Annotated in this window: 55 protein-coding genes, 1 tRNA gene, 1 riboswitch and 2 other annotated features; of the genes, 51 read left to right on the plus strand and 5 right to left on the minus strand. The window is 39.2% G+C overall.

The window, feature by feature from the left end; translation table 11 throughout:
- On the plus strand, nucleotides 1-208 hold a 208-nt coding region (locus AC4NPH_RS11900; RefSeq protein ID WP_491938757.1), incomplete at its 5' end, for a dUTP diphosphatase.
- A gap of 77 nt (nucleotides 209-285) precedes the next feature.
- Nucleotides 286-1,371 (plus strand): M42 family metallopeptidase, encoded by a 1,086-nt coding sequence (locus AC4NPH_RS11905; protein WP_013059421.1) that lies wholly within the window; start codon nucleotides 286-288, stop codon nucleotides 1,369-1,371.
- Between the two features lie 56 nt (nucleotides 1,372-1,427).
- On the opposite strand, the gene sspI is transcribed toward AC4NPH_RS11905, so the two are convergent.
- Complete coding sequence (gene sspI / locus AC4NPH_RS11910) at nucleotides 1,428-1,634, minus strand: small acid-soluble spore protein SspI (RefSeq protein WP_013059420.1); 207 nt, start codon at nucleotides 1,632-1,634, stop codon at nucleotides 1,428-1,430.
- A gap of 140 nt (nucleotides 1,635-1,774) precedes the next feature.
- Here sspI and AC4NPH_RS11915 point away from each other — a divergent pair, with 140 nt between their 5' ends.
- The 3 genes from AC4NPH_RS11915 to pheT all read left to right on the plus strand — a co-directional run bounded on the left by AC4NPH_RS11915 (nucleotide 1,775) and on the right by pheT (nucleotide 6,340).
- Nucleotides 1,775-2,539: a TrmH family RNA methyltransferase gene (locus tag AC4NPH_RS11915; RefSeq protein ID WP_155660679.1), complete on the plus strand. Its 765-nt coding sequence runs from the start codon at nucleotides 1,775-1,777 to the stop codon at nucleotides 2,537-2,539.
- Between the two features lie 48 nt (nucleotides 2,540-2,587).
- Nucleotides 2,588-2,823, plus strand: a binding site (T-box leader).
- A 54-nt stretch (nucleotides 2,824-2,877) separates the two neighbouring features.
- Complete coding sequence (gene pheS / locus AC4NPH_RS11920) at nucleotides 2,878-3,912, plus strand: phenylalanine--tRNA ligase subunit alpha (RefSeq protein WP_013059418.1); 1,035 nt, start codon at nucleotides 2,878-2,880, stop codon at nucleotides 3,910-3,912.
- Between the two features lie 13 nt (nucleotides 3,913-3,925).
- Nucleotides 3,926-6,340 carry a phenylalanine--tRNA ligase subunit beta gene (gene pheT / locus AC4NPH_RS11925; protein WP_013059417.1) on the plus strand — a complete coding sequence of 805 codons (2,415 nt, stop codon included), beginning with the start codon at nucleotides 3,926-3,928 and terminating at the stop codon, nucleotides 6,338-6,340.
- Between the two features lie 33 nt (nucleotides 6,341-6,373).
- Here the strand turns inward: pheT and rnhC are convergent, their stop codons facing one another.
- Complete coding sequence (gene rnhC / locus AC4NPH_RS11930) at nucleotides 6,374-7,288, minus strand: ribonuclease HIII (RefSeq protein ID WP_013059416.1); 915 nt, start codon at nucleotides 7,286-7,288, stop codon at nucleotides 6,374-6,376.
- A gap of 143 nt (nucleotides 7,289-7,431) precedes the next feature.
- Here rnhC and zapA point away from each other — a divergent pair, with 143 nt between their 5' ends.
- The 5 genes from zapA to AC4NPH_RS11955 all read left to right on the plus strand — a co-directional run bounded on the left by zapA (nucleotide 7,432) and on the right by AC4NPH_RS11955 (nucleotide 13,129).
- On the plus strand, nucleotides 7,432-7,692 hold the full coding sequence (gene zapA / locus AC4NPH_RS11935) for a cell division protein ZapA (protein WP_013059415.1): 261 nt from the start codon (nucleotides 7,432-7,434) through the stop codon (nucleotides 7,690-7,692).
- Nucleotides 7,689-8,246: a CvpA family protein gene (locus AC4NPH_RS11940; RefSeq protein WP_014458067.1), complete on the plus strand. Its 558-nt coding sequence runs from the start codon at nucleotides 7,689-7,691 to the stop codon at nucleotides 8,244-8,246. Before zapA ends, AC4NPH_RS11940 begins: the two co-directional genes overlap by 4 nt.
- A gap of 198 nt (nucleotides 8,247-8,444) precedes the next feature.
- Nucleotides 8,445-10,157: a DNA polymerase/3'-5' exonuclease PolX gene (gene polX, locus AC4NPH_RS11945; protein WP_013059413.1), complete on the plus strand. Its 1,713-nt coding sequence runs from the start codon at nucleotides 8,445-8,447 to the stop codon at nucleotides 10,155-10,157.
- Between the two features lie 19 nt (nucleotides 10,158-10,176).
- A complete protein-coding gene (locus AC4NPH_RS11950; RefSeq protein ID WP_063672749.1) occupies nucleotides 10,177-12,540 on the plus strand; it encodes an endonuclease MutS2 in 2,364 nt (787 codons plus the stop codon).
- Nucleotides 12,541-12,721: 181 nt separating this feature from the next.
- The gene (locus AC4NPH_RS11955) at nucleotides 12,722-13,129 is read left to right on the plus strand and encodes a DUF350 domain-containing protein (RefSeq protein ID WP_013059411.1); all 408 of its coding nucleotides are present in this window, start codon (nucleotides 12,722-12,724) and stop codon (nucleotides 13,127-13,129) included.
- Nucleotides 13,130-13,280: 151 nt separating this feature from the next.
- On the opposite strand, the gene AC4NPH_RS11960 is transcribed toward AC4NPH_RS11955, so the two are convergent.
- Nucleotides 13,281-14,387, minus strand: a complete 1,107-nt coding sequence (locus AC4NPH_RS11960; protein WP_013059410.1) for a 5-methyltetrahydropteroyltriglutamate--homocysteine S-methyltransferase — start codon at nucleotides 14,385-14,387, stop codon at nucleotides 13,281-13,283.
- A 211-nt stretch (nucleotides 14,388-14,598) separates the two neighbouring features.
- Here AC4NPH_RS11960 and AC4NPH_RS11965 point away from each other — a divergent pair, with 211 nt between their 5' ends.
- The 8 genes from AC4NPH_RS11965 to AC4NPH_RS12000 all read left to right on the plus strand — a co-directional run bounded on the left by AC4NPH_RS11965 (nucleotide 14,599) and on the right by AC4NPH_RS12000 (nucleotide 23,997).
- Nucleotides 14,599-16,296 carry an AMP-binding protein gene (locus AC4NPH_RS11965; protein WP_041816625.1) on the plus strand — a complete coding sequence of 566 codons (1,698 nt, stop codon included), beginning with the start codon at nucleotides 14,599-14,601 and terminating at the stop codon, nucleotides 16,294-16,296.
- Nucleotides 16,297-16,409: 113 nt separating this feature from the next.
- On the plus strand, nucleotides 16,410-16,994 hold the full coding sequence (fadR, locus tag AC4NPH_RS11970; protein WP_013059408.1) for a fatty acid metabolism transcriptional regulator FadR: 585 nt from the start codon (nucleotides 16,410-16,412) through the stop codon (nucleotides 16,992-16,994).
- A gap of 79 nt (nucleotides 16,995-17,073) precedes the next feature.
- Nucleotides 17,074-17,847, plus strand: coding sequence for an enoyl-CoA hydratase (locus tag AC4NPH_RS11975; RefSeq protein ID WP_013059407.1), 774 nt, complete (start codon nucleotides 17,074-17,076; stop codon nucleotides 17,845-17,847).
- 18 nt (nucleotides 17,848-17,865) lie between these two features.
- Nucleotides 17,866-18,639: an electron transfer flavoprotein subunit beta/FixA family protein gene (locus AC4NPH_RS11980; protein ID WP_016765685.1), complete on the plus strand. Its 774-nt coding sequence runs from the start codon at nucleotides 17,866-17,868 to the stop codon at nucleotides 18,637-18,639.
- 33 nt (nucleotides 18,640-18,672) lie between these two features.
- Nucleotides 18,673-19,653 carry an electron transfer flavoprotein subunit alpha/FixB family protein gene (locus AC4NPH_RS11985; protein ID WP_013059405.1) on the plus strand — a complete coding sequence of 327 codons (981 nt, stop codon included), beginning with the start codon at nucleotides 18,673-18,675 and terminating at the stop codon, nucleotides 19,651-19,653.
- A 421-nt stretch (nucleotides 19,654-20,074) separates the two neighbouring features.
- Nucleotides 20,075-20,389: a thioredoxin gene (gene trxA / locus AC4NPH_RS11990; RefSeq protein ID WP_013059404.1), complete on the plus strand. Its 315-nt coding sequence runs from the start codon at nucleotides 20,075-20,077 to the stop codon at nucleotides 20,387-20,389.
- Nucleotides 20,390-20,613: 224 nt separating this feature from the next.
- Nucleotides 20,614-22,380 carry an excinuclease ABC subunit UvrC gene (uvrC, locus tag AC4NPH_RS11995; RefSeq protein WP_055992447.1) on the plus strand — a complete coding sequence of 589 codons (1,767 nt, stop codon included), beginning with the start codon at nucleotides 20,614-20,616 and terminating at the stop codon, nucleotides 22,378-22,380.
- Between the two features lie 65 nt (nucleotides 22,381-22,445).
- A riboswitch (Lysine riboswitch) is annotated at nucleotides 22,446-22,623 on the plus strand.
- 141 nt (nucleotides 22,624-22,764) lie between these two features.
- The gene (locus AC4NPH_RS12000; RefSeq protein WP_013059402.1) at nucleotides 22,765-23,997 is read left to right on the plus strand and encodes an aspartate kinase; all 1,233 of its coding nucleotides are present in this window, start codon (nucleotides 22,765-22,767) and stop codon (nucleotides 23,995-23,997) included.
- Between the two features lie 51 nt (nucleotides 23,998-24,048).
- On the opposite strand, the gene AC4NPH_RS12005 is transcribed toward AC4NPH_RS12000, so the two are convergent.
- Complete coding sequence (locus AC4NPH_RS12005; RefSeq protein WP_013059401.1) at nucleotides 24,049-24,576, minus strand: YslB family protein; 528 nt, start codon at nucleotides 24,574-24,576, stop codon at nucleotides 24,049-24,051.
- A 489-nt stretch (nucleotides 24,577-25,065) separates the two neighbouring features.
- On the opposite strand from AC4NPH_RS12005, the gene AC4NPH_RS12010 reads away from it, so the two are divergent.
- The 13 genes from AC4NPH_RS12010 to ssuD all read left to right on the plus strand — a co-directional run bounded on the left by AC4NPH_RS12010 (nucleotide 25,066) and on the right by ssuD (nucleotide 36,134).
- A complete protein-coding gene (locus AC4NPH_RS12010) occupies nucleotides 25,066-25,674 on the plus strand; it encodes a succinate dehydrogenase cytochrome b558 subunit (protein WP_013059400.1) in 609 nt (202 codons plus the stop codon).
- A 29-nt stretch (nucleotides 25,675-25,703) separates the two neighbouring features.
- On the plus strand, nucleotides 25,704-27,491 hold the full coding sequence (gene sdhA, locus AC4NPH_RS12015) for a succinate dehydrogenase flavoprotein subunit (protein WP_013059399.1): 1,788 nt from the start codon (nucleotides 25,704-25,706) through the stop codon (nucleotides 27,489-27,491).
- Nucleotides 27,492-27,494: 3 nt separating this feature from the next.
- Nucleotides 27,495-28,268, plus strand: coding sequence for a succinate dehydrogenase iron-sulfur subunit (gene sdhB, locus AC4NPH_RS12020; protein ID WP_013059398.1), 774 nt, complete (start codon nucleotides 27,495-27,497; stop codon nucleotides 28,266-28,268).
- A 63-nt stretch (nucleotides 28,269-28,331) separates the two neighbouring features.
- Complete coding sequence (locus AC4NPH_RS12025) at nucleotides 28,332-28,781, plus strand: acyl-CoA thioesterase (protein ID WP_029320056.1); 450 nt, start codon at nucleotides 28,332-28,334, stop codon at nucleotides 28,779-28,781.
- A gap of 173 nt (nucleotides 28,782-28,954) precedes the next feature.
- Nucleotides 28,955-29,179: a spore germination transcription factor GerE gene (gerE, locus tag AC4NPH_RS12030; RefSeq protein ID WP_013059396.1), complete on the plus strand. Its 225-nt coding sequence runs from the start codon at nucleotides 28,955-28,957 to the stop codon at nucleotides 29,177-29,179.
- Between the two features lie 200 nt (nucleotides 29,180-29,379).
- Nucleotides 29,380-29,709 carry a hypothetical protein gene (locus tag AC4NPH_RS12035; protein ID WP_255286306.1) on the plus strand — a complete coding sequence of 110 codons (330 nt, stop codon included), beginning with the start codon at nucleotides 29,380-29,382 and terminating at the stop codon, nucleotides 29,707-29,709.
- Between the two features lie 148 nt (nucleotides 29,710-29,857).
- A complete protein-coding gene (locus tag AC4NPH_RS12040; protein ID WP_013059394.1) occupies nucleotides 29,858-30,358 on the plus strand; it encodes a cation:proton antiporter regulatory subunit in 501 nt (166 codons plus the stop codon).
- Complete coding sequence (locus tag AC4NPH_RS12045) at nucleotides 30,359-31,573, plus strand: cation:proton antiporter (RefSeq protein ID WP_053487762.1); 1,215 nt, start codon at nucleotides 30,359-30,361, stop codon at nucleotides 31,571-31,573.
- A gap of 187 nt (nucleotides 31,574-31,760) precedes the next feature.
- Nucleotides 31,761-32,504: an ABC transporter ATP-binding protein gene (locus AC4NPH_RS12050; RefSeq protein ID WP_371399833.1), complete on the plus strand. Its 744-nt coding sequence runs from the start codon at nucleotides 31,761-31,763 to the stop codon at nucleotides 32,502-32,504.
- A 33-nt stretch (nucleotides 32,505-32,537) separates the two neighbouring features.
- Nucleotides 32,538-33,524: an aliphatic sulfonate ABC transporter substrate-binding protein gene (locus tag AC4NPH_RS12055; RefSeq protein ID WP_013059391.1), complete on the plus strand. Its 987-nt coding sequence runs from the start codon at nucleotides 32,538-32,540 to the stop codon at nucleotides 33,522-33,524.
- A 130-nt stretch (nucleotides 33,525-33,654) separates the two neighbouring features.
- Nucleotides 33,655-34,389, plus strand: coding sequence for an ABC transporter permease (locus AC4NPH_RS12060; RefSeq protein WP_370506076.1), 735 nt, complete (start codon nucleotides 33,655-33,657; stop codon nucleotides 34,387-34,389).
- Nucleotides 34,390-34,458: 69 nt separating this feature from the next.
- Nucleotides 34,459-35,013 (plus strand): NADPH-dependent FMN reductase, encoded by a 555-nt coding sequence (gene ssuE, locus AC4NPH_RS12065; protein WP_025601445.1) that lies wholly within the window; start codon nucleotides 34,459-34,461, stop codon nucleotides 35,011-35,013.
- On the plus strand, nucleotides 35,010-36,134 hold the full coding sequence (gene ssuD, locus AC4NPH_RS12070; protein ID WP_013059388.1) for an FMNH2-dependent alkanesulfonate monooxygenase: 1,125 nt from the start codon (nucleotides 35,010-35,012) through the stop codon (nucleotides 36,132-36,134). The genes ssuE and ssuD overlap by 4 nt, the downstream gene beginning before the upstream one ends.
- A 66-nt stretch (nucleotides 36,135-36,200) precedes the next feature.
- Here ssuD and AC4NPH_RS12075 read toward each other — a convergent pair whose 3' ends face one another.
- The gene (locus AC4NPH_RS12075) at nucleotides 36,201-36,407 is read right to left on the minus strand and encodes a hypothetical protein (protein ID WP_013059387.1); all 207 of its coding nucleotides are present in this window, start codon (nucleotides 36,405-36,407) and stop codon (nucleotides 36,201-36,203) included.
- Between the two features lie 240 nt (nucleotides 36,408-36,647).
- On the opposite strand from AC4NPH_RS12075, the gene AC4NPH_RS12080 reads away from it, so the two are divergent.
- The 20 genes from AC4NPH_RS12080 (at nucleotide 36,648) to tig (ending at nucleotide 57,666) form a co-directional block, all read left to right on the plus strand.
- A complete protein-coding gene (locus AC4NPH_RS12080) occupies nucleotides 36,648-38,666 on the plus strand; it encodes a penicillin-binding transpeptidase domain-containing protein (RefSeq protein WP_063672747.1) in 2,019 nt (672 codons plus the stop codon).
- Nucleotides 38,667-39,108: 442 nt separating this feature from the next.
- A complete protein-coding gene (locus tag AC4NPH_RS12085; protein WP_029711160.1) occupies nucleotides 39,109-39,741 on the plus strand; it encodes a DUF47 domain-containing protein in 633 nt (210 codons plus the stop codon).
- A 15-nt stretch (nucleotides 39,742-39,756) separates the two neighbouring features.
- A complete protein-coding gene (locus AC4NPH_RS12090; protein WP_013059384.1) occupies nucleotides 39,757-40,755 on the plus strand; it encodes an inorganic phosphate transporter in 999 nt (332 codons plus the stop codon).
- 113 nt (nucleotides 40,756-40,868) lie between these two features.
- Complete coding sequence (locus tag AC4NPH_RS12095) at nucleotides 40,869-41,483, plus strand: PH domain-containing protein (protein WP_013059383.1); 615 nt, start codon at nucleotides 40,869-40,871, stop codon at nucleotides 41,481-41,483.
- 211 nt (nucleotides 41,484-41,694) lie between these two features.
- Nucleotides 41,695-42,138: a MarR family winged helix-turn-helix transcriptional regulator gene (locus AC4NPH_RS12100; RefSeq protein WP_013059382.1), complete on the plus strand. Its 444-nt coding sequence runs from the start codon at nucleotides 41,695-41,697 to the stop codon at nucleotides 42,136-42,138.
- A gap of 10 nt (nucleotides 42,139-42,148) precedes the next feature.
- Nucleotides 42,149-42,943 carry a glutamate racemase gene (racE, locus tag AC4NPH_RS12105; protein ID WP_025601441.1) on the plus strand — a complete coding sequence of 265 codons (795 nt, stop codon included), beginning with the start codon at nucleotides 42,149-42,151 and terminating at the stop codon, nucleotides 42,941-42,943.
- Nucleotides 42,944-43,056: 113 nt separating this feature from the next.
- Nucleotides 43,057-44,142, plus strand: coding sequence for a GerMN domain-containing protein (locus AC4NPH_RS12110; protein WP_063672745.1), 1,086 nt, complete (start codon nucleotides 43,057-43,059; stop codon nucleotides 44,140-44,142).
- Nucleotides 44,143-44,276: 134 nt separating this feature from the next.
- Nucleotides 44,277-45,023 carry a ribonuclease PH gene (gene rph, locus AC4NPH_RS12115; protein ID WP_013059379.1) on the plus strand — a complete coding sequence of 249 codons (747 nt, stop codon included), beginning with the start codon at nucleotides 44,277-44,279 and terminating at the stop codon, nucleotides 45,021-45,023.
- Between the two features lie 9 nt (nucleotides 45,024-45,032).
- Complete coding sequence (locus AC4NPH_RS12120; protein WP_491938762.1) at nucleotides 45,033-45,626, plus strand: XTP/dITP diphosphatase; 594 nt, start codon at nucleotides 45,033-45,035, stop codon at nucleotides 45,624-45,626.
- A gap of 15 nt (nucleotides 45,627-45,641) precedes the next feature.
- Entirely contained in the window at nucleotides 45,642-46,154 is a 513-nt protein-coding gene (locus AC4NPH_RS12125) for a metallophosphoesterase (protein WP_013059377.1), read from the plus strand.
- A gap of 125 nt (nucleotides 46,155-46,279) precedes the next feature.
- Nucleotides 46,280-46,353: transfer RNA gene (locus AC4NPH_RS12130), tRNA-Arg, on the plus strand.
- A 324-nt stretch (nucleotides 46,354-46,677) separates the two neighbouring features.
- Nucleotides 46,678-46,931, plus strand: a binding site (T-box leader).
- 68 nt (nucleotides 46,932-46,999) lie between these two features.
- Complete coding sequence (ilvB, locus tag AC4NPH_RS12135; RefSeq protein WP_155660677.1) at nucleotides 47,000-48,727, plus strand: acetolactate synthase large subunit; 1,728 nt, start codon at nucleotides 47,000-47,002, stop codon at nucleotides 48,725-48,727.
- A complete protein-coding gene (gene ilvN / locus AC4NPH_RS12140; RefSeq protein ID WP_013059375.1) occupies nucleotides 48,724-49,236 on the plus strand; it encodes an acetolactate synthase small subunit in 513 nt (170 codons plus the stop codon). The genes ilvB and ilvN overlap by 4 nt, the downstream gene beginning before the upstream one ends.
- A gap of 63 nt (nucleotides 49,237-49,299) precedes the next feature.
- Nucleotides 49,300-50,325, plus strand: a complete 1,026-nt coding sequence (ilvC, locus tag AC4NPH_RS12145; RefSeq protein ID WP_013059374.1) for a ketol-acid reductoisomerase — start codon at nucleotides 49,300-49,302, stop codon at nucleotides 50,323-50,325.
- On the plus strand, nucleotides 50,312-51,847 hold the full coding sequence (locus AC4NPH_RS12150; protein ID WP_025601811.1) for a 2-isopropylmalate synthase: 1,536 nt from the start codon (nucleotides 50,312-50,314) through the stop codon (nucleotides 51,845-51,847). Before ilvC ends, AC4NPH_RS12150 begins: the two co-directional genes overlap by 14 nt.
- Nucleotides 51,848-51,866: 19 nt before the next feature.
- Nucleotides 51,867-52,976, plus strand: a complete 1,110-nt coding sequence (gene leuB / locus AC4NPH_RS12155; RefSeq protein WP_013059372.1) for a 3-isopropylmalate dehydrogenase — start codon at nucleotides 51,867-51,869, stop codon at nucleotides 52,974-52,976.
- Between the two features lie 58 nt (nucleotides 52,977-53,034).
- Nucleotides 53,035-54,450 carry a 3-isopropylmalate dehydratase large subunit gene (leuC, locus tag AC4NPH_RS12160; RefSeq protein WP_013059371.1) on the plus strand — a complete coding sequence of 472 codons (1,416 nt, stop codon included), beginning with the start codon at nucleotides 53,035-53,037 and terminating at the stop codon, nucleotides 54,448-54,450.
- 14 nt (nucleotides 54,451-54,464) lie between these two features.
- A complete protein-coding gene (gene leuD / locus AC4NPH_RS12165; protein WP_491938766.1) occupies nucleotides 54,465-55,055 on the plus strand; it encodes a 3-isopropylmalate dehydratase small subunit in 591 nt (196 codons plus the stop codon).
- 101 nt (nucleotides 55,056-55,156) lie between these two features.
- Nucleotides 55,157-56,158 carry a tetratricopeptide repeat protein gene (locus AC4NPH_RS12170; protein ID WP_063672735.1) on the plus strand — a complete coding sequence of 334 codons (1,002 nt, stop codon included), beginning with the start codon at nucleotides 55,157-55,159 and terminating at the stop codon, nucleotides 56,156-56,158.
- 221 nt (nucleotides 56,159-56,379) lie between these two features.
- Nucleotides 56,380-57,666, plus strand: a complete 1,287-nt coding sequence (tig, locus tag AC4NPH_RS12175) for a trigger factor (RefSeq protein WP_013059368.1) — start codon at nucleotides 56,380-56,382, stop codon at nucleotides 57,664-57,666.
- Nucleotides 57,667-57,671: the final 5 nt, after the last annotated feature.

The raw sequence follows: 57,671 nt of genomic DNA on the forward strand, positions 1-57,671 counted from the left end.
AGCAAGTGATTCAAAAACAGCACAATTTTTACAGGTATTTGCACAAGTTGCTGCTTTCGAGCAGGATCAGTCGAAAGGAAACTATGTGGACATGTTTGTATCTTACATGACGCTTGGCGATATGTTTGGTTTTTCCGCTGAACATATTGAAAAGGCGTACATCTCAAAAAATGAAGTGAATTTTAAACGCCAAGAACAAGGATACTAGAAATAAAGGGATGGGAAATTTTACTTCAACCTCTTTTTAGCTATAATAGAGGTATACATATGAAAGGGGTAATCCATATGACAAAGTTAGATGAAACATTGACGATGCTTAAAGCACTAACAGATGCAAAAGGAATTCCTGGCAATGAGCGTGAACCGCGTGAGGTTATGAAGAAATATATTGCACCTTATGCAGATGAAGTAACGACGGATGGGCTAGGCAGTTTGATTGCAAAAAAAGTGGGCAACGAACAAGGGCCTAAAATTATGGTAGCCGGTCACTTAGATGAAGTAGGCTTTATGGTGACTCAAATTGATGAACGCGGCTTTATTCGTTTTCAAACGGTAGGCGGATGGTGGTCTCAAGTTATGCTTGCTCAACGCGTAACCATCGTTACATCTAAAGGAGAGGTAACGGGGATTATTGGCTCAAAGCCTCCTCATATCCTTCCTCCAGAAGTTCGTAAAAAGCCCGTTGACATTAAAGATATGTTCATCGATATTGGTGCCTCTAGCAGAGAAGAAGTAGCGGAGTGGGGAGTGAAACCTGGTGATCAGGTTGTGCCTTATTTCGAATTTACGGTTATGAACAACGAAAAGATGCTGCTAGCGAAAGCCTGGGATAACCGTATCGGCTGTGCAATCGCTATCGATGTATTAAAAGCTTTAAAAAATGAAACACATGAAAATGTTGTGTATGGTGTAGGAACGGTACAAGAAGAAGTTGGACTTAGAGGTGCAAAAACATCCGCTAACTTTATTGAACCGGATATTGCATTTGCTGTTGATGTCGGTATAGCTGGAGATACACCTGGTGTTTCTGATAAAGAAGCATCTTCTAAAATGGGAGATGGTCCGCAAATCATTTTATATGATGCTTCCATGGTTTCTCATAAAGGACTTCGAGATACAGTGGTAAATGTGGCAGATGAATTAAATATTCCATATCAATTTGATGCAATCGCTGGAGGCGGTACGGACTCAGGTTCTATCCATATTTCAGCTAACGGGGTGCCAGCACTTTCGATTACGATCGCAACTCGTTATATCCATTCTCATGCAGCGATGCTTCATCGTGATGATTATGAAAATGCAGTTAAATTAATTGCGGAAGTAATTAAACGCTTAGACCGAAATACGGTGAACGCAATTACGTATAATTAAAAAAAGCTCATTCTTCTAGGAGAATGAGCTTTTTGTTGTACATAGGAAAAGGCTATTTATTTTAAACCGTTTTCAAGCGTTGTCAGAATTTCTTCTTTTTCTGATTCTGGAGACTTTTCCCAAAGCACCTCAAATAAAACACCAAGTCCAGGGAGCATTTTTTCTTCACCGCTTTGAATAGCGTCAGAAATTGTAGCTTCAAGCTCTTCTTTTGAGTTTCCTGAAACGTTTGCAATAACAGCATTTCGTAAATTAAGATCCATCATTTTCACCTCAGCTATCGTAAAGTTACCAATAGTTTTTGTTTTCTTTGCGATTTCTATGTACAATAAAGTGAAACTTATCTAATGATTATTGAGCAAAATGTAATCGAACTATTTATTTTTGTATAGATAAAGGAGTTATGTTTGTGAAACAAATTGATTCAGTTAAAAATCCGCAGGTAAAAGCGTGGAAAAAGCTGCATAATAAAAAAGACCGTGATAAGCAGGGCCTTTTTATGGTAGAAGGCTTTCATTTAGTCGAAGAAGCTATCAAAAATAAGGATTGCGTAAAGGAACTAATTATACGCGAATCGATTGAAGTGCCAGCACAGTGGAACATAGATGGTATCGAAATAACCGTTGTAAACGAAGCAATAATTAAATTGTTATCTGACACAGAAACACCTCAAGGAATTATCGCTGTGTGTTTTCAAACGAAGCATGCAGAAATCATTCATACAGCACAGAAAGTATTGCTTTTAGATGCGGTGCAAGATCCAGGTAACCTAGGTACGATTATTCGAACCGCTGATGCTGCCGGAGTGGAGGCTATTATCGTTGGAGAGGGCAGCGTGGATGTGTACAACCCAAAAGTCGTTCGTTCAACGCAAGGAGCTATTTTTCACCTTCCAATTGTAAAAGGTGATTTACTCGAAATGATTTCACTGTTAAAAGAAAGAGAAATAGCAGTTTACGGCACGTCGTTACAAAATGGAAAGGTCTATACATGCGTAAAACCTTCAAACGAATTTGCGCTGGTTGTGGGAAATGAAGGAAACGGCGTAAGCGAGAAAGTGCTGGAACAAACGGATCAGAATCTGTACATTCCCATCTATGGAAAGAGCGAGTCGCTAAATGTTGCCATCGCTTCTGGAATCTTACTTTATTATTTACGCGGAATGTAGTTGCATCGAGAACGTGTTTTCACTATAATAATACAATAGTTACATATGTAAAAAACGATGAAAGAGAGCAGTAGCTTATGTCCGTTTATGCAGGGAGAAAATGCCGTGACTGAAAGCATTTTTATAAATGTAATAAGTGAATTCACCTCTTGAGTTGACACTTAGACCATCTTACATAGATGTAAAGGTGTTCCGGAGATTCCGTTAACTTGAATGAAGTGAACTGTATACGTCTGTGTATATAGTTAACAAGGGTGGTAACGCGACTAATCCTCGTCCCTTTTTTGGGAGGAGGTTTTTTTATTTGTCATTTTTTACGTTAAAAGGAGGAATAAGTGATGAAAGAACGTTTACAAGAACTTCAACAAGAAGCAATTGCAAAAGTCGAAACAGCAAGTGCTTTAAAAGAATTAAACGACGTACGCGTAGCTTATTTAGGAAAGAAAGGCCCTATCACAGAAGTACTTCGCGGTATGGGAAAACTTTCAGCTGAAGAGCGTCCTGTAATGGGAGCACTTGCAAATGAAGTGCGTGAAGCTATTGCATCTAAAATTGAAGAAAAACAAACGGCGTTAGAAGCAGCCGAGGTAGAGCGTAAACTTGCTTCAGAAACAATCGACGTAACGCTGCCAGGACGCCCTGTTAAAGCAGGTACGCATCACCCGCTAACAAGCGTGGTTGAAGAAGTAGAAGATTTATTCTTAGGAATGGGCTATGAAGTAGCAGAAGGACCGGAAGTAGAGCAGGACTACTATAATTTCGAAGCGCTGAACTTGCCAAAAGGTCACCCAGCACGTGATATGCAAGATACGTTCTATATTACGGAAGAAACGCTTCTTCGTACGCATACATCAACTGTTCAAGCTCGTGTTATGAACAAGAATGAAGGCAAAGGACCTGTTAAAATTATTTGCCCGGGCAAAGTGTACCGCCGCGATGACGATGATGCTACGCATTCTCATCAATTCATGCAAATTGAAGGTCTTGTAGTAGACGAAAACATTCGTATGAGCGATTTAAAAGGCACGCTTGAAGTATTTGTGAAAAAAATGTTCGGTGCAGACCGTGAAATTCGTCTTCGTCCAAGTTTCTTCCCGTTCACTGAGCCGTCTGTAGAAGTAGACGTATCGTGTGCAAAATGTGGAGGTAAAGGCTGTAATGTATGTAAACAAACAGGCTGGATTGAAATTTTAGGAGCAGGCATGGTTCATCCAAATGTCCTTGAAATGGCTGGATACGATTCAACTAAATATCGTGGGTTTGCTTTTGGAATCGGTGTAGAGCGTATTGCTATGTTAAAACACGGCGTGGATGATATTCGTCATTTCTATACAAATGATGTTCGTTTCTTAGATCAATTTAAACAAGTATAAAGGAGGGACTACGATGTTTGTATCTTATCGTTGGTTACAAGAGTATGTTGACTTATCAGGCGTAACGGCAGAAGAGTTAGCAGATAAAATCACAAAAAGTGGAATTGAAGTTGAAGGTGTAGAAAACTTAAATAAAGGCATCAGCGGAGTGGTAATTGGTCACGTTGTAGAACGTGAACAGCATCCAAATGCTGATAAATTAAGCCGCTGTCAAGTAGATCTTGGCGGAGGAGAAATCGTTCAAATCGTGTGCGGGGCACCGAACGTGGCACAAGGTCAAAAAGTAGCGGTTGCAAAAGTGGGAGCTGTACTTCCAGGTAACTTTAAAATCAAGCGTGCTAAGCTTCGCGGTGAAGAATCGAACGGTATGATTTGTTCTCTTCAAGAGCTTGGCATTGAAAGCAAGCTTGTGGCAAAAGATTATCAAGAAGGCATCTTCGTGTTCCCAAGCGATGCTGAAGTAGGAGCGGATGCACTAGATGCATTAAACTTAAACGATGAAGTATTAGAACTAGGGCTAACACCAAACCGTTCAGACTGCTTAAGTATGTTAGGTGTAGCGCATGAAGTGGCTGCTATTTTACGTCGTGAAGTGAAGTATCCGTCAGTAAACGTGCAAACGTCTGATGAGCAAGCAGCTGATTATATTTCCGTTAAAGTAGAGGCAAAAGAAGACAATCCGCTTTACGTAGCGCGCGTTGTGAAAAACGTAAAAATTGCTCCGTCACCATTATGGATGCAAACGCGTTTAATGGCAGCTGGTATTCGACCTCATAACAACGTTGTTGATATTACCAACTATATTTTGCTTGAATACGGCCAGCCTCTGCATGCTTTTGACTATGATCGTCTTGGTTCAAAAGAAATTGTTGTACGTCACGCGTCAGAAGGCGAGAAGTTTGTAACACTTGATGACCAAGAGCGCGTATTAAAAGGCAATCAGCTTGTCATTACAAACGGAAGTGAGCCGGTAGCTCTTGCAGGTGTAATGGGCGGAGCGAACTCCGAAGTAAAAGACGATACGGTAAATGTTCTCATTGAATCAGCTTACTTCAAAGGCTTAACGGTTCGCCAAGCTTCAAAAGACCACGGTCTTCGCAGTGAGGCAAGCGCTCGTTTTGAAAAAGGAATTGATCCTAACCGTACGCGTGTAGCTGCTGACCGCGCAGCAGAATTAATGGCTGAATACGCTTCAGGTGAAGTGGTAAGTGGTACTGTAGAAGTGGATACACTAACTGTGGAACCTGCTGTTGTAGCTGTGTCACTTGGACGTATTAACGATGTGCTTGGTACAGAGCTATCAATGGAAGAAGTACAAGACATTATGAACCGTCTTCAATTTGAAAACAAAGTGGAAGACGAAACCATTGTTGTAACAGTGCCAACTCGTAGAGGCGATATTACAATTGAAGAAGATATCGTCGAGGAAGTAGCGCGTATGTATGGCTATGACAACCTTCCTACAACGCTTCCTGTAACAGTGGCAACTCCAGGAAAACTAACAGAGTATCAGCTTGGACGCCGTAAAGTTCGCCGTTTCTTAGAAGGTGCGGGACTAGCACAAACAACAACATATTCGTTAACGAGCGCTGGAAAAGCTACTCAGTTTGCACTAAATGCAACCAGTACGATTGGTTTAGCAATGCCGATGAGTGAAGATCGCAGCATCCTTCGTCAAAGCTTAGTGCCTCATTTGCTAGAAGCAGTGAAGCATAATAATGCTCGTCAGTCGGATTCTATTGCGCTATACGAAACAGGCTCAGTGTTCTTATCTAAAGGTGAAGGAGAATTACCGGATGAGCAGGAGCGCGTAGCTGGTGCAATCACGGGTCTGTGGCATGCTCACGGCTGGCAAGGTGAAAAGAAAGTCGTTGATTTCTATGTGATTAAAGGTGTACTAGAAGGGTTATTTGCACAGCTTGGTTTGGAGAAACGAATCTCATATGCTCCCGTTAAAAAAGACGGTATGCACCCTGGACGTACAGCGGCTGTATGGTTAGATGAAAAAGAAATTGGTTACGTAGGTCAAGTTCATCCTGTTGTTCAGAAACAATATGGTCTTCGTGAAACATACGTATTTGAATTACACCTTCAAGAGCTATTAGCTGCAGATGTCGAAGAAGTTCGTTATTCAGCTATTCCAAGATTCCCATCTATTACTCGTGATATTGCACTTGTTGTAGATAAAAACGTTCTTGGAGGAGAAGTTCAGCGCGTCATCTATGCGGCGGGCGGAGAACTTTTAAAAGACGTGACGGTATTTGATCTATATGAAGGAGAGCGTATGGAAGAAGGCAAGAAATCTGTAGCTTTCTCTTTACGTTACTTAGATCCTGAACGTACATTAACTGATGAAGAAGTAGCAAAAGCACATGGTGCAGTGTTAGAAGCTGTAGAAAAAGAATTTGGTGCAACGCTTCGTTCATAAGAATAAGAAAAGAGATGTGGATTTCCACATCTCTTATTTTTTAGCTAATTTTAAAGCTTTTTCTGTATTAGCAAAATGAATTTTAGCTAAAGAGTTCAGCGCATTCACGCCATGTTTCTTAATGATTTTAGCAGCGGCGATATCAACTTGTGCGCCAGCTCCGCGAGGAATAACCATCCCGGTCTTTTCCGTCAGCAAATCCATTTGTTTTAAAAATGCGTATCTGGCAATAATGGAAGCAGCAGCTACAGATAAATGAACGCTTTCTCCTTTTGTGCTGAAAAAGACATTTTCTTTGATAATTTCTTTTTCCTTTACCACGTGTTTATAATAGGTGTTTTTTTCGACAAACTGGTCAATTAAAATGGCATCGGGTTTTTCAGGATCCAATTTTTTTAACACGTTGGATAAAGCTTTGTTGTGTAACAGAGCTTTCATTTTACCTTGTGACATGCCTTTTTCTTGAAATGCATTATACTTTTCGTTATGTAAAACAAGCAAACTATAGGGAATAAACGAAACAAGCTGCTTGGCAATTTCAATAATTTTAGCATCCGTTAACTCTTTTGAATCTCGTACTCCTAATTCTTTTAACAAAGGAAGCTGCTCTTTTTGAACATAGGCAGCAACTACGGTCATAGGACCAAAATAATCTCCCGTCCCTACTTCGTCAGAACCGATGACCGATAGTGAGCTGAAGTTTGATGGGAGGTGGGAGACAGGAGCCTTTTTCGCAGCATCTAAAGAGCCTCCCCACTTAGCCGCTTCTGTTTCAGCTTCTTTTCCTTGAAAAAGTACTTTTCCAGAGCGGTACGCAGTGATAGAACAGCCGGGAGTTTTAGCCGCAAACATACTTCCCTGCGGCAGTTTGGGCTGCAAATAGGATGTGTAATGAAGCTTCATTTTAGCTATTTGATCAGCTGATACCTTAATAACAGCATGTGACATAATGCTTCACTCCTTTCGGGGTATTTTAGTTTACTTTATAAGCACTATCCCTTATGATAGCTTAAATATAGATATGTTTCCATTGAAGTCTTCTTCGTGGTATGATAGGGATTAGGATTTTTCGTGGAACGGAGGATTTTCTCGTGTCAAGACAAGATAAAACACGTGCGACAGTTGACATCTTTGGTCAGCAGTACAGCATCGTCGGTAGCGAAAGTACAAGCCATATTCGACTTGTCGCCTCTATAGTGGATGAAAAAATGCGTGAAATCAGTACTAAAAACCCTTCTTTAGATATCAATAAATTAGCAGTATTAACAGCTGTGAATGCTGTACACGAATATATAAAACTGAAAGAAGACTATGAGAGACTTGAACAAAAACTTTATGGAAAAGAGGAATGACTGAGTCAATGCTTAATATCATTTTAATTATATTGCTTCTTTTAGGCTTTGTAACAGGTCTTAAAAGAGGATTTATTTTGCAGCTCATTCATATTGTCAGTTTTGCGGTTTCGTTTATCGTCGCTTATATGTTTAGTGGAGATTTGGCAAGCCGACTTCGCTTGTTGATTCCGTTTCCGGACAATATTCAGCAGCAAAGTGTCGCATCGTTTGTATTTGATTCTGGAACGATAGAAGACGCTTTTTATCGAATGATTGCATTTGCGATTTTATTTTTTGCTACTCACATTGTACTTCGCCTTGCAGGCTCTGTTTTAACGGCTTTAACCGAACTGCCAATTCTGCGCCAGTTAAATAAATGGGGCGGAGGTGCACTTGGATTCGTTGAAGTGTATATCATCGTTTTTATTTTGTTATACATTGGAGCCGTGATTCCTGTAAGTGAAATTCAAACGCCAATTCAACAGTCTTCAATTGCAATCAATATCGTACAAAATACTCCATACTTATCGTCTGCGATTCAAGATTTGTGGACTCAGTATGGTGTAATGTAATGAAATTACAATAGCTTGTTGAGAGGGTGTGTCGAAAGTGTCATAATACTTTTGAGATACCCTCTTTTTTTATCGCAGTCTAATCTGCGGTTTTCACGAGGATAAAAGTATGTCTATATGAAAATTTGAGAGAGTAAATATGTCACTCATCATGTTTTTGAAAGTTTCGTTATTATGATAATAGGCTGGTGAAAAGAGATGAATAAAAAGGATATTATTAAATTGTTAGAAACAATTGCTACATATATGGAATTAAAGGGAGATAACCCTTTTAAAATTTCTGCTTTTCGAAAAGCAGCTGCAGCGCTAGAAACGGACGAAAGAACGCTGACAGAGATTGAGGATTTTACAAAGCTCCAAGGGATTGGAAAAGGAACGGCTGCAGTCATTACAGAGTATATGGAAACAAATGAGTCAAGCGTATTAGAAGAACTAAAGCAAGAAGTTCCTGAAGGACTTATTCCTTTGCTTAAGCTGCCGGGGCTTGGAGGTAAAAAAATCGCTAAATTATATAAAGAGCTAGATATTCGAGATATGGAATCACTGCATCAGGCCTGTATGGAAAATCGAGTGCAGGGACTAAGCGGTTTTGGTAAAAAGACAGAAGAGAAAATTATCGCTGCTATTGAAGAGTTTGGGAAGCGTCCTGATCGTTTGCCTCTTGCTTTTATGCTTCCAATAGCGGAAGACATTTTAGAAGCCCTTAAACATATGCATAGCATTGAGCGTTTTTCTCAAGCAGGGAGCATTCGCCGCATGAGGGAAACCGTAAAAGATCTTGATTTTATTATTTCAACAGCTGAGCCTCATGCTGTCCGTGAACAGCTAGTATCGCTGCCAAATGTGAAGGATATCATTGCAAATGGAGATACAAAAGTATCGGTAACGTTAGCCTATGAGTACGATGTGTCTGTGGATTTTCGTCTTGTAGAAGATAAAGCGTTTGCCACAACGCTGCACCATTTTACAGGATCAAAAGATCATAATGTGCGTATGCGTCAATTAGCAAAAGAACGCGGTGAAAAAATTAGCGAGTATGGCGTTGAAAATGCGGAGACAGGCGAAGTCATGACTTTTGAGTCTGAACAAGCATTCTATGAACATTTTGGGCTCTCTTTTATTCCGCCGGAACTTCGTGAAGATGGAACGGAAGTAGATGCATTTATAAAGCCTCAAAAGCTTGTGACCTACGGTGCCGTAAAAGGTGATTTGCATATGCACTCCACGTGGAGCGACGGGGCGTATTCGATTGAAGAAATGGCGGAAGCATGTCGCGCGCGAGGCTATGAGTACATGGCGATTACAGACCATTCTCAGTATTTAAAAGTAGCTAACGGTCTAACGCCTGAACGCATTCGTAAACAGCGTGAAGAAATTAATCGTTTAAACGCACAGTTCGATGATTTTACAATACTAGCAGGAATTGAAATGGATATTTTGCCTGATGCAACACTTGATTATGATGATGAAATGCTAGCTGAGCTAGATTTTGTTATTGCGTCCATTCACTCTAGTTTTTCGCAATCACGCGAAGAAATTATGAATCGCTTAAAGCAAGCGTTAAACAATGTTCATGTAGATTTAATCGCTCATCCGACGGGTCGTTTGATTGGTCGCCGCAACGGATATGATGTAGATATTGATATGCTAATTGAATTAGCTAAAGAAACAAAAACGGCTCTTGAACTAAACGCGAATCCAAACCGTTTAGATTTAGCGGCTGAGCATATAAAAAAAGCCCAAGAGGCAGGAGTTAAAATTGCTATTAATACAGATGCTCACAATCTAGACATGCTAGAGCATATGGAAATTGGAATATCTACGGGAATTAAAGGCTGGCTTAAACCAGAAACGGTATTAAATACGTATAGTCTCAAAGAATTAACCGCCTTTTTAAATCGACATAAATAAGCAACAGGAGGAATCAGTTTTGCAATCACGTATTTTTCATGTACTAGAGTTTAATAAAGTTAAGGAACAGCTTCAGAAAAAAGTAGCTTCTTCTTTAGGCCGAGAAAAAGTAGCGAATTTGATTCCCTCGACTCAGTATGAAGAAGTAGTCAAATGGCAGGAAGCAACAGATGAAGCTACAACCGTGCTGCGATTGCGTGGCAACGTACCGCTAGGGGGCATTTTTGACGTTCGATCTAGCGTGAAGCGCGCTGAAATTGGGGGAACGCTAAGCTCTAATGAACTTCTTGATGTAGCAAGCACTATTTATGCTGCAAGACAAGTCAAGCAATTTATCGAGCAAGTAGTGGAAGACGAAGATTTACAGCTTCCAATTATAACTGAACATATCGAAAAACTAATGCCTCTTCCTGAGGTAGAACAAACAATTAAAATGAGTATTGATGAGAATGGTACAGTGCTAGACGGTGCAAGCGACCAGCTAAGAGGCATTCGTCAAAAACTTCGCTCAACGGAGTCTCGTATTCGCGAAAAGCTAGAGAGCCTTATTCGCTCCTCGTCTGCTCAAAAAATGTTGTCAGATGCAATTGTTACCATTCGAAACGAACGTTTTGTTATTCCTGTTAAGCAAGAATATCGCAGTGCGTATGGAGGCATTGTGCACGATCAGTCTTCATCTGGAGCGACTTTATTTATTGAGCCTCAGGCGATTGTGACGTTAAACAATGAGCTTCAAGAAGCAAAAGTAAAAGAAAAACAAGAAATTGAGCGTATTCTCATTGCTTTAACCGTTCAGGTAGCGGAAGTGGCAAATGAACTCCGTCAAAACGTGTATCTGTTAGGTGAGCTGGACTTCATGTTTGCTAAAGGGCGATATAGCCATGAGCTAAAAGCTTCAAAACCTAAAATGAACGACCGAGGCTATATTAAGTTAGTGAAGGCAAAACATCCTCTTATTGCACAGGAAGACGTCGTTGCGAATGATATTGAGCTAGGTGATCAATATACATCTATCGTTATTACAGGGCCAAATACCGGCGGTAAAACCGTAACGTTAAAAACACTTGGATTATTTACGTTAATGGCTCAAGCAGGTTTGCAGATTCCTGCGCTGGATGGATCGGAAATGGCTGTGTTTAAGCACGTATTTGCTGATATTGGAGATGAGCAGTCGATTGAACAAAGTTTGAGTACCTTTTCATCTCATATGGTCAACATTGTAGATATTTTACAAAAAGTAGATCACGAAAGTCTGGTCTTGTTCGATGAATTGGGAGCAGGAACGGATCCTCAAGAAGGTGCAGCGCTTGCGATTTCGATTTTAGATCAAGTATATGAAAGAGGCGCTCGCGTAGTTGCGACTACTCACTATCCTGAATTAAAAGCGTACGGCTATAACCGTGAAGGAGTGGTCAATGCTAGCGTAGAGTTCGATATTGAAACATTGAGCCCTACTTACAAGCTGCTGATTGGTGTACCGGGCCGAAGCAATGCTTTTGAGATTTCAAAACGTTTAGGTTTAAGTGCTGAAGTAATTGAACGTGCCAAAGGCTATATTGGCTCAGAAACAAATAAAGTAGAAAATATGATTGCCTCTCTTGAAGATAGCCGCCGTCAGTCTGAACACGAGCTAGAAGAAGCTGAAGAGCTAAGAAAAGAGGCTCAGAAGCTTCATAAAGAGTTACAGAGTCAGATTATTGAGTTTAATGAAAAACGAGATAAGCTGTACGAAAAAGCTGAAGAAAAAGCTCAAGCCACAGTTAAAGCAGCATCTGAAGAAGCAGAGAAAATCATTAGCGATTTGCGTAAAATGAGTCAAAAAAATCATGCGCTTGTAAAAGAGCATGAATTGATTGAAGCTCGTAAGCGTCTAGAAGATGCAGTTCCAACTCTTGAAAAAAGTAAAAAGAAACCAGCTGCGCCGAAAAAACAAGAGCGCACTCTTCAAGCTGGAGATGAAGTGAAAGTCTTAAGCTGGGGACAAAAAGGAACGCTTGTAGAACGAGTAAGCAATAATGAATGGCAAGTACAAATGGGGATCATGAAAATGAAGGTGAAAGAAAAAGATCTCGAATATATCAGTTCCCCAAAACCTGTAGAAACAAAGCCGCTTGCTATGGTAAAGGGAAAAGATTATCATGTAAATCTAGAACTGGATTTAAGAGGAGAGCGCTATGAAAATGCGCTGATTCGAGTTGAAAAATATATTGATGATGCTTTGTTAGCCAACTATCCGCGCGTTTCGATTATCCACGGTAAAGGAACTGGAGCTCTTCGTAAAGGCGTACAGGAATATTTGAAAAATCATCGTTCTGTTAAAAATATTCGTTTCGGAGAGGCTTCTGAAGGAGGTTCTGGCGTTACGGTTGTGGAATTTAAATAAAAGAACGCTGAAATAAAAGTGTCAGTCGATGCGCTGAACAAGCATATATGAAGATAGAAAATCCGACATGGCTCATGGACTATGCTGGGTTTTCTATGTCTTTTAAGAACGATACAAGTAAAGGAAAGAGACCTGTCAGTTCATTACGTCAAGTGTAGTATAAATTAGGAGTGATGCAAAAATGAGGGATTTTTGGAAAGACCCGTATATTGAATCTGCCGCTTATTACAGCGTGGTTGTCTTGAGCATTGTCGTCTTTCTTGTTGTGTTTGAGCTCGTTACTAAGTATAAGAATTGGGAAGAGATTCAAAAAGGAAATATGGCTGTTGCGATGGCAACAGGTGGGAAGATATTTGGATTAGCTAATATTTTTCGCTATTCGATTGAGCATAATGACAACTTGTTAAGAATGCTCGGATGGGGAATATATGGGTTCGTTCTTTTACTAGTCAGCTATTTTATTTTCGAATTTTTGACGCCAAAATTTCGAATCGATGATGAAATTGAACAAGATAACAGAGCCGTTGGGTTTATTTCACTTGTTATTTCAATCGGTATGTCCTATGTAATAGGAGCAGGGATAGGATAGGAGAGAGTCATGGAGAAGTTAGCGAAAATTTTACTCGTTTTATGCGGAGTGTTTATGCTTATTGGTCTTATCTATTTATCTATATAGCTTTTCCTAACATTATGATGACAGCAAAAAAGCTGACCTTAAAGCAGGTCAGCTTTTTTAATGATTACTTCCATACGTCTTCAGTAATTGAAATCACGTGCTTTACTTTATCCCACTGCTGTTCTTCAGTTAGTAAATTTCCTTCTTCTGTAGAAGCAAATCCGCACTGGGGACTTAAACAAATTTGATCAAGAGAAACAAATTCTGCCGCTTCAGCAATTCTTTTTTTCACTGCTTCAGGATCTTCTAAATCTCCAAATTTTGATGTGATAAGACCAAGGACAATCTGAAGATCATCTCGCTTTACATGTCGAAGAGGTTCGAATCCTCCTGAGCGTTCATCATCAAATTCTAAAAATAGTCCATCTACGTTTAACTGACTGAAAATAGCTTTTGACGCATTTTCATAACCGCCGCTTGCTGTATAAGTAGACTGGAAATTCCCTCTGCAAATATGCATTGTAATGACCATATCATCTGGCTTATGCGCAATGGATTCATTGATCGCATCCGTAAAACGTTTCAGTAATTCTTGGGGCGTGAAACCTTTTGAAGCGATTTGTTCTTGTCCTTTTTCTGAGAAAAAGACTGCCCACGCAGTATCATCTAACTGTAAGTAGCGGCATCCGGCATCATAAAATGCTTGAATGGCTTTTTGATACGTTTTAACTAAATCAGCAAAAAATACATCCGTATCCGAGTAAGCAGACTCTTCAATATGACCTCTGAAAAACAGCATATTAGGACTTGGAATGGTGAACTTAGCTACATGTTCTTTTCCAGCAGCTTGATGAAGAAATTTATAATCTTCAATCATAGAGTGGTGATTAAAATCTAGTTTTCCAGTCACTTTTATACCGTGAGCTTTTGTTTGGACTCCGTGAAACTGAATTCCCGACTCTGCTTCGTAAAGTTCTACGCCAACAAGCTCTGACAGAAAATCAAAGTGCCACCACGCACGGCGAAACTCACCGTCTGTGACGGCTTTTAATCCAATTTGTTTTTGCTTTTCTACGAGCTTACGAATTTCTTCATCTTCAATTGCTCGAAGCTGCTTCTTTGTCATTTCCCCGTTTTCCACTTGTAATCGTGCTTGCTTGATACGCTCGGGACGCAAAAAGCTTCCAACGTGATCTGCTTTAAACGGTCCTTTAGTCAATGTTGTTGTCAATTCATACAGCTCCTTAAAAAAATCTAATTTTTATTATATACAAAAGATTCGGATAATGTACAGGGGTAAATCTAATTTTTATTTATTACGCTGCAGGATGAAAGAGTGATTAGGTAGGAAAGAGAACATTCAATAACGATTGCATCTAAAAAAAGAATGAACTATAATTTTAATTAGAAAATTCTAATTTTTTATTTTTTTGAGGGAGAGGATGCGTGTGGAATCCACCGAAAAGATATGGCTTTCTCAATATCCAGATGAAATACCTGCTAGGCTTCATTATGAACAAAAAAATTTAGCACAGCTTTTTGAAGAAGCAGTTCAAAAGGATCCTAAAAAAAGCGCAATCTATTTTCTAGGGAAAAAAATGACGTTTTCCCAGCTGCATCAAGATTCTCTGAAGCTGTCATCTTACCTTATTAAACTGGGATTAAAAAGAGGGGATAGAGTAGCCATTATGCTTCCAAACTGCCCTCAAGCTGTCATTTCCTTTTATGCTGTTCTTCTTGCCGGAGGAGTAGTCGTTCAAACAAACCCTTTGTATACGGAAAGAGAGTTAGAGTATCAGCTTAATGATTCAGAAGCGACCATGATTATTGCACTCGATTTGCTATATCCGCGTGTAGTAAAAATGAAAGCGTTAACAAAGATAAAGCACGTAGTCATCACCTCTATTCAAGATTATCTCCCATTTCCCAAAAACATAATTTATCCATTTATTCAGCGCAAGCAGCAGAAGATAAGCGTGGATGTGAGTCATACGGAGACTACTCATTTATTTAAACGTATTATAAATGAATCCTCTCCCGCAGTATGTAACGCTGAGGGAATTTCAGACGAAGATATCGCGATTTTACAATACACCGGGGGAACAACAGGTTTTCCAAAAGGAGTCATGCTTACTCATAAAAACTTGGTAGCTAATGCAACGATGTGTTCACATTGGTTATACCGCTGCAGGCACGGAGAAGAAAAAGTGCTTGGAATTATCCCGTTTTTTCATGTGTATGGTTTAACAACGGTTCTTGTTCTATCGGTTTTGCAAAACTATGAGATGGTTCTTCTGCCTAAATTTGATGCAAAAACGACGCTCAAAACCATTCATAAGCAGCAGCCTACTTTATTTCCAGGTGCTCCGACAATTTACATTGCATTATTAAACCATCCTGGTTTAGCAAAATACAACCTATCTTCTATTGATTCATGTATGAGCGGTTCGGCTCCACTTCCTGTGGAAGTGCAGGAGCAGTTTGAAAAGCTCACCGGAGGTAAACTAGTGGAAGGATATGGATTAACGGAAAGCTCTCCTGTTACTCATGCTAATTTTCTTTGGAAAGAGAGAATACCAGGAAGCATTGGAGTGCCTTGGCCAGACACAGATGCCAAAATTCTCTCGTTTGAAACAGGTAAAGAAGCTGCTGTAAGCGAAGTAGGAGAAATTGCGGTTAAAGGTCCTCAGGTCATGAAAGGATATTGGAAGCAGCCTGAAGAAACGGAGGCTGTTATGCGAGACGGATGGTTGCTAACAGGTGATGTTGGCTATATGGATGATAAAGGTTATTTTTATGTAGTAGATCGGAAGAAAGATATTATTATTGCCGGGGGATATAATATCTACCCTCGAGAAGTTGAAGAAGTATTATATGAGCATGAAAAAATTCAAGAAGCTGTAGTGGTGGGTGTTCCTGACCCATATAGAGGAGAAACGGTGAAGGCTTACATTGTATTAAAAAATGGTGTAAGATGTACTGAAGAAGAGTTAAATGAGTTTTCTAGAAAGTATTTAGCTGCTTATAAAGTTCCGCGCCTTTATGAATTTCGAAATGAGCTTCCCAAAACAGCGGTCGGTAAGATTCTGCGACGAGCGCTGATTGATGAAGAAAATGAAAAGCATAAAAAGGCGACGTAATCGATCGTCGCCTTTGATTTTTTTTACTGAAACATAATTGACAGATACTTGCGGTTTCTTTATTATAAAGATATGAATGAATAATCATTCATATTTTAAAGGAGCGTATAAGATTGAGAAGAAATAAGCCAAAGTATAAACAGATTATCGATGCAGCTGTAGTAGTAATAGCAGAAAACGGATACCACAATGCTCAGGTTTCTAAAATTGCTAAGCAGGCTGGAGTTGCAGACGGTACGATATATTTATATTTTAAAAACAAAGAAGATGTCTTGATTTCCTTGTTTCAAGAGAAGATGGGACAATTTGTAGAAAAAATTTATGAAGAACTGGCGGGAATTGAAACCGCGGCAGAAAAACTTCATGTGTTAATTGACAAACATTTTTCGTTTCTAGCGGAGGATCATCATTTAGCTACAGTGACACAGCTCGAACTGCGTCAATCGAACAAGGATTTAAGATTGAAAATTAACGATGTATTAAAAGATTATCTGACTCTCATTGATTCTATTTTGCAGACAGGAATCGAAACGGGTGAGTTTTCTGAAAATATAGATATTCGTCTTGCGCGACAGATGATTTTTGGAACGATTGATGAAACTGTCACAACATGGGTAATGAACGATCATCGATATGGTCTAATAGAATCGGTAGATAAAGTCCATTCCCTGCTGTTAAACGGCTGCAGCGGCTCATAATCGTAAGTGAGCCTGCTGCTCCCCTGCGAGGGGAAAAGCGCAAGGTAATGAAAATAGAAAGAAAGGGTGGCGTAAACAAATGGAGATTATCCAGGTTGAAACTGTTGATGCAATAAGCTTCATTACGTTGAATAGACAACCTGCTAACGCTTTGTCTCAAGATTTATTAAAAGATCTTTCAAGTGTTTTAAAACATTTAGAAGATAGTAAAGAGACAAGGGTTATCGTTATTAAAGGTGAAGGGAAATTCTTTTGTGCCGGGGCTGATATAAAAGAATTCACATCACTTCAGCAGGAAAAAGAATACGAGAAGCTTGCTGTTAACGGTCAAGAGCTCTTTGAGTATATTGAAAATTACCCAAAACCAGTGATTGCAGCTATTCATGGAGCTGCTTTAGGCGGAGGATTGGAGCTTGCTATGAGCTGCCATATCCGTTTGGTAACGGAAAATGCTAAGCTGGGCTTGCCTGAGCTTCAGTTAGGAATTATACCAGGATTTGGAGGAACTCAGCGATTGCCTCGTTATGTAGGAGTTCATAAGGCTTGTGAGATGATGCTGACAAGTGATCCAATATCCGGAAGCGAGGCAGTGGAGTTAGGATTGGCAAATGCAGCTTTTGAAGAAAGTCAGCTTATTAATGAAACATTTTTACTTGCTAGAAAAATTGCCAAAAAAAGCCCAATCTCTGTTAAAGCTACCTTGCAGCTGCTTCAGCATGTAAAAACAGATGCTTACTACAGCGGCATTAAAAAAGAAGCGCAGTTTTTTGGAAGCGTATTCAAAAGCCGGGATGCTCAAGAAGGCGTAGCCGCTTTTATTGAAAAGCGCCAGCCTAAATTTTTAGGAAAATAAGCTTAGGAGGGGAATTGAATGAATATTTACGTGTTAGTAAAAAGAACATTCGATACAGAGGAGAAACTTTCATTAAAAAATGGTCAAATTGTTGAAGATGGGGCTGAATTTATTATTAATCCTTACGATGAGTATGCAGTTGAAGAAGCTATTCAGCTAAAGGAAAAGCATGGCGGGGAGATTACGGTCGTGAGTGTAGGAGGGGAAGAATCAGAAAAAGAACTCCGAACAGCTTTGGCTATGGGAGCAGATAAAGCGGTTTTAATCAATACGGAAGATGACATAGAAGATGGCGATCAGTACACGACTTCTAGGCTGCTGGCACAGTACTTAAAAGAACAATCTCCTGACTTGATTTTGGCAGGAAACGTAGCGATTGACGGAGGTTCGGGCCAAGTGGGGCCGCGCGTAGCAGAACAGTTAGAAATCCCTTATATTACGACGATTACAAAATTGGATATCGAAGGTGAAAAAGTGACTGTTGTACGCGATGTGGAAGGCGATTCCGAAGTTATCGAAACGTCGCTTCCTCTTCTAGTAACAGCTCAGCAGGGACTTAACGAACCTCGCTATCCATCTCTTCCAGGGATTATGAAAGCGAAGAAGAAACCGTTGGTTGAAGTGGAATTGGATGATTTAGATTTAGATGAAGATGATGTAGAAGCAAAAACAAAGACAATTGAAATTTATTTGCCTCCGAAAAAAGACGCAGGACGCGTATTACAAGGAGATATAAAAGATCAAGTGACAGAACTGGTCAATTTACTGCATAAAGAAGCAAAAGTCATTTAATAAGTCAAAAGTCAAAACAATGGGGGTATTGCAATGGGACGCAAAGTGTTAGTTCTAGGAGAAGCACGTGATGGGGGATTACGAAACGTATCGTTTGAAGCGATTTCCGCAGCGTCTACTGTAGCTGACGGTGGGGAAATTGTTGCAGCGTTAGTAGGAAAGGACGTAAAAGCTTTAAGTGAAGAGCTTATTGCGTACGGAGCGAATAAAGTTGTTGTGACGGAGCATGAAGATTTAGCTGCTTACACATCGGATGGTTATGCTCAGGCGTTATTAGCCATCATTGAAAGTGAACAGCCTGAAGCTATCGTATTTGGCCATACGGCTCTTGGCAAAGACCTAGCGCCAAAACTGGCAGCTCGCTTAGACAAAGGACTTATCTCCGATGTGACGGATGTAGAAGTTGGAGGGGATCAAGTAGTCTTCACCCGCCCAATTTATTCTGGTAAAGCATTTGAAAAGAAAATCATGACCGATGCTTTTACGTTTGTCACGATTCGTCCAAATAATATTTCACCGCTTGCAAAAGACGAGGGACGTACAGGCGATGTAGAGGATTTAAATGTTGAAATCAAAAACCTGCGTACAGTTGTAAAAGAAGTTGTACGGAAAGCAACGCAAGGAGTTGATTTATCCGAAGCAAAAGTCGTGATTGCAGGTGGTCGAGGTGTAAAAAGCACGGAAGGTTTTGGACCTCTCAAAGAACTAGCGGACGTGTTAAATGGAGCTGTTGGGGCATCTCGCGGAGCGTGCGATGCAGATTACTGCGACTATTCTCTTCAGATCGGTCAGACGGGCAAAGTAGTCACACCAGATTTATACATTGCCTGCGGAATCTCAGGAGCCATTCAGCATTTGGCCGGCATGTCAAATTCAAAAATTATTGTTGCCATTAACAAAGATCCTGAGGCGAATATTTTTAAAGTAGCTGATTACGGAATCGTTGGAGATTTATTTGAAGTGGTGCCTCTGCTAACGGAAGAATTTAAAAAGCTGAAAGTACAGTCTGCGTAAGAGGCTGGGACAAAAGTATTTTAGACGAAGTGAAAAACGAACCATTGATCAAGATGTTTGATTAGTGGTTCGTTTTTTTGTTAGGGTAAGCGTAGCTTTCATGTGTGTGGGTCTTTCTAGCAGTTGATTGGAGGGCAAGGCGAAGACTCCTGCAGAAAGCGAAGTCTTGCACAGAAATCAACTGCGGTGTCACAAGCGGTTCAGCTCTTGTATACTATTTGTTCGTCTTTAGATGGGATTCATTTCGTTATGTCTCAACCTCATGGAAAACGAAATTTTCTACGTATGTTTTTATGTGAATTGTACAAACTAGAGCGGAGAATAAACAGTATAAATGTAAGCAAAAAGTTAGCAAACCTTATTTGAAGGTGATATACTGTGAGTAGAATTTGGATATTGCATATATTTAGGAGGAATTAAAATGGCTATTGCACATGCTACAGATAAAAACTTTACAGATGAAATTAAATCAGGCCTAGTGCTTGTTGACTTTTGGGCACCATGGTGTGGCCCTTGTAAAATGATTGCTCCAGTTCTTGAAGAAATCGATGGCGAACTTAACGATAAAGTTAAAATCGTGAAAGTAGACGTTGATGAAAATCAAGAAACGGCTGGAAAATTTGGTGTTATGAGTATCCCAACTTTAGTATTATTTAAAGATGGAGAGAAAGTTGACCAAGTAGTTGGTTTCCAACCAAAAGAAGCATTAACAGAATTAATTAATAAACACGCGTAAGTCAAAACCTAGCTCAGGCTAGGTTTTTTCTTTTTCTCCACTTTTTCTCTTTTGGGAATACTTTTATTTAGCGAATATGCGTTCGTTTGTTTTATACTAGATGTAAGGAACACCGCCATAAATCCGGCTTATGTGCATGTATTGTAAGGCAGGAAAGAATGTAGGTTACGCTTCATAAGCGAATGTATAGATGGACAGAGTAAGAGAAGAGGAAGGAGAAAAATATGAACGATTATTTAAAAGAAAAGCTGGCTATTTTACCGGATCAGCCCGGCTGCTACTTGATGAAAGATAAATATGGAACGGTCATTTACGTAGGAAAAGCAAAAGTATTAAAAAATCGAGTGCGCTCCTACTTTACCGGATCTCATGACGGAAAGACGCTTCGACTTGTAAACGACATTGTCGATTTTGAATATATCGTCACATCTTCTAATTTAGAAGCGCTTATTTTAGAAATGAATTTAATTAAAAAGCATGATCCAAAATACAATATCATGCTTAAAGATGATAAGGGTTATCCCTTTATTAAGATTACAGCTGAAAAACAGCCCCGACTTGTTATTACAAGAAAAATAAAAAAAGATAAAGGGAAATACTTCGGTCCTTATCCTAACGTTCAAGCTGCAAATGAAACAAAGCGGCTTCTTGATCGCATTTATCCATTAAGAAAGTGCTCTACCATGCCAGACAGACCTTGTTTGTATTACCATATCGGGCAATGCCTAGCTCCTTGCGTAAAAGAAGTAAAAGAAGAGCAAAACAAACAAATTATTGAAAATATCACGCGGTTTTTAAATGGTGGATATGAGCATGTCAAAACAGAGTTAACTGAAAAAATGTTAAAAGCTTCAGAAGAACTTGACTTTGAACGGGCTAAAGAATATCGAGATCAAATTGCTCATATCGAAGCGACAATGGAAAAGCAAAAAGTAACGTTTAATGATTTTGTTAATCGAGATGTGTTTGGCTATTCTTATGATAAAGGCTGGATGTGTGTTCAAGTTTTCTTTATTCGCCAAGGGAAATTAATCGAGCGAGAAGTTTCTATGTTTCCTTTTTATAAAGAGCCAGAAGAAGATTTCTTAACTTTTATCGGTCAGTTTTATGCCAAAAATATTAAGCCAAAAGAAGTGATGGTTCCAGCAACGATTGATGCAGAGTTGGCTGAGAAATTAGTAGAAGTAGAGGTTCAGCATCCAAAGCGAGGCAAAAAGAAAGAATTAGTAGAACTTGCGTGTAAAAATGCAAAAATTGCGCTCGGTGAAAAATTCTATTTAATTGAACGAGATGAAGAACGCACGGTTGGCGCAGTTGAACGGTTAGGAGAAGAGCTTGGAATTGCCGCTCCTTATCGGATTGAAGCATTTGATAATTCAAATATTCAAGGAACAGACCCAGTTTCTGCGATGATTGTTTTTGTTGATGGGAAGCCGGAAAAGAAAGAATATCGTAAATATAAAATTAAGACCGTGCAGGGACCAGATGATTACAGTTCCATGAGAGAAGTGGTTCGCAGAAGGTATTCCAGAGCATTAAAAGAAGGTCTTCCGCTTCCAGATTTAATTGTTGTAGATGGAGGTAAAGGGCATTTGGCTGCGGTGCAGGATGTTCTCGAAAATGAATTGGGACTTTTAGTGCCTACAGCAGGTCTTGTCAAAGATGATAAGCACAGAACTTCGAATCTGATGATTGGCGAGCCTCCTCAAATCATACCGCTTGAACGCAATAGTCAAGAATTTTATTTGCTTCAGCGAATTCAAGATGAAGTTCACCGCTTTGCGATTACCTTCCACCGTCAAGTGCGCTCTAAGTCCGCTTTTCAGTCTGTTCTGGACGACATTCCGGGAGTGGGAGAAAAGCGTAAAAAAGCTTTGTTAAAGTATTTTGGTTCGGTGAAAAAATTGAAAGAAGCAACGGTTGAAGATATTCGAAATTCAGGTGTTCCTCAAAACATTGCTGAAAAAATTTATGAAACATTGCAAAAATAGTCTTGAAATAATAGAAAATATTTGATAAGCTATTAACTAATTTCATACGACACTTCATCAAATGAAGTGAAGATAGAGGTGCAAATTTAATCAGTACGTATCAGGAAGGGTATGAGCCCTTATGAATGATGCGGAAAGGGAAATTTGCCGAAGTGAACATTACCTCATAGTAATGATTGCTGGTTCTGCGTTGAATAAACGTAGGATTGTCAAGATGTAGATTCTTGGAGAGCTATCTCACGGCAGTGGACGGTTATGTTTTATAATTTTCGTTCGTTAAGCAATGAGAGCTCATCTCATTGCTTTTTTTATTGTCTGAGTAAAAAAATTTAGCTTCTCATCATCCTGCATATGCAAATTTATTGAAAAGGAATGAACAAAATTATGGCATTAATCGTTCAAAAATTTGGTGGAACATCTGTTGGTTCTGTTGAACGTATTCAACATGTAGCAAACCGAGTTATTCAAGAAGCAGAGCGCGGTAACCAAGTAGTCGTTGTTGTATCGGCAATGGGCAAAACCACAGATGCACTGGTGAAATTAGCAAGTGATATTACGGACAGTCCAAGCAAACGCGAAATGGATATGCTTCTTACAACTGGAGAACAAGTGACGATTTCCCTGTTAACAATGGCCCTTCAATGCAAAGGGTATGAAGCAACTTCGCTAACAGGTTGGCAAGCTGGCATCCAGACGGAAGCAGTTCATAGCAATGCACGAATCCAGCACATTGATACAACTCGTATTCAACGTCAGTTAGATAGCGGACGAATTGTAGTAGTAGCTGGATTCCAAGGCTGTTCAGAAGATGGAAGCATTACAACATTAGGTCGAGGCGGCTCTGACACGACGGCAGTAGCTCTTGCCGCGGCGCTAAAAGCTGCAAAATGTGATATTTATACAGATGTAACAGGAGTGTTTACGACAGATCCGCGCTATGTAGAAGATGCCCGTAAGCTTCACTCTATTTCATATGACGAAATGTTAGAATTAGCTAATTTGGGAGCAGGGGTGCTGCATCCGCGCGCTGTTGAGTTTGCAAAAAATTATCAGGTACCGCTAGAAGTGCGTTCAAGCTTAGAAAACGAGAATGGAACGATTGTTGAGGAGGAAGTTTCAATGGAACAAAACTTAGTCGTAAGAGGAATTGCGTTTGAAGATAATATTTCACGCGTGACAATTGAAGGGTTAAACAACGAGTTGCAAACTCTTTCTACTATTTTTACAGCATTAGCAAAAGAACAGTTAAATGTGGACATTATTATTCAAAACGTAACGGCTAATAATCGTCTATCCATCTCATTTTCTATTAAAACCGTAGACGTAGAAGCTGCTCTTGCTGTCTTAAAAGAATATAAATCTACTTTAGGATATACGCGTATCGAACATGAAAGCGGTCTGGCTAAAGTGTCGATTGTCGGATCAGGTATGATTTCAAACCCAGGTGTTGCAGCTGAAATGTTTGAAGTGTTGGCAGGAGAGAAAATTGAAGTGAAGATGGTCAGCACGTCTGAAATTAAAGTATCTACAGTTGTACCGCATGCTGATATGGTAAAAGCAGTTGAGACGCTTCACGTAGCATTCGAACTAGAAGAACAGCAGGCAGTGCAAGTATAAAGAAGAGAAAAAAGACGTGGTATCTCCACGTCTTTTATATATACGTATTTTTTACTTTTTATAACGCTCCGCGCGTGTTTCGGTAGGTAAAATATCTTTTCGGTCCCACTGCACGGAAATCAGCACTTTTCCGTTCTTTTCTTTATGTGTTAAGTAGGCTTCTGTTAGGCAGTTGTTTTGCCGCTGAATCTGTTCAGCCACAAATCCTGACTCAAGATGAAACGAACAAGTTTCCTGCTGAAATCTTTTGCTGACCACATCACCTGATAACTCAAGCTCTAGTGAATATTTATCTTTTTTTGCAAGCGTCAGTGTTCCCCAGGAAGCTGCTTTAAAAAAAGCGACGATTTCATCCATTGTATTTAATGGGTATTTCCGTGCAAGGTGTTTTCCTGCCCAGTATGAAATGGTATTCGTTTCGTCTCCAAGAAGCTCTGGAATTAACACGTCACGCAAAAGGCTATATCCGAAATATGAAACGTGATCAAGAGTTCTCTCTGTTTCAGCTGTGACATTAGGTTCTGATGTTTCCATCGTCTCTTCAAGTTCTTGCTGTGATTCTGTTTGTAAATTGCTCATGCTTTCCCCTCTTTCTTTACTACTATTATATACAAATCTAAAAAACCTCTCACGCATTTTTTTAATAAAATGTAAGAGGATCTTTATTATGGTAAAAAGAGTTAGATGTAAAGATAAAAAATCCATAATATACCTTTTAAAAGGGTACTTTTACCTGTGTAAATGTTTTGTGAACTTGTTTACAATAAAAGTATAAAGTAAACGCTTACTTAGTTGTGGCAAGCAATATTATAATAGAAAGAAAAAATCTGTAACATCAATATAGTAAGCGTTAACAAATATAAAATTTTATAAATTTATATTTTATAGAAGATTTAAATATCTTGCCTTGACGCTCTTAATCGATGGGAGTAAAATTAACCTGTCACATACTTTATTAGGAAATGCAAAGGTTTTCATTTCCTATATTCACGATTAATCTATTTGTCTAGTGGGAGTAAGAAAGTTCTTCACAAACTATGTTCATTTAACTAAGGGGGGTCTACGCAGATGGCGGCAAACAGAGAGTTTCAATATCGGAGAATCCATTCATTACTTGGGGTAATACCAATCGGGATTTTCTTAACACAGCATTTAGTTGTGAATCATTTCGCGACAAAGGGAGAAGAATCATTTAATCAAGCAGCTCACTTCATGGAGAGCTTACCTTTCCGCTATGCTCTAGAAATTTTCATTATTTTCTTACCAATCGTTTTTCACGCAATATACGGTCTTTACATCGCATTCACTGCTAAAACAAACGTTAACAACTATGGGTTTTTCCGTAACTGGATGTTTATCCTTCAGCGTGTTTCAGGTGTAATCACACTTATCTTCATCACATGGCACGTATGGGAAACCAGAATACAAGCTGCGCTTGGAAAAGAAGTAGATTTTCAAATGATGGAACGAATTTTAAGCAACCCGGCAATGCTTGCATTCTACATAGTTGGTGTTGTATCTACGATCTTCCACTTTGCAAACGGTCTATGGTCATTTGGAGTTAGCTGGGGGTTAACTGTAACACCACGTTCTCAAAGAATTTCAACTTATGTGACATTAGCAATCTTCTTAGCACTTACATTTGTAGGTGTTCGTACATTATTCGCATTTGCATAAAATTAAGGTTTTGAAGGAGTGGGGTTCCGATGAGTAACGGAAAAATCATCGTAGTCGGTGGCGGTTTAGCTGGCTTGATGGCAACAATAAAAATTGCTGAGTCTGGCAAGCAAGTAGATTTATTTTCACTAGTTCCGGTAAAAAGATCTCACTCAGTTTGCGCGCAAGGTGGAATCAACGGAGCCGTAAATACGAAAGGTGAAGGGGATTCACCATGGGAACACTTTGATGACACAGTGTACGGCGGAGACTTTTTAGCCAACCAGCCACCTGTAAAAGCAATGTGTGAAGCAGCTCCTGGCATTATTCACTTACTTGACCGCATGGGTGTTATGTTTAACCGTACTCCTGAGGGTTTGTTAGACTTCAGACGATTTGGCGGGACACAGCATCACCGTACGGCTTTTGCTGGAGCAACAACGGGTCAACAATTATTGTACGCATTAGATGAGCAGGTTCGTCGCTATGAAGTTGCCGGACTTGTGACAAAGTACGAAGGATGGGAATTCTTAGGTGCTGTTCTTGACGATGAGCGCAGCTGTCGCGGAATTTCTGCACAGAATTTAAAATCAATGGAAATTAAAACGTTCCCAGCTGACGCGGTTATTATGGCTACAGGTGGACCTGGAATTGTTTTTGGAAAATCGACGAACTCAGTTATTAATACAGGTTCAGCGGCATCTATTGTGTATCAGCAAGGTGCATACTATTCAAACGGAGAGTTTATTCAAATTCATCCAACTGCTATCCCAGGAGATGATAAGCTTCGTCTTATGAGTGAATCTGCTCGTGGAGAAGGCGGACGCGTTTGGACATATAAAGACGGTAAACCTTGGTATTTCTTAGAGGAAAAATATCCTGCATACGGTAACTTAGTACCTCGTGATATTGCAACTCGTGAAATTTTTGACGTCTGCGTAGCGCAGAAGTTAGGAATTAACGGAGAGAACATGGTTTATCTGGACCTTTCACATAAAGATCCAAAAGAGCTAGACATTAAACTTGGAGGTATCATCGAAATCTATGAAAAATTCATGGGCGATGATCCGCGCAAGGTACCAATGAAAATTTTCCCAGCCGTACACTATTCAATGGGCGGTTTATGGGTGGATTACGATCAAATGACAAATATTCCTGGCTTATTCGCAGCTGGTGAGTGTGATTATTCACAGCACGGAGCGAACCGTTTAGGAGCAAACTCATTATTATCAGCTATTTATGGTGGTATGGTTGCCGGTCCTAAAGCGGTTGAATACATCAATGGTTTAGAAAAGAGCGCAGATGCTATTTCTTCAAGCGTATATGATCGTCATGTGAAAGAAGAAGAAGAGAAATGGAACAATATCATGAATCTTCAAGGTACAGAAAATGCATACGTTCTTCATAAAGAGCTAGGGGAATGGATGACTGACAACGTGACAGTCGTACGATACAATGACAAACTGTTAAAAACAGATGAAAAGATTCAAGAATTAATTGAACGCTATGATCGTATTAACATTAATGATACGGCTAAATGGAGTAATCAAGCGGCAACATTTACTCGTCAGCTGCAAAACATGCTTCAGCTTTCACGTGTTGTAACGCTAGGAGCTTACAACCGTAACGAAAGTCGCGGTGCTCATTATAAGCCAGATTTCCCAGATCGTAACGATGAAGAATTCTTAAAAACAACAATGGCATCTTTTGTGGATAAGAAAACGGCTCCTTCTTTCCATTATGAAGAGGTAGACGTATCGTTAATCAAACCGCGTAAGCGCGACTACACAAAGAAAAAAGATGAAAAACCAAAAAAACAACAAGAGGGGGTTCGTTAATCAATGAGTGAACAACAAACAGTCCAAAAGACAGTGCGCTTCATTATTACACGTCAAGATTCAGCTGAATCTGCTCCTTACAATCAGGAGTTTGAAATTCCGTATCGTCCGAATATGAACGTTATTTCAGCACTGATGGAAATCAGACGTAACCCTGTTGATGCTTCAGGTAAAGAGGTTGCTCCGATAAACTGGGAAATGAACTGTTTAGAGGAAGTATGCGGAGCCTGTTCAATGGTCATCAACGGTAAACCTCGTCAGTCATGTACGGCTCTTGTTGATAAACTAGAACAGCCAATTCGCTTACAGCCAATGAAAACATTTCCTGTGGTTCGTGACTTGCAAGTAGACCGCAGCCGTATGTTTGATTCACTAAAAAAAGTAAAAGCCTGGGTTCCAATCGATGGCACATACGATTTAGGTCCAGGACCGCGTATGCCTGAAAAGAAACGTCAGTGGGCGTATGAGTTATCCAAGTGTATGACATGTGGCGTTTGCTTAGAAGCTTGTCCAAACGTAAACGACAAGTCAAACTTCATCGGTCCAGCACCGCTTTCTCAAGTTCGCTTGTTTAATGCCCATCCAACCGGTGCGTTAAATAAAGGAGAACGTTTAGAGACGATTATGGGTGATGGAGGACTAGCGAACTGCGGGAACTCTCAAAACTGCGTTCAATCATGTCCAAAAGGAATTCCATTGACTACTTCAATCGCAGCTTTGAACCGCGATACAACAATTCAAGCATTCAGAAGTTTCTTTGGTAGCGATCAAGTATAATCACTCAAAACCTCTCCACGCGGAGAGGTTTTATTTTGTCTATGACGAATGGAGGAAATACAGATGAATAATATTTCGTATATTGAAGACATGGATCATTGGAAAGAGTCATTTTCGTTTAAGCAGGAGATCAAGGTAAGATTTTCGGAAACAGATATGTTTGGGCATTTAAATAATACGGTTCCTTTTGTTTATTTTGAACAAATACGTACGGAATTCTTTCACCATATTGGCTTTATGCAAAAGTGGACGAGTGAGCATGAGGGAACGATACCGGTGGTGGCTGATTTGCAGTGCGATTATGTCAAACAAGTGTATTTTGGCAACGTGCTATCTGTTTTTGTAAAAGCTCATAGAATTGGACGTTCGTCGGTTGATTTACACTATATGATTCAAAATGAGCAAAGAGAGGTTGTACTCACCGGGAGAGGAACAATGGTGCAAATTTCTAAAGAAACGGGAAAAAGCGTGCCTTGGAATGAAGAGATGAAAAGGTGTTTATCAAATATATGAAAATGGCTTGAAGGCTCTTTCTTCAGGCTTTTTTCTTTTTTAAAGGTAAAAAAGAGTTTTTTGCATATTTTTTCTAAAACTAGTAACCGCGTAGGCATACCGCACATAAGATATGTTGACTAAATTTACACCCATCCGATAGTTCAACTCAGGATCAGGCAAGGAGGGTTACATTGAAAGAAAAAGAGTTTCAACCTAAACCGCTACTTACAAAGCGTGAACGAGAAGTATTCGAGCTTTTAGTACAGGACAAAACAACAAAAGAAATCGCGAGTGAACTATTCATTAGCGAAAAAACAGTTCGAAATCATATTTCTAATGCGATGCAAAAGCTTGGAGTCAAGGGGCGTTCTCAAGCAGTCGTAGAACTCCTTCGAATGGGAGAACTTGAACTATAACATGAGCTGGCTTTCTTCTTAGAAAGCCAGCTTTTTGTATATTTTTTTAAGTGTCGCATACATATCTAAAAAGAATGACGTTAAGAAAATATTATAAAAAAGGTATATCTTTATAAAAAAAACTTATTGCTTGAAATTGAATTTCAGAGTACGTATACTTTTAAGTAAGGAGATACTAGTTCAGAAGAAAGAGAGGTGAGATGATGAAAAATGTATGGATGAGCTTATTGTTATGCATGATATTCTGTTTGCCTTTTGCGAGTTTGCCAGATAAATTTATTGATAACGACTTTGAAAAAGTGAAGGTCACAAAAAGTTCGGTTCAGCATTACACGGATATTGTGCACATGTCTCCAGGAGCTAAGCACAGCGTTAAACAAATAGGATCCCTCATAAAAAGCGTGATAGTAACTTTTGCTTTAGTATGGACGAGTGCCAAACTCATCATTCCGACGCATCAAATTGCGTATTTTATCCTCAAGAAAACACTTTTTTATCCAAAAATCTTTCAATCAAGTTACCTCAATTAAATAAAAAAGGTTGAAATTTCCACAGCCTTTTCTTCAAACCTAAAATTACCAACTATTCTTAGGCTTATTTGCTATGCGGATTTTCTATGCAAATAACGCGGCAAAATTTAAAAATTCTTTTTAAAAACTTTATAGGAGTGATCATTCAATGATGATTAAAGAAACGGAGTTACCAGGAATCGGCCGTAAATTTGAAATTGAGACAAACGGAGGAAACCGTGTAGTCGTTATCATTCATGATGATGGACGACGTGAAATCTACCACTTCGATCAAAAAGATTTAGAAGAAAGCATTTTTGACATTACGTTAACAGATACGGAATCAAGACAGCTAGCTGCAATTTTAGGCGGCATGATTTACAAGCCAAAAGCAATGGAAACCATTGAAGTGGCATTCAATGACTTAGTGATTGAATGGTACAAAGTTGAAAAACAAGCGAAAGCTCACAGTAAAACGATTGGTGAAATTGACGTTCGCAGCAACTATGATGTCACTATCATCGCCGTCATTAAAAACACGCAAAAAAAATTATCCACCCCAGGACCAGATACGTTAATTGAAGAAGGAGATACGCTTGTCATCTCTGGTGAAAGAGGAAATTTAAAAACGCTCATTAAAGAATTGCTTTCACAAGGAGGTAGTTCATAATTGGATCATTTAGTATTTGAAGTTGGGACAGCTTTGTTACTAGTGGCTTTAGCGGCTATACTAGCACATAAATTTAAATTTACGATTATTCCATTCCTCATTCTGCTGGGCATGGCGGTCGGTCCCCATGCTCCTGAGTTTGGCTCATTCAGTTTGAAGTTTATTGAAAGCCAAGAGATTATTGAATTCATGGGGAGAATTGGAGTTCTCTTTTTACTCTTTTATTTAGGATTAGAATTTTCAGTTGGAAAGCTAATTAAATCAGGCAGGTCCATCGCGGTGGGAGGATCTATTTATATTTTAATTAACTTCACTTTAGGATTATTGTATGGATACCTGACAGGAAATCCTCTTCTTGAAGTGCTGATTATCGCTGGAATTATTACGATTTCGTCCAGCGCAATTGTCGCAAAAGTATTGGTTGATTTAAAACGGACAGCGAATCCAGAAACGGAACTGATATTAGGGATCATCATGTTTGAAGATATTTTCTTAGCCGTTTATCTTTCTGTCGTTTCAGGGCTGGTGCTTGGAGACCACGGATCGCTTGCTGGATCTTTAACATCTATTTTAATTGCGTTTGGCTATATGATGCTGTTCTTTATCATTGCTCGAAAAGCCACGCCGCTACTAAATAAACTTTTAAATATTTCATCAAACGAAATCTTTATAATCGTCGTTTTTGCGGTATTGTTTTTTGTGGCAGGCTTCTCAGAAACAATTCACGTGGCAGAAGCAATTGGTGCGTTATTGCTTGGCCTTGTATTTTCTGAAACGGAACATCGCGATCGTATTGAACATCTTGTCGTACCGTTTCGTGATTTCTTTGGAGCTATCTTTTTCTTCAGCTTCGGGTTAAGTATTGATCCTCTCACGCTGTGGGATGCAGGATGGCTTGCGCTTGGCGCAGTTGCGCTTACGATTATTGGTAACTTTACAGCCGGTATGATTTCAGGAAGAAAAAGCGGGCTGTCACACAAGGCTTCTACTAACATTGGTTTAACGATTATGTCACGAGGCGAGTTTTCGATCATTATGGCTAACATTGGAATTGAAGGAGGATTATCCGCAATTCTTCAGCCATTCGCCGCGCTTTATGTATTGATTTTAGCTATTATTGGCCCTTTGTTAACGAAGGAGTCTAAGCATATATACGGATTTTTAAACTCAGTATTTAAATGGAAAAAGCCAAATCCTCAAGAATCACAAGGATAAAATATATAAAACACAGTTGACAAATCGGATTAATATGATAAAATTCAAAATAATCCAATAACAAATCAGTTAAATATAGCAACGGGCTGATCGGTCAACCGAAAGCTCCTACCTTTTTCAGGTAGGAGCTTTTGTGTTTTTAGATGAACGAGCTTTTGATTTGAAAATTCAAGGAGGAGGAATTGCTGTGAGTGTCATGATTCAATCGGTTAACCGCTCATTTCAAAAAGGAGAACAAGTAACTCAAGCATTGCGAAATGTAAATCTTACGATTAATAAAGGTGAATTTATTACCGTTATTGGTCCGAGCGGATGCGGAAAAAGTACACTGCTTAAAATGATTGCAGGACTTGATATGGATTATGAAGGGCGTATTGAAATCAACGGGAAGCACATAGCCGGACCTAGCATTAAACAGGGAATGATCTTTCAAGAACACCGCTTGTTCCCATGGCTTAATGTGGAGCAAAATATAGCGGCTGACTTATCGCTGAAAGATTCGAACGTTCGGCACCGCGTAAATGAGTTAATTGATATTGTCAGGCTGAAAGGATTTGAAAAAGCTTATCCTCGAGAACTATCTGGAGGGATGTCTCAACGAGTTGCTATTGCGCGTGCTCTTTTAAGAAATCCAGAGGTTTTATTGTTAGATGAACCGTTCGGTGCATTAGATGCTTTCACTCGCACTCATTTGCAAGATGTGCTGCTAGACATATGGAAAAAAGAAAAAACAACCATGATTTTTGTTACGCATGATTTAGATGAATCCATTTGCTTGGGGACTAAAATTGTGATTATGAGTGCCAGACCAGGAGAAATTAGCCGGGTCGTTCCAGTAGAAATTAGTCATCCGCGAAAAAAGACAGAGTTACCATTTCAGCAGCTAAGGCAGCAAGTACTGAAAGAATTTGAAGAAGCAGGAGAACATTAAAGATTCAATAAGACAGAGAAGGAGACAGAACAGATGAAAAAGCTACTTTTAACTGCAGCTATTGTACTTGTCCTCGCATTGGCTGGGTGCGGGACGAAAGAAAAAGCGAGCGGAGCAGATTCAAAAGACGTTACGATTAATATTGGTATCCAACAAAGCTTAGGCCCTTTAATGCTGGCACAAAACCAAAAATGGTTTGAAAAAGAATTTAAAAAAATAGGTGTAAATGTTAAATGGACAGAGTTTCAAAGCGGACCCCCGCAATTTGAAGGTTTAGCATCTGGACATTTGGATTTCGGCCAAGTTGGAAATTCACCGGTTATTTCTGGTCAAGGCGCAGACATTCCGTTTTTAGAAATTGCTAATTCCAGCGACGGGTTGAAAGGAAATGCCATTTTAGTAGGGAAAAACAGCAAGATTAAAAGCGTAAAAGATTTAAAAGGTAAAAAGATCGCGGTTGCGAAAGGAAGCAGCGGTTTTAATTTATTGTACAGAGCTCTTGACCAAAATGGGTTGAAGCCAAGTGATGTAAAGATTATTCAGCTTCAGCCAGACGAAGCTCAGCCAGCATTTGAAAATGGGTCAGTGGATGCATGGTCAATCTGGGAACCGTTTATCTCACTGCAAAACTTAAAAAATGAAGCTCGTATTTTAGCAGACGGCGATTCATTAAAGGTTGCTTCACCGGGCTTTACTATTGTAAGAGAAGGCTTTGCAAAAGATCATCCAGAGTTAGTCGTTAAGTTTTTACAAGTTTATCAAAAAGCGCTTGAATGGCAAAACGAACATTTTGAAGAATCTGTGGATATTTTAGCAAAGCAAAAAAATCTAGATAAAGACGTAGTAAGACAAGTGTTAAAAAATAATCCTGCCTATAATCGCCCAACCTCTAAAGAAATTATTGCAGAACAACAGCGAACAGCTGATTTTCAACAATCTTTAGGCGTTATTAAAAAGAAAATTGATACTGGAGATGTTGTTGATAATTCATTTATTGAAAAAGCATTAAAAGAAAAATGAGGTGATGAAAATGAGTAAAACATCTGTGGTTTCAGGACATGTCCAGTCTTCAGCAGCTCACTTGCAAAAAGTGAAAAAAAGAAAGGAAGAAGCGAAAAATAAGCAGGGAATTTTCCTTCGTTCTCTTGTCATGCCACTTCTGCTTATCGTGGTGTGGCAAATCATTGGTTCTGCGGGCTATGTATCCAAAACTGTTCTTCCTACACCTGTTGATATTGTACTTTCTTTCAAACAGCTCATCGTATCTGGGGAACTCGGAGCTAATCTTCAAATCAGTATTTTGCGTGCTGCCATAGGTTTTGCCGTTGGAGCTGGACTAGGATTACTATTTGGTGTAATTGTCGGTTTCTCAAAGAAAACGGAGCACTATATGGATCCATCTATTCAAATGCTTAGAACTGTTCCTCACCTTGCATTGGCGCCTTTATTTATCTTATGGTTTGGCTTTGGTGAAATTTCAAAGATATTGCTAATTGCAAACGGTGCATTTTTCCCAATCTATGTTAATACGTATCTAGGTATTCGCGGCGTTGATTCGAAATTATTTGATGTTGCTCGTGTTCTTCAATTTAGTAAATGGAAACAAATCACAAAACTCATTTTACCAGCTGCTCTTCCTAATATTTTACTTGGTGTCCGATTGTCTTTAGGTATTGCATGGCTCGGACTGGTAGTTGCTGAATTAATGGGAGCAAGTGAAGGTGTAGGATACATGATTATGGATGCTAGACAGTTTTCTCAAACGGACGTAGTTTTTGTCGGAATTATCATTTTTGCTGTTGTAGGCAAATTAACCGATTCATTTGTCCGAGTATTAGAAAAGCGTCTTCTTAAATGGAGAGACAGCTACGCAGGTGAAAAATAAAATAAGGATTTATACACGTATTAATCCTTGTAAATCTATCAGTTTTATAAGTGAAAAGGAGAGATGATAATGAGCCAGGTTACAATTATTACAGGAAGCCCTTCAAAGCAATCAAGGTCAGCTGCTTTAAGCGAGTATATTGCATTATATCTACAAGATGAAAAATATGAAGTGAAAACCGTGCATGTCCGTGACTTGCCCGCTGAAGACTTAGTATATGCTAACTTTTCTAGCCCTGCGATTCAAGAAGCTCAAAAGAAAGTCGCAGATGCTGATGCCGTTATTATTGTCAGCCCAATCTATAAAGCTAGCTACACAGGAATTTTAAAAACATTTTTAGATTTAATACCTGAAAAAGGTTTGCACAATAAAACCGTGCTGCCGATAGCTACAGGGGGAACCATTGCTCACCTACTGGCTCTTGATTATGTATTTAAGCCGACTTTATCCGTTTTAGGAGCTACTGCTCTTATTCATGGAGTTTATATTGTTGATTCTGAGGTGGCCTATACGAAAGAAAATGAAATTGAGTTTATTGCGGAAGAAGCAGAAGCGAGAATTAAACGTTCATTAAAAGAGCTGGGATATCATCTAGAACAAACGAAAAGGAGTGTTGAATCATGAAAATGTTATGGTTTATTCCTTCCCATGGAGATGGAAGATATTTAGGGACAAATCGAGGAGGTCGTTCAGCAGACTATTCATATTTTCGGCAAGTTGCTCAAGCAGCTGACCGGTTAGGGTTTGAAGGAGTTTTGATTCCAACGGGGAAATCATGCGAAGACCCGTGGCTATTGGCTGCTTCACTTATACCTGAAACAGAGCGTTTGAAATTTTTAGTAGCTGTACGTCCCGGCATTATGGCGCCTTCCGTGGCAGCGCGCATGACCTCGACTCTTGATCGGATTTCAAACGGTCGTTTACTAGTTAATGTAGTAGCAGGAGGAGATCCGGCAGAATTAGCGGGAGATGGCCTTTTCTTATCACATGATGAACGTTATGAAGCTGCGGATGAATTTTTAGATGTGTGGAAAGGGTTATTGGCTGGAGATACGGTTAATTATGAAGGAAAACATATTCATGTAGAGAACAGTGAGCTGTTGTATCCACCTGTTCAAAAACCTTCTCCACCTATTTATTTTGGCGGATCTTCACCCGCAGGACAAAAAGTTGCAGCAAAACATTCTGACGTGTATTTAACGTGGGGCGAACCTCCTGAACAAGTAAGAGAAAAAATAACGGCTGTGAGAAAGCAAGCAGAAGCAGAAGGCAGAACCGTTAAGTTTGGGATTCGTTTGCATATTATTGTACGGGAAACGGAAGAAGAAGCTTGGCAAGCAGCCGATCGATTAATTCAGCATTTGGACGACGACACGATTCAAGCAGCACAGCGTACTTTTGCTAGGTATGACTCAGTCGGGCAGCAGCGAATGGCGAGCCTTCATAGAGGAACCAGAGAGGAACTTACGATTAGCCCTAACTTATGGGCAGGTGTAGGACTCGTCCGGGGTGGTGCAGGAACTGCACTAGTAGGCAGTGCTGAAAATGTAGCGAAACGAATAAAAGAATATGAAGCCTTAGGAATTGAATCTTTTATTTTATCAGGCTATCCGCATTTAGAAGAAGCTTATCACGTAGGAGAGTTATTGTTCCCGCTTTTAAATATTGATGACGGTGAAGGAAAGAGTGAAAGCACCGGTGAGATTATTGCAAACGATAGGTTTCCAAAAGCTTCAACGTCATAAAAGAAGAACCGGTGAAAAATTCACCGGTTCTTCTTTTACATTCATCTCAGCCGAGAGACGAGTTCGTTAAATTGTTGGTTTAGGTTTTTCAGGTGCAGCTTGTTTATCTTTTCGACTTTCTTGAATATATACTTTAAAGAGAAAAATATTTAAACAGCCCAGTGTGAGGAATAACGGTGCAAAATAATATTCTTGAGACATAAGTAGGACGAAAACGCTTCCAAAACAGAACAGAGAACTAAACATAAAGTAAAACTGTAAGAATCTTCTCATTTTAGTCGCCTCCTATTCTTTTTCTTCTTACAATTATTATATCAAATACTTTCCAAAAAAGACACAAAATATTCACAAAATGTTCAATTTTTTTCTTATTTACCTATTGATTTTTTTGTAAATGTGTAAATTTAGTGGGTTGTAATACCAATTAATTCCTGGTGGTAACTTTCTGATGGAAAGTTTATGTAAAATTTTATATGATAGAGAAATGGTATTGGAAAAAGGGGGAAAATCATCATGAGACGAATTGGGTGGCTATTTTTTACTATGGCAATTCTCTTATTAATAACTGCCGGTTGCTCAAATGATCAACAGAAAGCACAGGATCGATTCGATAAATATGTAGCCATGTGGAATAAAGAAGATTTTAAAGGCATGTATGGATACTTGTCTAAAGATGCTAAAAAGACGATTTCAGAAAAAGACTTTGTAAATCGATATAAAAATATCTATGATGCAATTGAAGCGGACAAGCTTAAAGTGAAGGCAAGTAAAATAGAAGACTTAGAAATAAAAGACCATAAAGCTGTTTTACCTTTTGAAGTAAACATGAACTCTGTAGCCGGTGAAATCTCATTTGAAGAAAATGCTGCTGTGGTTCAAGAAAAACAAGGGGATACAGAGAATTGGTATATTAATTGGAAGCCTAATATGATTTTTAAAGGACTTAAGCAAGGAGAGCAAGTAAGAGTAGCTACTCAGTCAGCTGTGCGTGGAGAAATTATGGATCGTTCAGGGAAATATTTAGCTCAAAACGGAGAAGCGATTCAAGTTGGAGTTGTTCCCCAACAGTTTTCTAAAGGCGGCGAGCAAGCTATACAACAATTAAGCAAGACTCTTGCTCTTTCAGAAAAAAGTATTAATCAAGCACTGAGCGCTTCTTGGGTGAAAGAGAATCAATTTGTTCCTATTAAAACGGTTAGTCAAAAAGACGCCTCTAATTTAGAGAATTCTTTGAAAAAAGTAGAAGGCATTCAACAAAAAAAGGTAAATGCGCGCGTATATCCTTGTGAAGAAGCGTGTGCTCATTTAGTTGGATACGTTGCGCCTGTCACAGCGGAATATTTAAAAGAGCATAAAGATGAAGGCTATAATGCTCAGTCTAAAGCTGGAATGATTGGCTTAGAGTCTTTATATGAAGATAAGCTTCGTGCTCGAGACGGCGTCACGATTTATACTGTAGATAAAGATGGTAATAAAAAGAATGAAATTGCAAAAGTGAATCCAAAAGACGGGGAAAGCATTCAAGTTACGGTAGACACGAATGTTCAAAAATCCCTTTATGAACAGTTAAAAGATGAAAAAGGAGTAGCTACTGCTCTTCAACCTAAAACGGGAGAAATATTAGGTCTTGTAAGCACGCCAGCTTTTGATCCGAATTCTTTTTCTTTTGGAATCGATGCTAATACGTATCAATTCCTTTCAACGAACCCGGATAAGCCGTTAATGAATCGCTTTACCAAAACGTATTCTCCGGGATCTACATTTAAGTTAGTCACGGGAGCTTTAGCGGTTGATGAAGGTGTGGTAAATCCAAACGAAAGTATATCAATCAGCGGGAAGAAATGGCAAAAAGATAAAAGCTGGGGGGATTTTTACGTAACACGAGTGGGAAGCAAGCCGAATGTTAATTTACGTGATGCTTATGTTACATCTGATAATATTTATTTTGCGCAGACTGCTTTGAAGCTAGGTTTAGACAAATTTAACAGTGGTTTAAAACAGTTTGGGTTCAATCAAAAAATGCCTGTTAATTATCCTTTTGAAACGTCTAAAATTGCAGGTGATCAAGATATTAAAGATGAGGGAGTATTAGCAAACTCTGGCTATGGCCAGGGGAAACTGCAAGTGAATCCTCTCCACTTGGCATTGATGTATACATCGATTGTAAACGATGGAAACATAGTAAAGCCTATTCTTATGAACGGTGATGAGAGTGGAATATGGAAAAAACAAGTAATATCTAAAGGAACGGCGCAATTAATTCAAAAGGATTTAGTTGATGTCATTGAAGATAAGAACGGTACGGGTCATGCTGCAAAGATAGATGGGTTAACCCTGGCTGGAAAAACTGGAACGGCAGAATTAAAGAAAACTCAAGGTGAAAAAGGGCAGGAAAACGGCTGGTTTGTAGCTGTGGATACAAAACAGAAAAACCTACTCGTTTCAATGATGATTGAAGGAGTAGAAGATAAAGGCGGAAGTCATTACGTCGTGCCGAAAGTAAAAAATGTATTTCAGCAATATAATAAGTAAATAATAAAAGCCAGTTCTAAAGGAGCTGGCTTTTATTATTTACACAAGGGGAGTAATGTTAAGTTTTTGTAAATCCCAGTTTTATACAAACTCTGAAAACCCTTATTTTAAAAGGAATGAACGTATTATTGTTAATGTATTGTAAAGAGACCTAAAAAAATGTGTTTGAAAAGTTATTGACAATTAACAATAATAGGAGTAATTTTTGACTTGGCGTAAAAAAATGAATCGCATAACCTATAAGTAAAAGAACCACCTTTTGGGACTTTTGCTCTGGTAAACGTTTGTTTTTTTAGAATTTTTTGATACACAAGAGAGGTGGTTTCTCTCGTTATAGTAATGAACAGCTAAGTTTTATCCATTACTTTAAATGAAAAAAGAAACTAGAACACATATAAAAAGATAGAGAGAAAAAACGAGTGGTAAAGTTTCGATAAATTGGATGGAGGATTGCAACGTGATCAAAAGAAAAAAAGACAAGTTTTCTGAAATGTTAATGGACATTGCCCAAAATATTAAGGACTCAGCAGAGTTTTTAGGCAGCTTTGAACTTCAAAATGTATCTGACCTAAAGGAATTTGCCAACGTTTTAAAAGCGTATGAATCAAAAGGTGATAAATACGTGCATACAGTGATTACTGAGTTGAACAAAGCATTTATTACTCCAATTGAGCGTGAAGATATTTTACAGCTAGCAATGAGCATGGATGATGTACTTGATGGCATCGACAGCTTTGCTGCTTTAATGGAAATTCATTCAATTACGACATTTGATGAATATGTAGCTGAATTTGTTAAAAATATTCAAGGCTGTGCTGAAGAGATTTTAATTACTATTAATTTGCTGTCTGAGAAAAAGCTTCTTCAAATTAGTGAACATGCAATTAAAATTAAAGAGTATGAGTCACATTGTGATACATTATATCGTCGTGCACTAAAACAATTATTTGCAACATGTAAAGATCCAATTAAAGTTATTCAATATAAAGAAATTTATGAAACGCTAGAAGAAATCGCGGATTATTGTCAAACGGTTGCGAACAACTTAGAATCAGTTATTATGAAGAATGCGTAACGGGGCTATAATATAATGGATTCAATGCTAATATTAACCATTCTAATTGTAGTTGGTGCACTTGGTTTTGACTTTATCAACGGGTTTCACGATACAGCTAATGCCATTGCGACTTCTGTTTCAACCAAAGCTTTAAAACCGCGACATGCAATTCTTTTAGCCGCAACCATGAACTTTGTGGGTGCTATGACGTTTACGGGCGTAGCCAAAACGATTACAAAGGATATCGTTGATCCTTATACGCTTCAAAACGGTTCTGTCGTTATTTTAGCAGCACTAATTTCTGCTATCGCGTGGAACCTAATCACATGGTATTTCGGTATCCCGAGTAGTTCTTCTCATGCAATTATTGGATCGATTGCAGGGGCAGCTATTGCAGCTGCTGGATTTGGTGCTTTAAATTACAAAGGTTTCATCAAAATCATTGAAGCCCTTCTAATTTCACCAGTTCTAGCCTTTGTAGTAGGTTATATTGTCTATACGATTATCAAGCTAACGTTTAAAAACCATAACTTGACGAAAACGAATAAGCGTTTTCGACGCGTTCAAATCCTGACTGCAGCCCTACAATCTTACACACACGGTACGAATGATGCGCAAAAAGCAATGGGTATCATTACGCTAGCGCTTATTGCTAACAATATGCAAAGCGGTACTGAGATTCAGTGGTGGGTACAGCTGGCTTGTGCGGTCGCAATGGGGCTTGGAACGTCAATTGGTGGATGGAAAATCATTAAAACCGTCGGCGGTAAAATTATGAAAATTCGTCCTGTTAATGGAGTAGCTGCGGACTTAACGGGTGCTGCCATTATCTTTGGAGCAACGTTTATTCATCTACCTGTCAGTACTACTCATGTTATTTCATCTTCTATCTTAGGTGTAGGTTCTGCTCACCGAGTGAAAGGTGTAAAATGGGGAACTGCACAGCGCATGGTGATTACATGGGTTATCACATTGCCAATTTCAGCTTCATTAGCTGCACTTATCTATATGATTTTAAATTTGCTCTTTTAATAAATGTGGAGCTTCTTTTTAAGAAGCTCCTTTTTTTATTTACATCCCCTTATTTGCACAGTACACTTAAAACATGAAAATAATACAATTGTTTTTAAGAGGGAGATGGGGAAATGTTTGGAAAAGTAGCTGCTGATGTACTGGGGCTAAGTGATATTGGTTCTGTTATTAAGCCAGTTGATTATGACAAGGTAGATGCAGACGATTACGTTATGCATGAAGAACAAGAAAAAATTTATTTTCTAATCAAATCAAAGTCAGATGAATATTGCTTTACCAATAAAGCGCTCATTCATCTTGATGGAACAAGTGCTACAAGCAAAAAGCGAATGCTTCGCCGTTATAACTACAGCACAAATCACATTTCAAACGTGATGCTAGAAACGGCTGGAACTGTCGATTTAGATGTGGAAATTAAATTTAAAATTGGCTCGGAGACTTTTTCTATCGATGTACACAAAAAGCATATAGAAGAGGTAAAAGATTTATATAAAGCGCTGTTTAAAATGTCTGAAATAACGCGTGAAAATGAAATTGCGCTCGATTTTGCTAAACAAAGTATTCAGCTAGCTTCTTCTACGCTAAGCAGTACAAGAAATACAAGTGGAAGTGTTGCTGGTGAATTTAAAGAAATTAACGAAGCTGCGTTTTCTTGGTTATTAGATAAAAAAACAGCCTACACAACAAAAGATTTCAGCTCAGTTTTCGAGCTGTATATCAATAATTAATAGAAACAGCTGCTCCTTTTATGGAGCAGCTGTTTTTTGATGCTGAATGAGAGTATGTAGACTTATGATGAACGTTGTAGAATCCTTATGTTAACCTTGAAAAATTACTGAAAAAAGAGCACAATATAAAATAGAAAAGAGAAACAATAGAGACGGGTTTAACTGAAAGAAATAATAGAAAATAAGACTTATAGGTGGAAAGGATTACGGTATGACAGCAAAAAATAATGAGGATACAGTGGCAGAATTAGAGAAGTCACTTCGACATATTGCAGCGATTGTGAAGCAAAAAGGAAGAGAAATTTTAGAAGACTATACGATTACGCCACCTCAGTTTATTGCTTTGCAGTGGCTGTTTGAACGTGGAGATATGACGATTGGCGATTTATCAAATCGTATTTTTCTCGCTTGTAGTACAACGACAGATTTAGTAGATCGTATGGAAAAAAATAAGTTGGTGGTTCGGGTGAAAGATCCAAAAGACCGCCGCGTAGTACGTATTCATTTGCTTCCTGAAGGAGCACGTGTTATCGAAGAAGTAATTGAAAAGCGACAAACGTATTTAAATGGCGTACTGGCAAACTTCTCTCCGAGTGAAACGGAAGTTTTACGAGTAACGTTACGAAAATTGCATGATGAAATGAAAGAAAAATGAGGCGATTGTTTTGAGTAGACCAATTGGTGTTATAGATTCAGGTGTGGGCGGATTAACGGTAGCAAAGGAAATTATGAGACAGCTTCCGAAAGAACAAATTATGTATATTGGAGATACAGCCCGCTGCCCATACGGTCCTCGTCCTAGTGAAGAAGTACGAGCTTTCACGTGGGAGATGACTAATTATTTAGTAGATAAAGATATTAAAATGCTTGTTATTGCGTGCAATACGGCTACGGCAGTTGTGCTGGATGAAATTCAAGAACAGCTCGATATTCCAGTTATAGGCGTCATTGAACCAGGATCACGCGCTGCGCTTAAAGTAACTAAAAATCATAAAATAGGTGTAATCGGCACAAACGGAACCGTGAAAAGTCAAGCCTATACACATGCACTCCGAGCTCTTCATACAAGAGTGGAAGTGGAAAATTTAGCATGCCCTTTGTTTGTGCCTCTTGTAGAGAGCGGTAATTATGAAGGACCGGAAGCGCAGCGAATTGTAAAAGAAACATTAAAACCTTTTTATCATACAGATATGGATACCCTTATTTTAGGATGTACGCATTATCCGTTATTAAAGCCAGTTATTCAAGAAGCAATTGGGCCTAGAGTTCAGTTAATCAGTTCTGGCGAAGAAACGGCAATAGAGGTAAGTGCTATTCTTTCTTATAGCAATTTACTAGCTCCTAGAAACATGGAGCCTGAACACTACTTCTTTACAACAGGATCAACAGAACTGTTTCAATCTATTGCATCTAAATGGTTTGAGCACCCTGTATATAATGTTGAACATATCAAGCTTTAAAACCGTGCATATCATGCTCGGTTTTTTTTGTGGACAAAAACTTTTTTGAGCTGGTCTAAAATGCAAAAAAGCTCGTATACATAGTAGTACAAACAGTCTGAGGAGGGAAAGGAATGTCCAAAAAGACCCAATTTGTTCTCATATCCGCCGTGGTGACCACATCTGTATTGTTATCCGGCTGTGGACTTTTCGGAGGGGATAACGCAGCAAAGGAAATTGATCCGCCAAAGGATGTCACCTATGTGAAAGATGAAAAATCATTAGCGACTGAAGCGAAAGTAACGGAAGCTAATAAAAAACAAAGTAAAGCCGCAGAAACATCTGAGCCTACCAAAAGAGAACTCTACTTAATTGATAAAAACGGGTACGTTGTTCCCCAGACGCTTGAAATTCCTAAATCAAAAGGTGTCGCTAAACAGTCTCTTGAATATTTAGTAGAGGGTGGACCAGTCACAAACTTATTGCCAAATAATTTCCGAGCGGTTCTTCCTGCTGATACAAGAGTTTTAGGGACAAAGCTGGAAAGTGACGGCACGATGGTAGCAGATTTTTCACCTGAATTTGCTGAGTATAAAAAAGAAGATGAACTCCGTATTCTGCAGGCCGTCACTTGGACGCTGACGCAGTTTGAAGGCGTAAATAAAGTTAAAATTCGCATTAACGGCTATGATAAAGATGAGATGCCTGTAAATCATACGCCAATCAGTAAAGGGTTGAGCAGAGCAGATGGCATTAACTTTGATAATACTGGAGTAGTTGACGTAACTCAAACGAAGCCAGTTACGATTTATTACTTAGCTCAAGAGGGCAAACAAACTTACTATGTTCCTGTCACAAAACGAATTGCTTCTGATGACAAAGATATGTACACTGCAATTGTGAACGAGCTTGTAGAAGGACCTGCACCTGCATCAGGTTTAGTGACAGATTTTAATCCTGATGCAAAGCTCGTAGCAGCTCCAAAGTATGCGGACGGTGAGTTAACGCTGAACTTTAATAAAAACATCTTTGGGAATTTAAAAGGAACGGAAATTTCTCAGCATGTTCTCGACTCCTTAGTGTTATCGCTGACGGAACAAAAAGCCGTAGACAGCGTTGCCATTAAGGTGAATGGCAAAAAAACGCTAAAAGATGAAAAAGGGAAAAAATTAACGGAACCAGTTTCAAGACCTAAAAATGTGAACACAGGTAGTTTTTAAAAACAAATTTTTGTTATACTAGTAAAGGACTAAGTAGAAAGAGGTCTGCTGAAATAGCGACCTCTTTCCGCTGTTTTATAGTTAAAATGGAAGAGACTATTACATATAAATGAATGAATAGGAGGACATGCTTAATGCGTTTGGACGGTAGGGAATTTAATGAATTGAGACCTGTATCTCTTCATACTTCATACTTAAAGCATCCAGAAGGATCTGTATTAATCTCGGTAGGAGACACAAAGGTTATTTGTACAGCAAGCATAGACGACAGAGTGCCTCCTTTTATGCGTGGACAAGGAAAAGGATGGATTACAGCTGAATATTCTATGCTGCCTCGAGCTACGGCACAAAGAAATATACGTGAATCATCAAAAGGTAAAGTCACAGGACGAACAATGGAAATTCAGCGTCTAATCGGACGAGCTCTTCGTTCTGTAGTCGATCTGGAAAAGGTCGGAGAAAAGACAATTTGGATTGATTGTGATGTTATTCAAGCAGATGGCGGTACAAGAACAGCATCGATTACAGGTGCTTTTGTGGCTATGGTTTTAGCGTTTGGAAAGCTGGTTGAAGAGAACAAGCTAACAGAAATTCCTATTCGTGACTACTTAGCTGCGACTTCAGTAGGTATTCATGGAGAAAATTCAATTTTAGATTTAAATTATGAAGAAGATTCGACAGCGGAAGTTGACATGAATATTGTGATGACAGGAAGCGGACAGTTTGTAGAATTACAGGGAACGGGAGAGGAATCGACGTTTTCGAGAGAACAGTTAAACCATCTTCTAGATTTAGGGGAAAAGGGTGTTTATCAATTGATTGAACAGCAAAAGGAAGTTCTTGATCATCTGGCTGCCTACATTCCGGTTAAAGAAAGGTAAGGGATTAACGTGCGTGAAATCATTATTGCAACTAAAAACGCAGGCAAAGTAAAAGATTTTGAAACACTTTTCTCACCGAAGGGATTTAAAGTAAAATCGCTTCTTGATTTTCCTGAGATTGAAGACGTGGAAGAAACGGGCGTTACATTTGCAGAGAATGCCACGCTAAAAGCAGAGGCCATTTCATCCGCATTAAATAAGCCGGTCATTGCCGATGATTCCGGGCTTGCTATTGATGCCTTAAACGGGGAGCCAGGCGTTTATTCCGCGCGTTATGCTGGTGAAAATAAAGATGATAATGCTAATATAGAGAAGGTACTTCAAAAATTAAATGACGTGCCGTTTGAAAAGCGCACGGCACGCTTTCATTGTGCTCTTGCTATTGCAGTGCCCGGAAAGAGAACCGAAATTGTAGAAGGCACGTGTGAAGGGCACATCTTGGAGGAAAAAAGAGGGGAAAACGGTTTTGGGTACGATCCCATTTTCTTTGTAGAAAAATGGAGATGCTCCATGGCAGAATTGACCAAAGGGCAAAAAAATCAGATTAGTCACCGAGCAAATGCGTTAAAAGAACTAGCACCGCTAATTGATGCGCAATTTTAGAAGGAGTGATGACGTGTGAAACTATTAATTGTAAGCGATAGCCACGGGTTACAAGAAGAGCTGCTCACTATCAGAGAGAGACATGCTGATGTGGATAAGATGATCCATTGTGGGGACTCTGAGTTGCCGCAAGACAGCAAAGAAATGTCTGCGTTTTTAGGCGTTCGAGGAAATTGTGACTACGATGCATCTTACGTTAATGATCGAGTAGAGTCGCTTGGAGAAGCTACGTGTCTGGTTACACACGGTCACTTATATAATGTTAAAATGTCTATGATGAATTTGCATTACAAAGCGAGAGAAGTCGGGGCAAACGTTGTTTGTTTTGGGCATTCTCACATAGCGGGAGCTGAGCTCATGGACGGAGTTTTATTTATTAATCCAGGAAGTATGTTACTTCCTCGTATGAGAAAAGAACGTACGTATGCTATACTAGTAATGGATGGTACAGAAGCTACCGTGCAGTTTTACGATATAAGCGGTAAACATATTCCTAGCATGCAGTTAACCTGTACACTTTCAGCATAATATAGCCAAATATAGGGAGAAGAGAAGGTTTTTTACCTCTCTTCTCATAAAATTTCAAAAAAACGTTGACTTTTAAATTATATTTGAATATAATAAGTATTGTCTTTGATACACTTTAACATTATGTCCCAGTAGCTCAGCAGGATAGAGCAACGGCCTTCTAAGCCGTCGGTCGGGAGTTCGAATCTCTCCTGGGACGTCCGGAAAAAACCGGCTTTTACTTTTTAGTAAAAGCCGGTTTTTTTATTTATCTTCAAAGTGAATGTTTGTTCATTCAGTGTGTACAAATGAACGTTTCAGAAAAACTTTTTGAACTGCTGTAAACCCTTATTACATCAATAATGAAAACGCATTCAAATATTCTGTTTAGTCTAAATTGTCTAAAAAAATCTCGAAAAGTGGTTGACTATGCATAGAAATGGGCGTAAGATAGTCCTCAAATATAAGTTTTCTAAAAATTTTAATTAATTGTAATTAATTTAAAATATGATGTGTAAAGCATTGTTCAAAAAGTATATAGCGTTTTAAAACGTTGAAGAGGATAAGTAGTTTTGATGTTTAGGTATCAACAGAGAGTCGGGTTGCTGGAAGCCGACGTTACCAACTCAAAATGAACTCACCTCAGAGTGTCACCCTGAAATTCAGTAAGGGCGACCGAGTGTACTTCCAAAGCACTCGTTATCAAAAAGAATGTACAGTATACATTCATAAGGTAATCATTACGATTACAAACGAGGGTGGTACCGCGTAAAGTACAAAAGACTTTTCGCCCCTTGACCTATATCATTTGATAGGGTCTATTTAGGGGTGAGAAGTCTTTTTTCTTTTATCTAGAAAACGAAAGGATGAGAAAAGTGGGAGCCAATATGCAAACGAAAGAACCTGTAAGCACTGGGGCACAAATGAATGGAGCTGACATGTTGATTGAATCTCTAAGAAGAGAAAATGTTGACGTCATCTTCGGTTACCCCGGGGGAGCCGTTTTACCGATTTACGATAAGCTATATGGTTCAGGAATGTTTCACGTACTTGCTCGTCACGAACAAGGTGGAATTCACGCAGCAGAAGGGTACGCAAGAATTTCAGGCAAACCCGGTGTAGTTATCGCAACAAGTGGTCCTGGCGCAACAAATATCGTAACAGGTTTGGCAGATGCGATGATTGACTCACTTCCTTTAGTTGTTTTTACTGGTCAAGTAGCTTCAAGTGTAATTGGTTCTGACGCGTTCCAAGAAGCAGATGTATTAGGGATCACAATGCCAATTACAAAACATAGCTATCAAGTACGCAATATCAGCGATATGCCGAGAATCATCAAAGAGGCATTTCATATTGCGACAACAGGAAGACCTGGTCCAGTCTTAATCGACATTCCAAAAGATATGGCACAGGGTGATGGAACATTTAACTACGAAGGAGAAATTGATTTACCTGGCTATCAGCCAACTTATTTTCCAAATCAGCTGCAGGTTAAAAAATTAACAGACGCAGTAGCAGCTGCAAAACAACCTGTTATCCTAGCAGGTGCGGGAGTGTTATTGAGTAAAGGTTCAGAAGAATTAAAAAATTATGCCGAGCGTCAAAATATTCCGGTTATTAATACGCTTTTAGGGTTGGGCTGTTTTCCTGCAGATCATCCGCTTCATTTAGGAATGGCTGGCATGCACGGAACGTACACAGCAAACATGGCAATTTATGAGAGTGATCTTCTCATTAGTATCGGTGCACGCTTTGATGACCGAGTAACAGGTAACTTAAAGCATTTTGCACCAAATGCAAAAATTGCTCACATTGACATCGACCCAGCGGAAATTGGAAAGAATGTTCCAACCAAGATTCCAATTGTTGGAGATGCAAAAGAAGTATTGAAGCAATTGCTTCTGCAAGAAGGAGAAGTTGGAGATTATACGAAATGGCATGAGAAATTAGCGGCGTGGAAGCAAGAATATCCATTATGGTATCAGAACTCAGCGGACGTGTTAAAACCACAAAAAGTAGTTGAGTTGCTTCACAAGTATACAAATGGAGATGCCGTTGTTACAACGGACGTTGGGCAACATCAAATGTGGGTAGCTCAATACTACACATTTAATAATCCAGATCGATGGGTAACTTCAGGTGGTCTTGGCACTATGGGCTTTGGATTACCTTCTGCAATCGGCGCTCAGCTGGCAAATAAAGATAAAACAGTTGTAGCAGTCGTTGGTGACGGTGGATTTCAAATGACGCTTCAAGAATTAGGGGTTATTAGAGAATTAAATTTACCTGTAAAAGTGGTTGTACTCAACAATCAGTCGCTTGGTATGGTTCGTCAGTGGCAGGAAATCTTCTATGAAGAACGCTACTCACACTCTTTAATTCCGAATCAGCCTAATTTAATGAAGCTTGCAGAGGCTTATGACATTAAAGGTTTACAAGCTTCTACTGAAGAAGAAGCGCATGCGGCTCTGAAAGAAGCAATGGAAACAGATGGACCTGTTCTACTAAATTTCTTTGTCGCACCTAAAGAAAACGTATATCCAATGGTTGCACCTGGAAAAGGATTACATGAAATGGTAGGGGTGAAACCATGAAGCGAATCATTACAGCAACTGTATTAAACCGTGCGGGCGTTTTAAATCGCGTAACGGGGTTATTTACAAAAAGAAATTTCAATATTGAGAGTATTTCGGTAGGGCACACTGAATCTGAGGATGTATCACGCATGACGTTTGTTGTGAACGTAGAGCATGATAACGCTGCTGAACAAGTGATCAAGCAGTTAAACAAACAGATCGACGTGTTGAAAGTTCAAGATATTACGGATCAAGCTGTGGTGTCAAGAGAGCTTGCTTTAATGAAAGTAGCCTCTACACCAGCGAGCCGTAACGAACTTTATGCAGTAATTGAACCTTTCCGTGCAACCATCATTGATGTAAGTCGCGACAGCCTAATTATTCAAGTAACAGGTGAATCCAGCAAGATTGAAGCGATGATTGATCTACTTCAGCCTTATGGATTAAAAGAAGTAACGCGCACGGGAACAGTAGCTGTTCCGCGCGGTACGCAAAAAGCGGCAGCCAAACTTTCATCAATCATTTAATTCTAGCTAGTTACTAAAAAGTAAACTATATAAAACTATATAAACTAAGAGGAGAGATTTATTATGACAAAGGTATATTATAACGGAGATGCAAAGGATCAATTATTACAAGGTAAAACAGTAGCAATCGTAGGTTATGGTTCACAAGGTCACGCTCACGCACAAAACTTACGCGACAGCGGAGTAAACGTGGTAGTAGGATTACGTAAAGGTAAATCATGGGATCAAGCAGAGCAGGACGGTTTCACTGTATTATCTGTAAAAGATGCAGTTCAACAAGCAGAAGTAGTAATGGTATTACTTCCAGATGAGTATCAGCCAAAAGTTTATAACGAAGAAATTCTTCCAGGACTAAAACCAGGAAAATCTTTAGTATTTGCTCACGGTTTCAACATTCACTTTAACCAAATCGTAGCACCTGAATTCGTTGACGTATTCTTAGTAGCTCCAAAAGGCCCTGGTCACCTTGTAAGAAGAACGTATGAAGAAGGAGCTGGCGTACCGGCGTTATTCGCAGTATTCCAAGATGTAACTGGAGAAGCAAAAGACGTAGCGTTAGCTTATGCTAAAGCAATCGGTTCAGCTCGTGCGGGTGTATTAGAAACAACATTTAAAGAAGAAACAGAAACAGATCTTTTCGGTGAGCAAGCAGTACTTTGCGGTGGGTTAACTTCATTAGTTAAAGCTGGTTTTGAAACGCTTGTAGAAGCTGGCTACCAACCGGAAGTTGCATATTTTGAGTGTTTACACGAATTAAAATTAATTGTTGACCTTATGTATGAAGGCGGAATGGAAGGCATGCGTTATTCAATCTCTGATACAGCTCAATGGGGTGACTTCGTTTCAGGACCACGCGTTGTAGATGAGCGTTCAAAAGCACAAATGAAAAAAGTGCTTGAAGATATCCAAACAGGTAAATTTGCAAAGGGCTGGATCCTAGAAAACCAAGCAAATCGTCCGGAATTTACAGCTATCAATAACCGTGAAAACGAACATTTAATTGAAAAAGTTGGCGCTCAATTACGTGAAATGATGCCATTTGTTAAAAAACAAAAGAAAGAAGCGGTGATCGCTAGTGCAAAAAATTAAACTATTTGACACGACGCTACGCGATGGTGAACAGTCACCTGGAGTCAATTTGAACCTACAAGAAAAGCTTGAAATTGCTAAGCAGTTAGAGCGATTAGGTATCGACATCATTGAAGCCGGATTTCCCGCTTCTTCAAAAGGTGATTTTCAATCCGTAAAAGAAATTGCGTCTATTGTCAAAAATTCTTCTGTAACAGGCCTTGCAAGGTCTGTTACAAAAGATATTGACATTGCATGGGAAGCGTTAAAAGAAAGTGCAGAACCAAGACTGCATGTTTTTATCGCTACTTCCGAAATTCATATGCAGCATAAATTGAAAAAAACACCTGATGAAGTACTTGAAACAGCAGTGGAAATGGTGAAGTACGCAAGTAAAAAATTCCCGGTTGTTCAATGGTCTGCTGAAGATGCATGTCGAACAGATTTACCGTTTTTAGCAAGAATTGTAGAAGCAGTTATTGATGCTGGTGCAAAAGTCGTTAATATTCCAGATACAGTAGGATTTATCACTCCTGGTGACTATCAATCAGTATTTAATTACTTAAAAGAACATGTGTCAAATATTCATAAAGTTGATTTGTCAGCTCACTGTCACGATGACTTAGGGCTAGCTGTGGCCAATTCAATGGCTGCGATTGAAGCAGGAGCTACTCAAATTGAAGGAACGATTAACGGAATCGGAGAACGTGCGGGTAACGCAGCTCTTGAAGAAGTAGCACTTGCGCTTCATGTCCGTCAAGATTTCTATAAAGCGAGCACAGGTCTTATCTTGCCTGAAATTAAGCGTACGAGTGACATTATCAGTAAGCTTACCGGAATGAATATTGCACCAAATAAAGCAATTGTCGGAAAAAATGCTTTTGCTCATGAATCAGGTATTCACCAAGATGGCGTCTTAAAAAATCCGTTAACATATGAGATTATTTCCCCAGAACTTGTGGGTGTTAAACAAAATCCAATTGTGCTTGGTAAACACTCAGGTCGTCATGCGTTCCGTACACGCTTAGTAGAGCTTGGATTCACATTGGAAGATACAGAAGCAAACGTGCTTTTTGAGAAGTTTAAAGACTTAGCAGATAAGAAAAAAGACATTACCGATGATGATTTATTGGCATTAGTCATTCAAAAGCAAGTTAGCAAAGACAGTGAATATAAGCTTGAAAGTCTGCAAGTTCAGTATGGTACGAACAATATTCCAACGGCTACGATTACGCTTCGCAAAGAAAACGGCGAAGAGATTCAAGAAGCAGCTACGGGATCTGGAAGCGTGGAAGCTATCTATAATACCCTACAGCGCTGTGTTGAACAAGATGTAAAACTATTAGACTATCGTATTCAGTCTATTAACGGTGGGCCGGATGCACTGGCTGAAGTATTTGTGAAGGTTGAAAGCGAAGGAACTGAAGCAAGCGGACGCGGAGTAGCATTTGACGTATTAGAATCATCAGCGAAAGCATATCTGAACGCCATTAATCGTTTAATCGCTATTCAGCAGCATCGTACAAAGCAAGAAGTAATGTGAACTGAAGGGAGAGACCACCATGACAAAAAAAGTCGCTGTATTACCGGGTGACGGCGTAGGAACAGAAGTAACCAAAGGCGCTGTTGCCGTTTTAAAAGCAATTGGAGAGCGCTTTGATCATCAATTTGAGTTTACGTATGGACTAATTGGCGGAGCTGCAATTGATGAGGCGGGCACCCCTCTTCCAGAAAGTACAATTGAGACTTGTAAGCAGGCAGATGCTGTATTACTTGGATCGGTTGGAGGGCCAAAATGGGATCGTAACCCTTCACATTTGCGACCGGAAAAAGGTTTGCTAGCTATTCGAAAAGAACTGGATTTATATGCTAATCTTCGTCCGGTGACATTTTATGATAGCTTAGCGGATGCCTCTCCTCTGAAAAAAGAATACATTGAAGGTGTTGACTTCATTATCGTCCGTGAGCTAACAGGAGGCTTATATTTTGGTAAGCCTAGCGAGCGCCGAACAGAAGGAAATGAAGAAACAGTTGTCGACACATTATTTTATAAGCGTACAGAAATAGAAAGAATTATTCGCCAAGCATTTGACACGGCTGTAAATCGACGTAAAAAAGTAACGTCTGTTGATAAAGCGAATGTGCTTGAGTCTAGTAGAGTGTGGCGTGAAGTAGCTGAAGAAGTAGCAAAAGACTACCCGGATGTAGAGCTTGAGCATATGCTTGTAGATTCAGCTGCTATGCAGTTAATTCGTAATCCGAAGTATTTTGATGTAGTGGTAACTGAAAATATGTTTGGTGATATTTTGAGTGATGAGGCTTCTATGCTGACAGGATCGTTAGGAATGTTGCCATCTGCCAGCTTAACGGCTGATGGTCCGTCTCTATACGAACCGGTTCACGGTTCTGCACCAGATATTGCTGGTCAAAACAAAGCTAATCCGATTGCTGCTATTTTATCTGCAGCAATGTTGCTTAGACATTCATTTGGATTAGAAAAAGAAGCAGCAGTGATTGAACAAGCGGTTGAAAGTGTATTACATGCAGGTCATCGAACAGCTGACTTAGCAGACGGTAATCATTATTTAGGTACCGATAAAATGGTGGAGGCGATAACTGCGGTAATTGCCAATGATTCTGCCATTTCAAGCATTATGACAGCTTACAGTTAATCATGCGTTTCTCACGTTTTGTGAGAAACGTTTTTCATAATCAGAAAGGAGGAGCAGTATGAAACCAAAAACAATTATTGATAAGCTTTGGGAACAACATGTTGTACGTCGAGAAGAGGGGAAGCCTGACTTATTATATATCGATCTTCATCTTATTCATGAAGTAACGTCTCCTCAAGCATTTGAAGGTCTTCGCGTGGCAAATCGCCAAGTGAAGCGTCCAGACTTAACGTTTGCTACAATGGATCACAACATTCCAACGGTTGACCGTTTTAATATTAAAGATCCGATTGCAAAGAAACAAGTAGACAAACTATCTGAAAACTGTCATGAGTTTGGTGTGAAGCTTTTAGATTTAACAAGTGAAGAGCAAGGAATTGTGCATATCATTGGACCGGAATTAGGATTAACTCAGCCTGGAAAAACCATTGTGTGCGGAGATAGTCATACATCTACTCACGGTGCATTTGGAGCGCTTGCTTTTGGGATAGGAACTAGTGAGGTAGAGCATGTTTTAGCAACACAAACGCTATGGCAAGCGAAACCAAAAACGCTACAAGTGAAAGTGAATGGAAAAAAGCAGCCTGGCGTTTATGCTAAGGACATTGTGTTAGCAATAATTCAAAAATTCGGCGTGAATTTTGGAACGGGTTCAATCGTGGAATTTACGGGCGAATGTATTCGCGATCTTTCAATGGAAGAGCGCATGACCATTTGTAATATGTCTATTGAAGCCGGTGCAAAAGCTGGTTTAATCAGTCCAGACGATGTCACGTTCTCTTATATTAAAGGACGTCAGTATGCTCCTAAAGGAGAACAGTTTGAAAAAGCAGTGGAAGCTTGGGCAGCTTTAGCAACAGATGAAGGTGCAACGTACGATGAAACGCTGGAAATTGATGCAGATACAATTGAACCTGTTGTAACATGGGGAACAAACCCGGCGATGAGTTCTTATGTTAGCAAGCAAGTTCCTACATTAGAAGAGTGTAAAACAGAAGCTGAGAGAAAGTCTTTGTCACGAGCACTTGAGTATATGGGCTTACAGCCTGGCATGGCAATAGAAGAGATTCCAGTTCAGCATGTATTTATCGGTTCATGTACAAATGCTCGTTTGTCTGATCTTCGTGACGTGGCAGCATTTATTAAAGGAAAGAAAGTGTCACCAGATGTGCGAGCGATCATTGTACCAGGTTCTCAAAAAGTAAAACGAGTGGCTGAAGAAGAAGGGCTATCTGCTATTTTTATTGAAGCAGGTTTTGATTGGAGAGACTCCGGCTGCAGCATGTGTCTAGGCATGAACTCTGACTTAGTTCCACAAGGCGAACACTGTGCGTCCACTTCTAACCGGAATTTTGAAGGACGTCAAGGAAAAGGCGCCAGAACGCATTTAGTAAGCCCGGTAATGGCAGCAGCGGCAGCGGTATATGGACATTTTGTTGATGTACGCAAACTACAAGAACAAGCGGTGCGATAAGGAGGAGAACACAGATGAATGCTTTTACAATCCATACAGGGAAAGTAGCAGGTCTCGACCGAGCAAACGTAGATACTGATCAAATTATCCCAAAGCAATTTTTGAAAAGAATTGAGCGTACTGGCTTTGGCCAATTTCTATTTTTTGATTGGCGATATAATGAAGATGAGACGTTAAATGAAACGTTTGAATTAAATCAGCCTCAAAATCAAGGAGCAACAATTCTTGTAGCCGACGAGAACTTCGGATGTGGTTCGTCACGTGAACACGCTCCATGGGCGCTTTTAGACTACGGGTTTCGTGCTATTATCGCACCTTCATTTGCGGATATTTTTAAACAAAACTGTCTAAAAAATGGTATTTCACCTATTGTTTTACCAAAAGAAGATGTTTCCTATTTAATGAAAGAGTCTCAAAGTGCTTCTTACGCCTGTACAATCGATCTTCATCAGCAAAAAATTACCGATGAAGCAGGTTTTGAACGTACGTTTGATATCAATGGCCATTGGAAATATATGCTTGTTAACGGATATGATGAAATTGGCTATACGCTTTCTTTTGAAGACGACATTTCTGCTTATGAAGCAAAAACGGTAAGATATTAACCAAAAATCGAGCAAAATTATGATTTTGCTCGATTTTTTTGCGTTCCGTTAATCGAATTGCTAAACTGTAAAGCAAATGGACCGCGAAGTGGGGAGAAAACATGTCGAATGAACAACAAAACAAAATTGTAGCTTTTCCTCTATTAAAAGAACGGTTGGTTGAAAAAGCTACAGATCATATGCAGCACAAGCAATTTCAAGAAGCACTTCCTTTATTTGAGCAGGCCTACGAACTTGATAATAAGCATCATGAAATTTTGCTTGGCCTTGTTATTTGTCACGTGGAGCTCGGTGATGCAGGCATAGCTAAGGAATTATGTGAGCAAATGCTGAAAGAAGATATTGGCGATTATTATCATAATTTGCAAATGTACCTCATGGTGTTAATTCAGCTTGGTCACTATCATGAAGGATATGTCACTCTACAAGCAGTTATTCAAGAACACAAACTCCCTTCTGAACATGCTGAACAGCTTTATCAGCTATTGGAGTTCTGTAAGAATAGAATGAATCAAGAACAAGTCATAGAAGAACAAACAGAAGAAGAACAGCTAGAGCAGTTTAAATCATTCACAGCTCTAGACAATATTCAAGATCAGCTTGAATGGGTTCATTCATTAAAAACAAAGAGAATTGAAAAGCAGCGCTTCTTTCTGGAACAGCTATTTTCATCCGAAGCTGTTCACCCTATCGTAAAAACAGTCGCTTTAAAAACAGTCATGGAAGAAGAAGTAGACATTGATTTTATGATTACTAAGTTTGGAGAGACGAAAAAAGTAAATGCGCTTCAGCTTCAACGAACAACACCGTATTTTTTTGCCGAGCAAGTAGAAGCGCAGCTGACGGAAAAGCTGGAACATGAAAATCCTACATTGCTGCAGGTTGCCGTTGAGATATGGCAGCGTCATTTATTTATTACATTTCCGTTTTTACCGGGTGATAATGTAAAACTTTGGACAGAAGCGGTGTATGCTATTAGTCTGTTGATGCAAGGAGAAGAGTCAGATGCAGCTGTAGCAGAGGAAGACGGAAGTTTCTCCGCAGCTGAATTAAGAAAGGCAATTAAAGAGCTAAAAGAAATTGAAGAAATTTCTTTTATATAAAATGTGGTGTTTAGTTGAAACGTCATTGTTGTATGTTATAATATAATGGTTGTAAAATGCACTTAAATACGTATAGTAGAATTTCATCTTTACATTACATTCCTACTTACTTTAAAGTAATAGGGAGTTAAATAGATAATGATTGAGGGTTGAACTGATAGGCTATCTGCATTATCTAATTTAGAAATCACTACTTAAAATGATTTTGGAGGGAAACATTCATGTCTGCAAAATGGGAAAAACAAGAAGGAAATCAAGGCGTTTTAACAGTAGAAGTTGAAGCTGCTGAGTTTGATAAAGCCTTAGATAAAGCATTCACAAAAGTTGTAAAACAAGTAAACGTACCAGGGTTCCGTAAAGGTAAAATGCCTCGTCCACTTTTCGAAAAACGTTTTGGCGTAGAATCTTTATACCAAGATGCACTAGACATCTTATTACCTGAGGCTTACAGCAATGCAATTGTTGAAGCTGGTATCGAGCCGGTTGATCGTCCAGAAATCGATGTTGAAACAATCGAAAAAGGACAACCTCTAGTTTTCACTGCTAAAGTAACTGTTAAGCCTGAAGTTAAATTAGGCGAATACAAAAACTTAGAAGTAGAAAAAGTAGATACAACTGTAACAGACGAAGACGTTGAATCAGAATTAAAAACACTTCAAGAGCGTCACGCTGAACTAGTTGTTAAAGAAGAAGGAACTGTAGCTGAAGGTGATACAGCTGTAATCGACTTTGAAGGTTTCGTTGATGGCGAAGCATTCGAAGGCGGAAAAGGCGAAAACTATTCTTTAGAAATCGGTTCTAACACATTCATCCCTGGCTTTGAAGAGCAACTAGTTGGTCTTGAAGTAGGCGCTGAAAAAGAAGTGGAAGTAACATTCCCTGAAGAGTATCACGCTGAAGAGCTAGCTGGTAAAGCTGCTAAATTCAAAGTGAAATTACACGAAATCAAATCTAAAGAGCTTCCAGCTTTAGACGATGAGTTTGCAAAAGACGTAGATGAAGAAGTAGAAACTTTAGAAGCGTTAAAAGCAAAAACAAAAGAAAAATTACAAAGCGATAAAGAGAATCAAGCGGAATCAGCTCTTCGCGACACTTTAGTAGAAAAAGCTGCTGAAAACGCTGAAGTAGAAATTCCAGAAGCAATGTTCAATACTGAAATGGATCGTATGATGCAAGAGTTTGAACAACGTTTACAAATGCAAGGTCTTAACCTTGAACTTTACTTCCAATTCTCAGGTCAAGATGAAAAAGCTCTTCGCGACCAAATGCGTCCGGATGCTGAAAAGCGTGTGAAAATCAACTTAACGCTAGAAGCTATTTCAAAAGCTGAAAATCTTGAAGTAAGCGAAGAAGAAGTAGAAAAAGAATTAGAAAACATGGCAGGAATGTACAACATGCCTGTCGAAGAAATTAAGAAAGTGCTTGGCAGTCTTGATAGCATTAAAGAAGACATGAAAGTACGTAAAGCAGTTGAATTTCTTGTAGAAAACAGCAAAGCTGTTGCATAATAGTA

Source organism: Priestia sp. MDV22-iso46, from assembly GCF_058629175.1.

What these genes read in the sequence shown, in the direction of transcription:
- pheS (WP_013059418.1), top strand. Translation starts at nt 2,878, where the DNA reads ATGAAAGAACGTTTACAAGAACTTCAACAAGAAGCAATTGCAAAAGTC.
- uvrC (WP_055992447.1), top strand. Translation starts at nt 20,614, where the DNA reads ATGAACGATTATTTAAAAGAAAAGCTGGCTATTTTACCGGATCAGCCC.
- leuB (WP_013059372.1), top strand. Translation starts at nt 51,867, where the DNA reads ATGACAAAAAAAGTCGCTGTATTACCGGGTGACGGCGTAGGAACAGAA.
- pheT (WP_013059417.1), top strand. Translation starts at nt 3,926, where the DNA reads ATGTTTGTATCTTATCGTTGGTTACAAGAGTATGTTGACTTATCAGGC.
- AC4NPH_RS12035 (WP_255286306.1), top strand. Translation starts at nt 29,380, where the DNA reads ATGATGAAAAATGTATGGATGAGCTTATTGTTATGCATGATATTCTGT.
- AC4NPH_RS11955 (WP_013059411.1), top strand. Translation starts at nt 12,722, where the DNA reads ATGAGGGATTTTTGGAAAGACCCGTATATTGAATCTGCCGCTTATTAC.
- ilvN (WP_013059375.1), top strand. Translation starts at nt 48,724, where the DNA reads ATGAAGCGAATCATTACAGCAACTGTATTAAACCGTGCGGGCGTTTTA.
- leuC (WP_013059371.1), top strand. Translation starts at nt 53,035, where the DNA reads ATGAAACCAAAAACAATTATTGATAAGCTTTGGGAACAACATGTTGTA.
- AC4NPH_RS12100 (WP_013059382.1), top strand. Translation starts at nt 41,695, where the DNA reads ATGACAGCAAAAAATAATGAGGATACAGTGGCAGAATTAGAGAAGTCA.
- AC4NPH_RS12010 (WP_013059400.1), top strand. Translation starts at nt 25,066, where the DNA reads ATGGCGGCAAACAGAGAGTTTCAATATCGGAGAATCCATTCATTACTT.
- sdhA (WP_013059399.1), top strand. Translation starts at nt 25,704, where the DNA reads ATGAGTAACGGAAAAATCATCGTAGTCGGTGGCGGTTTAGCTGGCTTG.
- AC4NPH_RS12000 (WP_013059402.1), top strand. Translation starts at nt 22,765, where the DNA reads ATGGCATTAATCGTTCAAAAATTTGGTGGAACATCTGTTGGTTCTGTT.
- AC4NPH_RS12090 (WP_013059384.1), top strand. Translation starts at nt 39,757, where the DNA reads ATGGATTCAATGCTAATATTAACCATTCTAATTGTAGTTGGTGCACTT.
- AC4NPH_RS12170 (WP_063672735.1), top strand. Translation starts at nt 55,157, where the DNA reads ATGTCGAATGAACAACAAAACAAAATTGTAGCTTTTCCTCTATTAAAA.
- tig (WP_013059368.1), top strand. Translation starts at nt 56,380, where the DNA reads ATGTCTGCAAAATGGGAAAAACAAGAAGGAAATCAAGGCGTTTTAACA.
- AC4NPH_RS11975 (WP_013059407.1), top strand. Translation starts at nt 17,074, where the DNA reads ATGGAGATTATCCAGGTTGAAACTGTTGATGCAATAAGCTTCATTACG.
- AC4NPH_RS11985 (WP_013059405.1), top strand. Translation starts at nt 18,673, where the DNA reads ATGGGACGCAAAGTGTTAGTTCTAGGAGAAGCACGTGATGGGGGATTA.
- AC4NPH_RS12055 (WP_013059391.1), top strand. Translation starts at nt 32,538, where the DNA reads ATGAAAAAGCTACTTTTAACTGCAGCTATTGTACTTGTCCTCGCATTG.
- AC4NPH_RS11905 (WP_013059421.1), top strand. Translation starts at nt 286, where the DNA reads ATGACAAAGTTAGATGAAACATTGACGATGCTTAAAGCACTAACAGAT.
- ssuE (WP_025601445.1), top strand. Translation starts at nt 34,459, where the DNA reads ATGAGCCAGGTTACAATTATTACAGGAAGCCCTTCAAAGCAATCAAGG.
- AC4NPH_RS12075 (WP_013059387.1), bottom strand. Translation starts at nt 36,407, where the DNA reads ATGAGAAGATTCTTACAGTTTTACTTTATGTTTAGTTCTCTGTTCTGT.
- AC4NPH_RS11915 (WP_155660679.1), top strand. Translation starts at nt 1,775, where the DNA reads ATGTTTGTGAAACAAATTGATTCAGTTAAAAATCCGCAGGTAAAAGCG.
- trxA (WP_013059404.1), top strand. Translation starts at nt 20,075, where the DNA reads ATGGCTATTGCACATGCTACAGATAAAAACTTTACAGATGAAATTAAA.
- AC4NPH_RS11940 (WP_014458067.1), top strand. Translation starts at nt 7,689, where the DNA reads ATGACTGAGTCAATGCTTAATATCATTTTAATTATATTGCTTCTTTTA.
- AC4NPH_RS12110 (WP_063672745.1), top strand. Translation starts at nt 43,057, where the DNA reads ATGTCCAAAAAGACCCAATTTGTTCTCATATCCGCCGTGGTGACCACA.
- AC4NPH_RS12080 (WP_063672747.1), top strand. Translation starts at nt 36,648, where the DNA reads ATGAGACGAATTGGGTGGCTATTTTTTACTATGGCAATTCTCTTATTA.
- AC4NPH_RS11980 (WP_016765685.1), top strand. Translation starts at nt 17,866, where the DNA reads ATGAATATTTACGTGTTAGTAAAAAGAACATTCGATACAGAGGAGAAA.
- ssuD (WP_013059388.1), top strand. Translation starts at nt 35,010, where the DNA reads ATGAAAATGTTATGGTTTATTCCTTCCCATGGAGATGGAAGATATTTA.
- AC4NPH_RS12095 (WP_013059383.1), top strand. Translation starts at nt 40,869, where the DNA reads ATGTTTGGAAAAGTAGCTGCTGATGTACTGGGGCTAAGTGATATTGGT.
- rnhC (WP_013059416.1), bottom strand. Translation starts at nt 7,288, where the DNA reads ATGTCACATGCTGTTATTAAGGTATCAGCTGATCAAATAGCTAAAATG.
- AC4NPH_RS12005 (WP_013059401.1), bottom strand. Translation starts at nt 24,576, where the DNA reads ATGAGCAATTTACAAACAGAATCACAGCAAGAACTTGAAGAGACGATG.
- sdhB (WP_013059398.1), top strand. Translation starts at nt 27,495, where the DNA reads ATGAGTGAACAACAAACAGTCCAAAAGACAGTGCGCTTCATTATTACA.
- leuD (WP_491938766.1), top strand. Translation starts at nt 54,465, where the DNA reads ATGAATGCTTTTACAATCCATACAGGGAAAGTAGCAGGTCTCGACCGA.
- AC4NPH_RS12040 (WP_013059394.1), top strand. Translation starts at nt 29,858, where the DNA reads ATGATGATTAAAGAAACGGAGTTACCAGGAATCGGCCGTAAATTTGAA.
- AC4NPH_RS12085 (WP_029711160.1), top strand. Translation starts at nt 39,109, where the DNA reads ATGGAGGATTGCAACGTGATCAAAAGAAAAAAAGACAAGTTTTCTGAA.
- sspI (WP_013059420.1), bottom strand. Translation starts at nt 1,634, where the DNA reads ATGGATCTTAATTTACGAAATGCTGTTATTGCAAACGTTTCAGGAAAC.
- AC4NPH_RS12060 (WP_370506076.1), top strand. Translation starts at nt 33,655, where the DNA reads ATGCCACTTCTGCTTATCGTGGTGTGGCAAATCATTGGTTCTGCGGGC.
- AC4NPH_RS12025 (WP_029320056.1), top strand. Translation starts at nt 28,332, where the DNA reads ATGAATAATATTTCGTATATTGAAGACATGGATCATTGGAAAGAGTCA.
- AC4NPH_RS11965 (WP_041816625.1), top strand. Translation starts at nt 14,599, where the DNA reads ATGCGTGTGGAATCCACCGAAAAGATATGGCTTTCTCAATATCCAGAT.
- ilvC (WP_013059374.1), top strand. Translation starts at nt 49,300, where the DNA reads ATGACAAAGGTATATTATAACGGAGATGCAAAGGATCAATTATTACAA.
- ilvB (WP_155660677.1), top strand. Translation starts at nt 47,000, where the DNA reads ATGAGAAAAGTGGGAGCCAATATGCAAACGAAAGAACCTGTAAGCACT.
- polX (WP_013059413.1), top strand. Translation starts at nt 8,445, where the DNA reads ATGAATAAAAAGGATATTATTAAATTGTTAGAAACAATTGCTACATAT.
- rph (WP_013059379.1), top strand. Translation starts at nt 44,277, where the DNA reads ATGCGTTTGGACGGTAGGGAATTTAATGAATTGAGACCTGTATCTCTT.